Below are 53,347 nucleotides of genomic sequence, written 5' to 3'. Positions count from 1 at the left end.
GAAATACAAAACGCCCGATGATGTTCATCAGGCGTTTTACAGACAAAAAACTGTCAACCTATATCAGGACTAGTCACTGTATCCCGTTGCCCCTTCCTGATATCGTCCTGACTCGTTCATGATCTTATTTCGCAGAACCTGATAACGGCCGGGTGTCAATACCGCCAACGGGGTCATCCCCTGTCCTTTCCGGTCGCGGGGGGTTGAGCCAGCTGAAAAAGGCGCACTGACCGATACGCATGCTCAGCAACGAAACCCAATGGCTGCCGGGGACGCATCACCGTTCTGGTCTGGTTACGTCACTACGACCGGCCTGACCGGCACGCCGGTCTTTCAGAGAGAAGACTGCCCGGGTCTGTGCCCTATACTGATCATCCGTGCACAAAAAAACGACCCGCAGGTCGTTTAGTGGTCGCCGTCTGAGCCGGTTACAAACCCAGTGCGTAACTCAGTGCTTTTTTCTTCAGCCAGCCACCCCGTTGTGCGGCCATCAGCCCCAGATTGCGGATCACGGTCAACGGGCCGTTCCGGTTGCTGAATGCCAGATAAAACAGATCCATGCCATTCTGCATCAGCAAATTGTCCCGGTAGCGTTGATGCTGATATTTATTCAGGGTGGCGAGCTGCCACCAGTCGTGTCCTTCACGACGGGCTTCCGCCAGCACATCGATCAGCACATCCACGTCGCGGTAGCCCAGGTTAACGCCCTGCCCCGCCAGCGGATTAATCGTGTGGGCAGCATCCCCGACCAGAACCAATCCCGGACGCACATAACGGCTGGCATGACGACGGATCAGCGGGAACGAACCGGCGGTCAGCGCGCGAACCTTACCGCACCTGGCCGGGAAATGGGTCGCAATTTCCTGTTCCAGCTGCGTCATGGAAAGTGCAGACAGCTGGCGGATACGGGCTGCGCTGTCGTACCAGACCAGAGAGGCATAGTGACCAAACAGAGGCAGAAAAGCGCGCGGGCCTTGAGGTGTAAATTGCTGCCAGGTGCTGTCTCCCGGAAGCTGCTCACACTCGACAGAGATCAGCATGCAGGACTGCGCGTATTCCCAGCCACTGACACCGATACCCGCCAGCCGGCGGACCTGCGAATTCGCCCCATCGGCACCGGTCAGTAGCCGGGTCTCTATTTTTCGGCCATCATCCAGGGTCAGAGACCAGCCTCCGGGTTGGGGCTCAGCCGCCGCTAAGGTGGCGGGACAGAGCAGTGTCACGCCCTGCGCCTGCATCTGCTCCCACAGCGCACGCTGCAGGACGCTGTTTTCCACCATATAGCCCAGCTCGGGTAATCCCAGGGAGGCCGCATCAAAAACGGCATGCGCATTTTCCCATTCCCAGGTTTCCAGCTGACGGTAAGGCGCGCAACGCATCGCCTGTACCCGCTCCCAGACCTCAAGTTCTTTCAGTAATGCCACTGACGATGCACCGATCGCCGAGATCCGCACATCGGGCTGGCTCTGCGGGGTAAATTCAGGAGCCGCCTGATGCTCGATCACGGCCACCCTGAAATGATGCCGGGCAAGGCCGCAAGCCAATGCCGCACCGACCATACCCCCGCCGGTAATCACCACATCAAATTGATCTTCCTGCATGCTATCATCCTTACCAACACTCAACTGCCCGTAAGATTTCGGGTTAATGTTAACTTGCGACAGTGTACCGGAAAATTCCGTCACAATCAGAAAAGCCGCTACACTGGTCACAACAGCAGCAAAGCATTACAATATGCCGCCTGCACATCCTTGCACTGAATCAATGGCCAGTTCGATGACGAAAAAATTACATATTAAAACCTGGGGCTGTCAGATGAACGAATATGATTCATCTAAAATGTCAGACCTGTTAAACAGTACTCATGGCTATACGCTGACCGAAAATGCCGAAGAGGCCGATGTACTGTTACTGAATACCTGTTCTATCCGGGAAAAAGCCCAGGAGAAGGTTTTCCACCAACTGGGGCGCTGGAAAAATCTCAAAGATAAGAATCCGGAACTGATTATCGGCGTCGGCGGCTGTGTCGCCTCTCAGGAAGGTGATCATATCCGTCAGAGGGCGCACTATGTGGATATCGTCTTCGGACCACAGACCCTGCATCGCCTGCCGGAAATGATCAATAGCGTCCGTGGTAACAAAAGCCCGGTCGTGGATATCAGTTTCCCGGAGATCGAAAAATTTGACCGTCTGCCGGAACCCCGTGCAGAAGGCCCGACCGCCTTTGTTTCTATCATGGAAGGCTGTAACAAGTACTGCACCTTCTGTGTTGTGCCCTATACCCGCGGTGAAGAAGTCAGCCGCCCAAGCGACGATATTCTGTTTGAAATCGCACAACTGGCAGCCCAGGGCGTCCGTGAGGTTAACCTGCTGGGTCAGAACGTTAACGCCTATCGTGGCGAGAACTATGACGGTTCGGTCTGCACCTTTGCCGATCTGCTGCGTCTGGTCGCCGCCATCGACGGTATTGACCGTATCCGTTTTACCACCAGCCATCCGATTGAATTTACCGATGACATTATTGATGTCTACCGTGATACGCCGGAACTGGTGAGCTTCCTGCACTTACCGGTGCAAAGTGGTGCCGACCGTATTCTGACACTGATGAAGCGTGCGCACACTGCCCTGGAATTCAAAGCCATTATCCGCAAATTGCGTGAAGCGCGTCCGGACATTCAGATAAGCTCGGACTTTATCATTGGCTTCCCGGGCGAAACTCAGGAAGACTTTGAAAAGACCATGAAACTGATTGCTGACGTTAACTTCGATATGAGCTTCAGCTTCATCTATTCCGCCCGTCCGGGAACACCGGCGGCAGACTTACCGGATGATGTGAGTGAAGAAGAGAAGAAACAGCGTCTTTACATCCTGCAGGAACGCATCAGCCAGCAGGCGATGGCCTGGAGCCGCCGGATGCACGGCACCGTTCAGCGTGTGCTGGTCGAAGGCACGTCGCGTAAAAATATCATGGAACTCTCCGGTCGTACCGAAAATAACCGTGTGGTGAATTTCGAAGGTCATCCGGAGATGATTGGAAAATTCGTTGACGTTGAAATCGTTGATGTCTATCCAAACTCACTGCGTGGTCGCGTCGTCCGTACCGAAAAAGATATGGGTCTGCGCGTAACAGAATCCCCCGCCTCCGTCATCGCCCGTACCCGGAAAGAAAATGAGTCCGGCGTCGGTCTCTGGCAGCCCTGATAGCGCATAATCGTGGTGACAGATACTGACTGTCACCGCTTTGCTAAGCTAAAGGGGTGGAATTTACGAATTCCGCCCCGATATCCCTACAGATAACCCCGTTCTGTGACGACGATCCCCGTGATTGTGATCGCCAGAATGATCTCTGCTGTACAACCGGCCCTTAGCGACCTGGAGGATGAGTTTGAATATCGAAACCCGTGAAATTGCACTGGAACCTGCAGATAACCAACGTTTGCTGAGTCTGACCGGCCCGTTTGACGATAATCTGAAGCACCTTGAGCGCCGGCTCGGCATTGAAATTAACCGGATCGATAATCGCTTTACCCTGACGGGAAAGGCGTTATGTGTGGATGCGGCCGAAAAAATCCTGAAAGATCTTTACGTGGATACCGCCCCGCTGCGCGGACAGAGTAAAGATATCGACCCTGAGGATATTCATCTGGCCATTAAAGAGAGCCGGGTGCTGGAACAAACGGCGGAGAGTGTCCCTGATTATGGTAAAGCGGTGAATATCCAGACCCGCCGGGGCGTCATTAAACCCCGCACGCCAAATCAGGCCAGCTATATCGCCCATATTCTTGACCATGATATTACCTTCGGTATCGGCCCGGCCGGGACCGGGAAGACCTATCTGGCCGTGGCCGCTGCGGTCGACGCGCTGGAACGCCAGGAAGTTCGCCGTATACTGCTGACCCGTCCGGCGGTGGAAGCCGGTGAGAAACTGGGTTTTCTGCCAGGCGACCTGAGCCAGAAAGTCGACCCGTACCTGCGTCCGTTATATGACGCCCTGTTTGAAATGCTGGGCTTTGAACGGGTTGAAAAACTGATTGAACGTAACGTGATCGAAGTTGCCCCGCTGGCCTATATGCGCGGACGTACATTGAATGATGCGTTTATTATCCTGGATGAAAGTCAGAACACCACCATCGAACAGATGAAAATGTTTCTGACCCGTATCGGTTTTAACTCTAAAGCCGTGATCACCGGGGATATCACGCAGATAGACTTACCGCGCAATGCACGCTCAGGCCTGAAACATGCCATCGAAGTGCTTTCTGATGTCAGTGAACTGAGCTTTAACTTCTTCCATAGCGAAGACGTGGTGCGTCATCCGGTGGTTGCACGGATCGTCATCGCCTATGAAGCCTGGGAAGAAGCCGACCAAAAACGCCGGGCCGAGGTCGCGGAAGAGCGTAAACGCGCCGCCCTTGCTGCCGGCCAGGAGAATGTATGAGCAGTACCGTAATTCTGGATTTACAGAATGCCTGTGAAAATCCGCAAGGGCTTCCGGAAGAAGCCTTGTTTCTGCGCTGGTTAACGGCCGCGGTCGAACCTTTTCAGCCCGAAAGTGAAGTCACCATCCGCCTGGTGGACGAAGCCGAGAGCCACGAGCTGAACCTGGCGTATCGCGGCAAAGACAAACCGACCAACGTCCTGTCTTTTCCGTTTGAAGCGCCGCCCGGCATTGAAGACTTACCGCTGCTCGGGGACCTGATCATCTGTCGCCAGGTGGTCGAGCAGGAAGCCGCCGACCAGGGCAAGCCCGTCGACGCCCACTGGGCACATATGGTGGTCCACGGCACGCTTCATTTATTAGGCTATGATCATATTCAGGATGACGAAGCCGAAGAGATGGAAGGCATCGAAACTGAGATAATGCTTGCTATGGGTTATGCTGACCCGTACATTTCAGAGAAAGACGCCGCCGGATAACCGGCGCCTGTTATTTATTCCGCTGCCAGTGACCTGACCTGGCAGTTTTATTTCCCTGCAAGAGAGAACAAAAAAAAAACGCCATGAGCGATGACCATTCACAAAACAGCGATAACCCCGGCAGTAAAAAGGGATTTTTTTCCTTACTGATCAACCAGCTTTTCCACGGTGAGCCTCAGAACCGTGATGAATTACTGGAACTCATCCGTGATTCAGAACAGAAAGAACTGATTGATCAGGACACCCGTGACATGATGGAAGGCGTGATGGAAATCGCCGAACAACGGGTCCGGGATATTATGATCCCGCGTTCTCAAATGATCACCCTGAAACAGAACCAGAACCTCGAAGAGTGCCTCGATGTCATCATCGAGTCGGCCCACTCCCGTTTTCCGGTGATCAGCGAAGACAAAGATCATGTGGAAGGTATTCTGATGGCGAAAGATTTGCTGCCCTTTATGCGCAGTGATTCGGCCCCGTTCAGTATTGCTGATGTGCTTCGCCCGGTGGTGGTGGTTCCTGAAAGTAAGCGTGTCGACCGCATGCTGAAAGAGTTCCGCTCTCAGCGTTATCATATGGCGATTGTCATTGACGAGTTCGGCGGTGTTTCCGGACTGGTGACTATCGAAGATATTCTTGAGCTTATCGTCGGGGAAATCGAAGACGAGTATGACGAAGAAGACAGCAGCGATATCCGCCAGCTCAGCCGTCATTCTTACTCGTTGCGGGCGCTGACGCCGATCGAAGATTTCAACGAAATGTTCGGCACCCGATTCAGCGATGAAGAAGTCGATACTATCGGGGGTCTGGTGATGCAAGGTTTCGGGCATCTGCCTGCCAGAGGTGAAAGTATCACTATCGATGGTTATCTGTTTAAGGTCGCGATGGCCGACAGACGTCGTATTCTGCAGGTTCATGTAAAAATACCGGATGATGCGGTTGCTCCTCAACTTGAAGACGAATAATGAGCCTATGACGGCACTGAACACTCTATTCCGGCAGCAGCGCATCCGCCTGTTGCTGGCTCTGCTGACGGGTGCCGTGGGCACCCTCGCCTTCTCTCCTTTCGATTTCTGGCCGGCCGCCCTGATTTCTCTGACCGGCTTGCAGGCTCTGACCCTGAACCGTAGCACCCGCCAGGCGACCGCCATCGGTTTTGTCTGGGGGATGGGGCTGTTTGGGTCCGGGGTTAACTGGGTCTATGTGAGTATCGCTACCTTCGGAGGGATGCCAGGTCCGGTCAATGTCATGCTGGTCGTGATGCTGGCGGCGTGGCTGTCGCTGTTCCCGATGCTGTTTTCGGGGTTGCTGAACCGTTTCTGGCCACGGGCGACGCTGCCGCGTCTGCTGCTGGCTGCTCCTGCACTCTGGCAGTTTACTGAGTTCCTGCGCGGCTGGATCCTGACCGGATTTCCGTGGTTACAGTTCGGCTATAGCCAGATTAACGGCCCGCTGAAAGGCATCGCACCGGTCGCCGGTGTGGAAACCATCACCTTTGTCCTGATGATGATCTCCGGGCTGATAAGCTATGCCCTGATACAGAGAAGCCTCCGGCCACTGCTGGCTGCCCTGGCTGTGATGGTCATCGCCTGGCCACTGCGTTACGTACACTGGTACCGGACCGAGTCCGGCCGCAGTGTGTCCGTTGCGCTGGTGCAGGGTAATATCGCTCAGTCGATGAAGTGGGACCCTGAGCAATTACAAAATACCTTAAATACCTACCTGCGGCTGACCCGCCCGGTGCTGGGTAAAGCAGGGATCATTATCTGGCCGGAGTCGGCCATCACCGACCTGGAAAGTAATGAACAGCCCTTTCTGACCGAACTGGATCGTATCCTGCGTGAGAATGGCAGTACTCTGGCAACCGGGATTGTCGATTCCCGACTGGAAGAAGATAACCATTATCATGACTACAACACGGTCGTGGTACTGGGGGGGCAGACCCCTTACAGCTATCTGAGCCGCAACCGTTATCAGAAAAACCACCTGGTGCCTTTCGGGGAGTTTGTCCCGATGGCCGACCTGTTGCGCCCGCTGGCACCGTTCTTCGATTTACCGATGTCAGCCTTCAGCCGGGGTCCCTATATTCAGCCTCCGCTGCAACTGGATGGTTATCGTCTGACGACGGCTATCTGTTATGAAATTGTGCTGGGTGAACATGTCCGGGATAACTTCCGCCCGGAGACTGATTTCCTGCTGACGGTATCGAATGATGCCTGGTTTGGTCATTCGATCGGCCCCTGGCAGCATCTGCAGATGGCCAGGATGCGGGCGCTGGAACTGGGCAGGCCGCTATTACGCGACACCAATAACGGAGTCACTGCGGTGGTGAATGCCAACGGCGATATCGAACAGCAACTTCCGCAGTTCCGTGAAGGGGTGCTGAGTGCCACACTGAGTCCGACCCGCGGGATGACACCTTATGCTCATACCGGTAATCTGACGGTGTGGATCCTTTCAGCATTGGCGGCGGTGGCATCGGTCATCCGGCGCCGGCGTCCTCAGTGAGCGTGACCGGGGCCTGACGGCTCCGGTCTCTTCCTCCTGACCATTAGCCCCCCCCTGCCGGAGGTTGTCGGCATAAAATACCCTCTGCCGTCAGGGCTCATCTCCCTCTGTCTGCGACTCTTACGGGTCTGATCAGCACACGTCTACTCTGTCTCAGACGACGGGTACTGTGCAGGTATTACGGCCAGGCCGTGATCGCTGGCCCCCCCTGCCGGGGGTTGTCGGCATAAAATACCCTCTGCCGTCAGGGCACATCTCCCTCTGTTTGCGACTCTTACGGGTCTGATCAGCACACGTCTACTCTGTCTCAGACGGCGGGTACTGTGCAGGTATAACAGACTGACCCTGATCGTTAGTCCTGTCTGCCCGCCGTGATTTCAGTGAACACGACCCGATCTCAGGCCGCCAGACATTTCTCCCCCCTTTAACCTGCGAAGCGCCGTATCAGACAGATCTCTGCCGCCATCGGCAACGGCCATCCCGTCGGGAGTCAGGGGGCGTTAGCTGACGAAGAGCCTCTGCGGGAAGTGCCCTCCGCGTGGCCCGGAGAGAGAAAATCCATTCGCCACCACAGAGTTTCCGCCAGAAATCCTGCCACAGGGTGTTGCGGGAGTTGTTGCGCGCCAGGCTTATGGGTATGCTATGCGGATCATAGAAAAAACACTGCAGTATGCTTCGCGAAATTCAACAAGGACCACAGGCTGCCATGCAAGAGCAATATCGCCCGGAAGAGATAGAATCTAAAGTCCAGAAACACTGGCACGATCAGGATACTTTTAAAGTGACAGAGCAGGAAGGCAAAGAGAAATACTATTGCCTCTCAATGCTCCCCTATCCTTCTGGTCGCCTGCATATGGGCCATGTCCGTAACTATACCATCGGCGATGTGATCGCCCGTTACCAGCGACTGCAGGGTAAAAACGTTCTGCAGCCGATTGGCTGGGATGCGTTTGGTCTGCCGGCAGAAGGAGCAGCGGTTAAAAATAATACCGCGCCCGCGCCATGGACCTATGAAAATATCGATTACATGAAGAACCAGCTGAAACTGCTGGGCTTCGGGTATGACTGGAGCCGGGAACTGGCGACCTGTCAGCCTGAATATTACCGCTGGGAACAGTGGTTCTTCACTCAGTTGTTCGAAAAAGGCCTGGTCTACAAAAAAACCTCGGCGGTGAACTGGTGCCCGAATGACCAGACAGTGCTGGCGAATGAACAGGTCATCGAAGGCTGTTGCTGGCGTTGTGATACCAAAGTTGAACGGAAAGAGATCCCGCAGTGGTTTATCAAAATCACCGACTATGCCGAAGAACTGCTCAATGATCTGGATACCCTGGAAGGCTGGCCTGAACAGGTTAAGACCATGCAGCGTAACTGGATCGGGCGTTCTGAAGGGGTGGAAATCACCTTTAATGTCGCAGACAGCGATGACACGCTGACCGTCTACACGACCCGCCCTGATACCTTTATGGGGGCCACCTATGTGGCTGTCGCAGCCGGACACCCACTGGCACAGGAAGCTGCGGCCGGTAACCCGTCACTGCAGGCCTTTATCGAGGAGTGCCGTAACACCAAAGTGGCTGAAGCGGATATGGCAACCATGGAGAAAAAAGGCCAGCCCACCGGCCGTTTTGTGATCCATCCGCTGACCGGTGAACAGTTACCGGTCTGGGTCGCTAACTTTGTCCTGATGGAATACGGCACCGGTGCGGTGATGGCCGTACCTGCTCATGACCAGCGTGACCACGAATTCGCTCAGAAATATCAGTTACCGGTAAAAGCGGTGATCCTGAACGATGACGGAACCGCACCGGATGTCAGCGAAAATGCGATGACGGTGAAAGGCACCCTGTTCAATTCCGGCGCATTCGATGGCTTATCACATCAGGACGGCTTTAATGCCATTGCGGATGCACTGACCGAAAAAGGCGTCGGTGAGCGTAAAGTTAATTATCGTCTGCGTGACTGGGGCGTCTCCCGTCAGCGTTACTGGGGTGCGCCGATCCCGATGGTGACTCTGGAAGACGGCAGCGTTATCCCGACGCCGGAAGACCAGTTACCGGTGATCCTGCCTGAAGATGTGGAAATGAACGGCATCACCAGCCCGCTGAAAGCGGATCCTGAGTGGGCGAAAACCACGGTTAACGGCCAGCCTGCGCTGCGTGAAACAGATACCTTTGACACCTTTATGGAGTCCTCCTGGTACTACGCACGTTATACCTGTGCGGACTACGATAAAGGTATGCTGGATCCGGCGGCGGCGAACTATTGGTTGCCGGTCGATCAGTATGTGGGCGGTATCGAACACGCCATTATGCACCTGATGTACTTCCGCTTCTTCCACAAGCTGTTGCGCGATGCCGGGCTGGTCAATTCCGACGAACCGGCAAAACGTCTGCTGTGTCAGGGAATGGTACTGGCCGATGCGTTCTATTACACCGGCGTGAACGGCGAACGTAACTGGGTTTCTCCTGTGGATGTTTCTGTTGAGCGTGATGAGAAAGGACGCATTGTTAAAGCGACCGACAAAGATGGCCGTGAGGTTATCTATGCCGGGATGAGCAAGATGTCTAAGTCCAAAAATAACGGTATTGACCCGCAGCTGATGGTTGAACGTTATGGTGCGGATACCGTCCGTCTGTTTATGATGTTTGCCTCTCCGGCCGAAATGACGCTGGAATGGCAGGAGTCCGGCGTTGAAGGGGCTAACCGCTTCCTGAAACGTGTCTGGAAACTGGTTTACGACCACAGCAGCAAAGGGCCGACTGCCGCACTGAATGCCGGTGCGCTGAATGATCCTCAGAAGGCGCTGCGCCGTGATGTGCATAAAACCATCGCGAAAGTGTCTGATGATATCGGTCGCCGCCAGACCTTCAATACCGCGATCGCGGCTATCATGGAACTGATGAACAAGTTGCTGAAAGCGCCGCAGGAAAGTGCTGAAGATCGTGCGCTGATGCAGGAAGCCTTAGACGCCGTGGTCCGCTTACTGTATCCGTTTACCCCGCATGCCTGTTTTGAACTGTGGCAGGCGCTGGGACACAGCGGATCGGTGGACGAAGCCGAATGGCCGGTGGCCGATGAGCGTGCTATGGTCGAAGAATCTGTGCTGGTTGTGGTACAGGTTAACGGCAAAGTGCGCGGCAAAATCACCGTCCCTGCGGACGCCACGCAGGAACAAGTCCGGACCCTGGCTGCTCAGGAACACCTGGTAGCAAAATATCTGGAAGGTGTCACTGTACGCAAAGTGATTTACGTTCCGGGCAAGCTGCTTAACCTGGTTGTAGGTTAAGTTCAGGAGGTAATGTGCGACACATTTTTTCAACCCTGATAGTTGCCGTGGCCGTTCTGGCCACGGCAGGTTGTGGTTTTCATCTGCGCGGGACGACTCAGATCCCGAAAGAGATGCGTACCATGATCTTAACCAGCGATGACCCCTACGGCCCGCTGGCCCGGACTGTACGCCAGCAATTGCGGTTAAATAATATCTCACTGGTTGAGGATAATGCCGACCAACGTAATACGGTTCCGACGCTTCGTCTGGGAAATGAACGTTCTGGTCGTGATACTGCGTCGATATTCCCTGACGGGACGGCGGCTGAATATCAGTTGCACCTCATCGTCACCGCACAGATCCTGATCCCCGGAAAAGGGATTTATCCGCTGAGCACCACGGTATACCGGACCTTCTTTGATAACTCAGGCGTTCCGCTGGCTAAAGACTCGGAACAGAGCATGATTTACCAGGAAATGCGGATCCGTGCCTCAGAGCAACTCGTTCGCCAGTTACTGGCGGTTCATGCAGCTCAGTTAAACAGTGGTGAAACGTTACCGGCCCCGGAAACCATCACCACCGGCTCCGGGCTGCAAAGTGACACCGCAGGTTTATCGACAAGTCACGAATGATACGGATATACCCTGAACAACTTGCCGCACAGCTCACCGAAGGGCTGCGCGGCAGTTACTTTTTATCCGGCAATGATCCGCTGCTGCGTCAGGAAAGCCACACGGCGATTATTGCGGTGGCCAGACAGCAGCAGTTTCTGGAACATCTGAGTGTCACTGTCGACAACCATACCGACTGGGACGCCTTATTCACTGCCTGCCAGTCGCTGAGCCTGTTTACCCAACGCCAGACCCTGACCTTACAGATGCCGGAAAATGGCCCTGCCGCACCGATAGCGGCCCGCCTGACCGAGCTTGCGACCCTGTTACATGAGGATCTGTTGCTGATCGTTCACTCAGGGAAGCTCACCAAAGCGCAGGAAAACAGTCAGTGGTTTAAGGCGTTATCGGGCAAAGGCGTCATGGTTCCCTGCATCACGCCGGAACATGAACAACTGCCGCGCTGGGTTACTCAGCGTTGTAAAACCCTGCGTATTGCCATCGACCCTCAGGCGGTACAGTTATTATGTTACTGCTATGAAGGGAATTTACTGGCTCTGTCTCAGGCCCTGGAGCGTTTGTCGCTGCTATGGCCGGAAGGCACGCTCACCCTCCCCCGGGTCGAACAGGCCGTCAATGATGCGGCACACTTTACGCCTTATCACTGGGTCGATGCCTTGCTGGCCGGTAAAAGCAAACGGGCAATACATATTCTGCAGCAGCTTAATAAAGAAGCCGCCGAACCGGTCATTTTATTGCGTACCGTACAGCGTGAACTGATGACGTTGCTGCGGTTACAGCGATGCCGGGATCCACAGTCCGTGCGTCAGTTAATGGATAAATTACGGGTGTGGCAGAACCGGCGACCGCTATTCACCGCGGCGCTGCAGCGGCTTAATGCGCAGCGCCTCCGGCAGGCGATACATCAGCTGGCGGAGATTGAGCTGAGCGTGAAAAAAGAGTACGGCACCGACATCTGGCCGATGCTGTCATCGTTCAGTCTGCAACTGACGCTGGAACACTTTCCGGCAGGGCTGAATAATGTCTGAGTTACAGGCCATTTTCGGCGGCACCTTTGACCCAGTCCATTATGGTCACCTGCGTACCGTGGAGGCACTGGCCGCCCTGACGGGACTACAGAAAGTGACGTTGCTCCCGAACAATGTGCCCCCTCACCGGCCGCAGCCGGTGGCTTCCCCCCGGCAACGGCTGGAGATGTTGCGCTGTGCTATCGCCGGCGCTCCGCTGTTTGATATTGATGATCGGGAGCTGCATCGCGATGCCCCCTCCTGGACAGTCACTACGCTGGAGTCTCTGCGGGCGGAGCGGGGCCCGGATCAACCGCTGGCATTTATCATCGGCCAGGATTCCCTGCTGTCACTGAATAAGTGGTATCGCTGGGAAGAACTGCTGTCTCTGTCTCATCTGCTGGTCTGTCGCCGCCCGGGGTATCCCGAACAACCGGCATCGGCAGAACTGCTCCGCTGGATAGAAACCCATACCGCGCGGGAAAGCCGGCAATTGCATCAGCAAGCCAGCGGACTCATCTTTCAGGCAGAAACGCCCCTCAGCCCGGTTTCTGCGACGGCTATCCGCCACCGGCTGCAGCAGAATCTTTCCTGCGAAGGGCTGCTCCCGCCATCGGTGATCGATTACATCACCCGGTCAGGCTTATATCGCGACTGACAACAGCATGATATACTTCGCCGCTCAAAATTTTGGCTATCGCTCTCAGCGGCAGCCTGATCGTTGTTTCAAGCAAATCTGAAGGGGAACCTTTTGCAAGGCCAGACACTCCAATCCTTTGTTATCGACAAAGTCGATGACCTGAAAGCACAAAATATTATTGCTATCGACGTCCGTGGCAAATCCAGCATCACGGATTGCATGGTCATCTGTACCGGCACCTCTAACCGCCATGTGATCTCGATCGCCGATCACCTGGTGCAGGAATCCCGTGCAGCAGGTATGCTCCCTCTCGGTACTGACGGCAAAGATGCCGGCGAGTGGGTTGTGGTTGACCTGGGTGAAGTCATTGTTCATGTCATGCAGGAAGAAGCGCGTGAATTATATGAGCTGGAAAAACTCTGGGGCTGACCGGTGAAACTGCAACTTGTTGCCGTCGGCACAAAAATGCCGGACTGGGTCCAGACCGGGTTTATGGATTATCTGCGCCGCTTCCCGCGGGATATGCCGTTTGAACTGGTGGAGGTTCCGGCCGGTAAACGTGGCAAAAATGCGGATATCAAACGTATTCTTGAAAAAGAAGGCGAGGCCATGCTGGCTGCAGCAGGTAAAGGTAACCGTATTGTCACCCTGGATATCCCCGGCCAACCCTGGGAGACCCCCCAGCTGGCAAACCAGCTTGAACGCTGGAAGCAGGATGGTCGTGACGTCAGTCTGTTAATCGGCGGGCCTGAAGGCCTGGCGCCGGCCTGTAAGGCCGCGGCGGAACAGAGCTGGTCTTTATCCGCCCTTACGCTGCCTCATCCGCTGGTTCGTGTTCTGGTGGCGGAAAGCCTTTACCGGGCATGGAGCATAACTACCAATCATCCTTATCATCGCGAATAGCCGATAAGGTCTTTTGCAGGCTGACAGATAGCGGATGAAACTTACCAGTAGCGCATTCCGGGATTACAGTGCTGAGCAAAAATTGTTCGTCCGACGGGCACTGATTGCTTTTACCTCTATTTTTTTAGTCAGCGGTATTCTGGTATTTAACCTCTGCAATCTGCAAATCTTCCGGTTTGATGATTACAGCACCCGATCGAACCAGAATCGCATCAAACTTGTGCCGGTCGCGCCCAGCCGGGGAATGATTTATGACCGGAATAACATTCCCCTGGCGGTGAACCGTACCATCTATCAGGCCGAACTGGTGCCGGAGAAAGTGCCCAATCTGTCGCAGACGCTGGCAGAACTGCAGCCGGTGCTGGACCTGACCAGCGATGACCTGGATGCGTTTCGTAAAGAACGTAAACGGGCGCATCGTTTTACGTCTATCCCGTTGAAAACAAACCTCAATGAATTACAGATTGCCCGCTTTTCAGTTAACCAGTATCGCTATCCCGGGGTAGAAATTAAAGGCTATCAGCGCCGGTTCTATCCGTATGGCCCTTCGATGACCCATGTGGTGGGTTATGTGTCAAAAATCAATGATCGCGATGTCAGCCGGCTGGAAAGTGAAGGGAAAACCGGTAACTACGCCGCGACCCACGACATCGGCAAACTGGGTATTGAGAGTTATTACGAGGATATCCTGCACGGTAAAACCGGTTATGAAGAAGTCGAGGTTAACAACCGCGGGCGGGTGATCCGTCAGTTACAGCAGGTCTCCCCCCAGGCCGGCCACGACATTTACCTGACTATCGACCTGAAACTGCAGCAATATATTGAATCTCTGTTGCAGGGAAGCCGGGCCGCGGTGGTGGTCACCGACCCGCGTAACGGCGATATTCTGGCCATGGTCTCGACCCCGGGCTACGATGCTAACCTGTTTGTTAACGGTATCTCTTCGGCTGATTATAAAGTGCTGCTGACCGACCCTGACCGCCCGCTGTATAACCGGGCGATTCAGGCAGCTTACCCTCCGGCCTCCACCGTCAAACCGTATGTTGCAGTTTCGGCTTTAACTGAAGGTGTGATTAATCGTAACACTTCGTTAGTCGATCCTGGCTGGTGGCAGTTGCCGGGGTCAGAGAAACGCTACCGTGACTGGAAGAAATGGGGACACGGACGGCTGAATGTCACGAAATCTCTTGAAGAATCTGCAGATACTTTTTTCTATCAGGTCGCTTATGATATGGGCATTGACCGGTTATCAGAGTGGATGGAGAAATTTGGCTACGGTTCCCGGACCGGGGTAGATTTACCGCAGGAAAGCGCCGGCAATATGCCCACCCGTGACTGGAAAATGCGGCGCTTCAAGAAGCCCTGGTACCAGGGAGATACCATCCCGGTCGGCATCGGGCAGGGCTACTGGACCGCCACGCCGCTGCAAATGAATAAAGCGTTAATGACCCTGATTAATGATGGCGTGGTGAAAGTACCGCATTTTCTGATGGCCGAAAGCCATGGCAGTGAGACGGTGCTTTATCAGCCGCCCCCCGCAGGCACGGTAGGTAATGTTCATTCCGGCTATTGGGAAATTGCGAAAGACGGTATGTACGGTGTGGCTAATCGCCCTAACGGTACAGCCAGGAAAAGCTTTGACAGTGCACCTTACAAGATCGCTGCAAAATCGGGTACGGCTCAGGTCTATGGCCTGAAAGAGAACGAGACCTATAACGCCCATCGGATCGCCGAGCGACTGAGGGACCATAAACTGATGACAGCCTTCGCCCCTTATGATAATCCGCGGGTGGCTGTCACTATGATTTTAGAAAATGGCGGTGCAGGTGCGGCAGTCGGTACCATAATGCGGCAGATCCTCGACCACATTATGCTGGGAGATAATAATACCTCTCTGCCGGGTGCCGCCCCGCTTCCTCCAGGCTATGAAGGTGAGTAAATATGCCCCTGAGTAATAGTCCGCAAAAGCGATCCTTCTGGACCAAAATCCATATCGATCCTATTTTTGTGTTGATCATTTTGGCCCTGCTAACCTACAGCGGGTTTGTTATCTGGAGTGCCAGCGGTCAGGATCCTGGCATGATGGAACGTAAGATTGGTCAGATAGCGATGGGTATTACGCTGATGATGGTGCTGGCCCAGGTTCCACCCAGAGTCTATGAAAGCTGGGCCCCCTATCTGTATATTCTGAGTGTCACCCTGCTGGTTGCCGTCGATGCCTTCGGACATGTCAGTAAAGGAGCACAGCGCTGGCTGGATTTAGGTTTTGTCCGTTTTCAGCCCTCGGAGATCGCCAAGATTGCCGTGCCATTAATGGTGGCGCGCTTTATCAACCGCGATGTGTGCCCGCCGACGCTGAAAAATACCGCTATCGCATTGATCCTGATCTTTCTGCCCACCTTGCTGGTGGCCGCACAGCCGGACCTGGGAACCGCCATTCTGATTGCAACGTCCGGGTTGTTTGTGTTGTTCCTTTCCGGAATGAGCTGGAAACTGATTGCGGTAGCCGCCGTACTGGTCGCGGCCTTTATTCCTATTCTCTGGTTCTTTCTGATGCACGATTATCAGCGGGATCGCGTCATCATGCTGCTGAACCCGGAAAAGGACCCGCTGGGTGCCGGCTACCATATTATTCAGTCTAAGATAGCTATCGGGTCCGGAGGCTTACACGGTAAAGGCTGGCTGCATGGCACTCAATCACAGCTGGAGTTTTTACCGGAACGTCAGACCGACTTTATTTTTGCGGTGCTGGCTGAAGAGCTGGGCCTTATCGGGGTACTGGCGCTACTGGCACTCTATTTGCTATTAATTATGCGTGGCCTGGTGATTGCCGCAAAAGCACAGACCACCTTTGGCCGGGTGCTTGCCGGCGGCATCATGCTGATTTTATTTGTTTACGTCTTCGTAAATATCGGTATGGTCAGTGGTATTTTACCGGTGGTTGGGGTCCCGCTGCCGTTAATCAGTTATGGCGGCTCAGCGCTGATCGTCTTAATGGCCGGATTTGGCATCGTGATGTCGATCCATACTCATCGAAAAATGTTATCAAAAAGCGTTTAAGGGGCAATACATGCGTAAGGAGTGGCTGATTGGTATTGGACTGGCATCCCTGATACTGGCGGGATGTTCTACTGATGAAACACAGCAGAACACCGCCCCGGCACAACCGGTGTGGAACGGTCCGGTCAAAGAGATCCCGGGGGTTCAGCCCAAATATGAATCCCTGATCCCTTCCGCCAACCAGGATTATTCAGTCAGTGGTAAACGTTACCGCATCGTCACGGATACCTCACGGTTCAGCCAGGTCGGTCTGGCCAGTTTCTATGGTCAGGAATCGGCGGGGAATACCACGGCTTCCGGGGAAAAATTTGACCCGAATGCCTATACGGCCGCTCACCCGACACTGCCTATCCCGAGCTATGTGCGCGTGACGAATCTGGCCAATGGGCGCCAGCTGGTGGTTCGTATCAACGATCGTGGCCCGTTCGTGCCGGGACGTATCATCGATCTCTCTGCCGCAGCAGCTAACCGTCTGAATATCTCTGATAATACGCAGGTGCGGGTCGATGCCATCACGGTGGCTCCTGACGGAACCCTGTCCGGCCCCGGCACTGTCGGGACCAAAGTCGCTATCCAGAGTTATGATCTCCCTGCCCGTCCTGACCTGGGGGGGCCGGCAGGTATGACCTCCCCGGCGGCGGAGACGAGCGATGCGTCAGCGGATACGACCAGTACCGCCCTGCCGGCCACTTCCGGCAATAGCAGTTCGAATGTGATGCCGATCGCTAACAGTACCTTGCAGAACGGCAGTAACAACCTGGGCGCTCCGGTGCAGAGCAGCGGATTACTGGGGGCTCCACAGCCGTTAGCCGCCGGTGTACTGGAGTCAGATACGCCTGCCGCCAGCACCGCTCCTGCACAGACTCAGACTCAGACTCAGACTCAGGATGATGCTCCTGCCGCTGCGACCGTCAGTGCACCGGCGGCTCCCCGTCAGACAGAAAAGGCCCCGGTCGCCGCGACAGCACACAGCTCCGGCTATGTGGTACAGGTAGCGGCGGTCAATAACGCGCAACGGGCAAAAGAACTGCAACAGAAGCTGAGTCATCAGTTTGGCGTGGCCGGTCATGTCGAAGCCGTTGACGGCAATATTTACCGGGTACAGCTGGGCGGTTACAGCAATCGTCACGACGCTGCAGCACTGCAACAGCGTTTAGCCGGCGAAAAAATTACCTCTTTTATTACCACGGCTAAATAACCGCTTTTTTTTTCGGGCCGGAATCATAAAATTAGGTAAAGCAGGATGCCGCCTCTGGTGGCATCCTGTTATAGTTCGTGGCAAATACCTCTGATTCCACGGATGAAGTTACCCCGAAAATGAAAAAATTTTCTCTTGCCACATTTCTGACAAAAATTACCTCTGGTTCTGTGATTGCCCTCTTCAGCTACTCCGCCCTGGCGGATAACGTCGATTTAAAAACCATGATCCCGGGTGTACCGGATATCGATGCAGAAGCCTATGTTCTGATTGATTATAATTCCGGCACTGTGCTGGCAGAAAAAAATGCCGATGCCCGTCGTGACCCCGCCAGCCTGACAAAAATGATGACCAGTTATGTGATTGGTCAGGCTATCCGCACCGGAAAGATCCATCAGGACGATATGGTGACCGTCGGACAGGATGCCTGGGCCACCGGTAATCCGGTGTTCAAAGGCTCTTCCCTGATGTTCCTTAAACCAGGCGATCGTGTGCCCGTTTCGCAACTGACCCGCGGTATCGTGCTGCAGTCAGGCAATGATGCCTGTGTCGCCATGGCAGATTATGTTGCCGGCAGTCAGGAAGCCTTTGTCGGCCTGATGAATAACTACGTTAACGCACTGGGATTGAAAAACACGCACTTCGGGACTGTCCACGGCCTGGACGCCGACGGACAGTACAGTTCTGCACGTGATATGGCGCTGATTGGCCGGGCGCTGATCCACGATGTGCCGGAAGAATATGCGGTGTATAAAGAGAAGGAATTCACCTTCAATAATATCCGTCAGATGAACCGTAACGGGTTATTGTGGGATACCTCGCTGAATGTCGATGGTATTAAAACCGGTCATACCAATGCCGCAGGATATAACCTGGTAGCCTCTGCGACCGAAGGCCAGACACGTCTGATTTCTGCGGTATTAGGCGGTCGTACCTATAAAGGCCGCGAAACCGAAAGCAAAAAGTTACTGACCTGGGGCTTCCGCTTTTTCGAGACCGTTTCGCCCCTGAAAGCGGGTAAAGACTTTGCGTCCGAGCCGGTCTGGTTTGGTAACACCGACCGTGTGCAGCTGGGCGTTGATCAAAATGTCTACCTGACTATTCCGCGCGGACGTGCCAAAGACCTGAAAGCCAGCTATGTATTGCAGAATACCGAATTACATGCACCGCTGAAGAAAGATCAGGTGATAGGTACGATTAATTTCCAGCTGGATGGCAAAGTCATCGCGCAACGTCCGCTGGTGATCCTGCAGGATGTCCCGGAAGGGGGTTTCTTTAGCCGGATTATCGATTATATTAAACTTACCTTTCATCACTGGATGGGCTAATCCGCAGGGTTGATATTTCCCCTTTTGTCCCCATATCCTGAATATATCTTACATGCCCCCGCACATCCGGGGGCATTTTCTGGTTCCGGAGTCACTATGAAAACCAAACTGAATGAATTGCTCGAATTTCCAACCCCGTTCACTTATAAAGTTATGGGACTGGCACAACCAGAGCTGGTGGATCAGGTGATTGAAGTGGTACAACGTCATGCGCCGGGGGATTATTCTCCGGAAGTTAAACCCAGCAGCAAAGGCAACTACCACTCTGTATCCATTACTATCAATGCCACCCATATCGAACAGGTAGAAAGCCTCTACCAGGAATTGGGTGATATCGATATCGTCCGTATGGTGCTGTAATTGGTCGCGCCGGGTCTCCCGGCGCACTCTCCCTGTAATTACCGGATGACTCTCGTGTCCCTTCAACCGCTTATTATCCGCAGGCTGGGCGTGCTCCCCTGGAAGACCGTCTCCGATGCCATGCACCACTTCACCGATACCCGTACAGAGACCACTGCCGACGAAGTGTGGCTGGTCGAACATCCGCCGGTGTTTACTCAGGGTCAGGCCGGTAAAGCCGAACATCTGCTGGCACCGGGCGATATCCCTGTCGTACAAAGCGACCGGGGAGGTCAGGTCACCTATCATGCTCCCGGGCAGCAAATCGTTTATGTCCTGCTGGATCTTCGTCGTCTGAAAACCGGTGTCCGCCAGCTGGTCACCCTGCTGGAACAGACTGTAATCGAGACACTGGCTGATTTCGGGATCACCGCCTGCGCCAGACCGGACGCGCCGGGCGTCTACGTCAACGGTAAAAAGATCTGTTCTTTGGGGCTGCGCATCCGTAAGGGGTGTTCTTTCCATGGACTGGCACTGAATACAGAGATGGATCTCTCGCCGTTTCTGCGCATTAATCCCTGCGGTTACGCTGGACTGGAAATGACACAGATAGCAGACCTGGTACCGGGCATATCGATTTCACAGACCGCAGAAACGCTGGTTCGCCATTTTCTTAACCATCTCCCCTACCCGCAATCGGAATACCGTCAGGGCCTCCCGCAGCCGGAGTAGAATGTCTTGCCGGGACAGATGTTATCTTTCGTATCCCGGGGAAGCTGTCCTGCGGCAGACAAAATGATATACTTTTTGCATTGTTACAAACATGTTGAATGCAGAGCCTACTGCAGACAATCAGCTACCGGAATCCGCAGATATGAGTAAACCTGTTCAGATAGAGCGCGGCGTCAAATACCGTGATGCAGACAAAATGGCGCTGATCCCTGTCAAAACCGTTGTCAGTGAACGCCAGGAGTTATTGCGAAAGCCGGAATGGATGCGGATTAAACTTCCTGCCGATTCCACCCGTATTCAGGACATCAAAGCCGCGATGCGTAAAAATGGCCTGCATTCCGTCTGTGAAGAAGCCTCCTGCCCTAATCTGGCGGAATGCTTTAACCACGGGACAGCCACCTTTATGATCCTCGGCGCTATCTGTACACGTCGCTGTCCGTTCTGTGACGTAGCCCATGGCCGGCCACTGACACCGGATGCCGGTGAACCCGCGAAACTGGCTCAGACCATCGCCGACATGGCACTGCGCTATGTGGTGATCACCTCGGTTGACCGTGATGACCTGCGGGACGGTGGCGCGCAACACTTTGCCGATTGTATTACGGCTATCCGGGAAAAAAGCCCGTCGATAAAAATCGAGACACTGGTCCCCGACTTCCGCGGCCGTATGGATCGGGCATTAGAGATCCTGACACAGTCCCCGCCGGATGTGTTTAACCACAATCTGGAAAACGTCCCGCGTATTTATCGGCAGGTAAGGCCGGGCGCAGATTATCAGTGGTCACTGACCCTGCTGGAAAGATTTAAGCAGCTGCACCCGGAGATCCCGACGAAGTCAGGTCTGATGGTAGGGCTGGGGGAAACTAATGAAGAAATCATCGAGGTGATGCGTGATCTGCGTCGTCACGGGGTGACTATGCTGACCTTAGGGCAGTATCTGCAGCCCAGCCGTCATCACCTGCCGGTTCAGCGATATGTCAGCCCGGCCGAATTTGATGAAATGAAAGCCGAAGCGATGGCGATGGGCTTTACCCATGCGGCCTGTGGTCCCTTTGTCCGTTCTTCTTATCATGCAGATATGCAGGCTCAGGGTATAGAGATCAAATAATATCCTGCAGGCGGCTGTACGGTATTTCAGTCGGCCGCCGCGGCGATAGCGTCCCGGTGAGCGTGCTGCCGCGGATGACAGCCAATAAAAAACCAGACAGCAGGCTATCTGGTTTTTACAGACAATATATCCGGGGATCTACTGCCGGGATCAGAGAATTAGTCTTTGTGACTGACACGTTCAGCAGGAACCTCTTCTGCTTCACTTTTTGCCACGGTCGTGTCATCTTCTTTCATGGCTTTCTTGAAGCCTTTAATTGCGCTACCCAGGTCACCGCCCAGTGAACGTAATTTATTCGTGCCGAAAAGCAATACGATGAGAGCACCGATAATCAGCAGCTTTGCAATACTGATACCTTCCATAATATACCTTTAAACCTCAGCGAAAAACGTTACACCTACATTAAGACGCAAAGCCGATTATAACACAATACATTTCTGTAACAGACTACTAATCGCACTTTTCGGCCGCGCCGCCCGGGCTGAACACCCCGCTGCACTACCAGAGCCGGTGCCGGAAAACAGGCAATAAAAAACCCGCCATTGGCGGGTTTTAGAGATTCTGACTGAAAATTACAGGCTGATAACGTTAGCAGCAGATGGGCCTTTAGCACCGTCAGTAATTTCAAACTCTACGCGCTGACCTTCAGCCAGAGTTTTGAAGCCATTGCTCTGGATTGCAGAGAAGTGTACGAATACATCTTTGCTGCCATCTTCAGGAGTAATGAAACCGAATCCTTTAGATTCATTAAACCACTTAACGTTACCTTTAATCTTGGACATCTATATTACCTTTACATGAAAAATGGACACTAAACTGTGTCGTCACGTAGTACATCAATTGCGGTGCAATTTGTCCAGTCCCATTTGATGAAAAAGTGATAAATGTCCTGATTTTTTGCTGACAGAGCATTTTTTGCACAATTTCAGACCCTAAAACTGGAACCGGAACCATGCGAAGTAAACGTTTCCATTATTATGGGTCCCGGGGATATAGGTCATCTGAAAGGTTGCTGGTCCGTAACCTATCGATGCCAGCGGTAACACCAGTGGTATCGGGATATAATTCCAGTTATCCCGCATCGTCACACCGGCGGTATAACCTGCCCCCAGATGGAAACGCTGATCATTCAACGGGCGCCATGTCGCTTCCCAGCCATAGCCACCGATGGGCTCCCATTTGTTAAAGGAGTCTTTAAACACCATCAGGTAAATACCCTGCCAGTTACCTTTCTCATCATAACGAGAGATCCCTCCCCCTGCCCCCCAGGGTCTTTCGTTATAACGGTCAATATGCTCACGGTCATAGGTCATCCGGTTATGCCAGGTGATGGCCGGCACATACAGATCCACATTCGGTGAAGACGTCCACGTCGTTGCCACATTATTGCTGAAAGTATTCCAGGCACCGGAAATATCCTGTCCTGTGGTGGCGGCATGCGTTAAAGGTACGCTGCACAACCCGGTCATAAAAATAGCTAACTTACTGTATTTATTAAATTTCACTGCAATTCCTGCCACATAATTATTACGATGTGCCGGCCCGTAGCCAGCAATCATGGTGTTTGTCGGGCGAGTGCTTATCAACCGCCCCCATAATTCTCTGGCTTTTGCAGAGGATAAATCGTGAGTGTCCAAAGATAATCATCACTCTCCGGAAATGCCACCCTCCCGGAGTGCAGAAATATTCTTACCCCCGGACTATGGGCTGTTTATCAATCACTGCGTCAGACTGCAAGAGAATTTCTCAATGAAACCCGCCGTCATTCTCACCCGGCGTATGTACCGGAAACGTCAATGACGCATTTTTTTGTAAAATCTCGCGGGCAAATTGTTCATCCTCTGCCTCTTTCAGCAGGCTTTCCTGCTGTTGTCCCTGCGGCGGAACATACAGCAAATGGGCCAGGAACGGATAATGATCCGACCCGATGTCTTCCAGACGGCGCAGTGACCCGAGAATAAACTCCTGGCTGTGAAAGATATGGTCGAGCGGCCAGCGCAACAGGGGGTATCTGGCGTTAAACGTGCAGTACATTCCCCGGCCCCGACGCGGATCCAGCAAGCCACTGATTTTCAGAAATAGCCGGGTGGTCCGCGACCAGGCGACATCATTCAGGTCCCCGGTGACGATCACCGGCAGCGTTGCCTGAGCGACGCTTTTACCCACCAGCACAAGTTCCGCGTCCCTGTCCCGGGATTCGTCATTTTCGGTCGGACTGGGTGGCATCGGATGCACGCAATGCAGACGCACGTCAATCCCCTGCGGCAAGGTCACCAGCATGTGCATTGACGGGATCTGCGGGTCGACCAGATACTGTATTTCCGCATCACGTAACGGTAACCGGGACCAGACATGCATCCCGTACAAATTATCTTTAGGGCACCTCACACTGTAGGGATAGTCCTGGTCCAGGACGCTCAGTTGTTGCTCCCACCAGCTATCCGTTTCTACCGCCACCAGCACGTCCGGAGATTCAATACGGATCTGTTTCAGCAACTTACCTGCCTGACGATTAGGTGTCAGGACATTGGAGACCAGAATCCGGATGCCGGGATGCGCGGTATACCCTTCAGCATCCCGGACCTGTTTTTTTTGCAAACGGGTATACGGGAAGATCCACCAGCACTGGTAACCGCAACAGATCAGACTGATCAGCAGTACGGCAGCGGCCAGCCACGTTACGCGTGTCAACAGGAAAAACTGCAGAATACCCAGCAGTGCGGAAATGATCAGCAATTGTAGTCTGGGGAAATCCCAGACCCTGACCCACCAGCCAGGATGGCGGGACAGCGGTAACAGCGTGACCAGCAGCAGCAATAACGTGATACAGATATCAAAGGTAACCACCCGACACTCCTTTCCCTGTCCTCGCTGAGCGGTTTCAGTACCGTCAGTCTACTGCTGATAATAGTACAGGGGCCGTCTGAGTGCGGAAAGATTCTGTCTGACAGGGAATAAATATCGGAGACGGGGGAATGGGTGAAGACGGGGAGCCCCGGTGCCACTGAGGCAGGCTGTCAGCGTCTGTGAGCTGCCGGGCATCCGGGTCCCGGGGTGACACGGGGAATGGGGGCTTCCCCCGCGAGACGCGTCTACAGGCTCTTTATTCACGCCCGCCAAACGTTCCGGCCATTCCGGCAGAAGCCAGTGCATGTCCTTCCAGTTTTGCCATCAGGCCGGCAGTGTCCAGACCGGCAGGTAAACTGTCGGCAGGCAGATCGGTGGCTATCAGGGTGAAGGTATAAAAATGCCGATCACTGTTGGCCGGAGGACAGGGACCGTCGTAGACCTCACGGCCGAAGCTGTTTTTCCCGCCCGTGAAGCCCTGCCCGTTCGCCAGCGCGGTACGTTCAAAGTGCTGAACTGAGGACGGGATACCATAAGCCAGCAAATGAGTAACGCCGAGACCGTTCCGCCCCTGGGCATCCTGGATAATCAGCGCAAAACTGCGGGTCGCCGCCGGAGCGTTCTGCCAGCTGAGTGACGGGGAGATGTTCTGCCCGTGGCAACTTTTTACCTGCGGCAGATGGCCGCCCATCGCCACCGGCATAGGGTGACCGGAGGTAAAATCAGGGGAAGTGAGGGTAAATGTGGCTGCCATTGCCGCCAGTGGTGATATGGCAGTCAGAGACACAACTAACAGACTTCTAAAGATATTCTTCATCGCCTTTCTCATCGGTAGTGGCTTTTATCAGGGAAACTATGACGTTTATCACAGACAAACGCGCGGATAAACCATGAACCCTGATCGCAGAAAAGGCAAGGCAAAGTCAGCAGCAGTCCCGGACGGCCACACAGGCTATACCTGCCCTTTCGCTGTTCCGATGATCAACCCGCTCTATCGCCCGCCTGTTGCTCAAAGAATGAGGCACCTTTCGGCATTTCAGGTAGCGCAAACGAGTTGCTGACACAACGGATCTGGCCACTCTCTTCGCCCGCCACGATACGACGTTCATGCACCGAAGGCAGCGGGTTCCCGGCCAGAGGCCAGGCATCTTCCGCGGCATAGACGGTAATAAATAACGTCCGGGGCCGCGGACTCTGGTTGGCCGCTGAGGCATGTAATAACCGCGTATGCATAAAGCAGACACTTCCTGCCGTTCCCTGGCAACTGACCGGAGACTGGCGCTGCTCCGCAAGGTGTCGTTCATCGATCGCACCACGAAACCGGCCGTCCTGCCAGTGTGAGTATAACGGGCCGCGATGGCTGCCCGGGATAACCTGTAACGGCCCGTTATCGGCCGTCACGTCACTGACCATCAGTAATGCGGTGACCAGGTCATCATTACTGTGCGGAGTGAACAGGAAGTCCTGATGCCATTTCACTTCGGTTCGCGTTCCCGGTAATTTGGAATTGATTTTACTGTGATGAAAGCGCAGCCCCGGTCCAATCAGCCGGGCGGCAATCCCGGTCATCCGGGAGTGGCAGGCCGCCTGATAATAGCCTGATGAAATCTCCGTGGGTGAAGCGACCCGCCGCAGGGAAGGATGCGCTGCCGAATGATCACTGTCGGGATCGAAACGGTGACGGCCATCCAGTGTTTCACCATAGGCTTCAGCATGCTCGCGGCTTTCATCCACCCAGCCATCGAATACCGATTGCAGTTCTGCGATTTCATCGGCAGAAAAAACGTCATTAACGATCAGAAAGCCCTGTTCATGGAACAGTTCTTCCTGCCATGGTTCGATCATCGGAATCTCCTGCTGAATATGAGGGTAAGGTCGTAATATCTGACGGCAGATGACCGCAGGCGTTAACGCCTGCGGTCTGCGGGTATGACGGTGCCCCGGGGATGGCGCAAACTCAGCCGGCACTGAGCTGGCGGATATCGTCAGCCGTTGGCGGAGTAAAGTGGTATTTGCTGAACAGCGCTTTATATTGCGGTGTCTGGCTGAATTTTTTTAATCCCGCTTCTATGGTCTGTTTAACATGAGGATCATCTTTGCGGACACCAAAGCCGACCAGTACCGGGTACAGCAGTTTATCGGAGGTGATCACCACCCGGCCTTTCAGGCGGTCAACGACACTCTGGGCGACGGCCACATCGGTGATCTGGGCCTCAACGGCTTTCGACAACAGTGCCTGGGTGGCCTGCGGATCGGTCGGATATTCACTGATACTAATGGCAGGTTTACCTTTCGCTACACAGGATTGCTGTGAAAAGGTCATCAGCCCCTGTAAGAAGGAGGTGCCGGCCATGGTGCCAATTTTGTGTCCGCACAGTTCGTCAGGGACCCCGGGTTTATACGAGCTGTCTTTTAAAGTCACAATTTTTTCCCCGGTCTTCAGATAGGGGATCATATCAATGACTTTCAGTCGGTCCGGCGTGATATACATCGACGAGTTGGTGATATCAAAACGCTTACCTTGCAGACCCGGGATCAGGTTCGGAAAACGCGTGTCCACATTAACGGCTTTCATGCCCACCGCTTTTGCAATCCCGTTCAGCATCTCGATGTCGAATCCTGCGGGTTTATCGTTTTGCATGTATTCATAAGGTGAAAACGTGATATCAGAGCCGGCGGTGATAATGCCCGGTTTGATAAAATCTGCCTTCGCGGAGACAGCGATAGCGCACAAACTCATACCCAGCAGTACCGGGGCTTTTCGGGTGAAACGTAGAAATCTGGCAGACTGCATAAATAACCTCCGGCTGGAATAAAATTGCGACCGGGACCGTCCCGGAAAATGACCGTGATACCCTGAGCCCGGCCGATCCTGTGAGTCGCGGTGTGACTGTGCTTACTTTCAACGAAATCAGGCGGGTCTGGAAAGTACGAAATTTATTGTCAGAACCACGAAAAAAACTCTGACGGTTATCCAGAGGAAAAAGTGATGATCCACGGCGATACGCAGAAGAGAGCCTGGCGGGGAAGATAACAATAAATAAACGGATTATTTTTCAGTAAACTACCGCTGACGGGCAGGTGATCTCCCCGCCCTGTCTGATACGAAAACCCGGGGGTTGCTCAGGGGGTCTGTGTTTTTTGTCCCCCGTCACGGGGGACAAACAGGGTCAGTGCCGGTGACACTTTTTCGGGGAAGTGCCGTTTTTTAGCGGGCAACGGCAGAAAACTTACTGATCATCGCTGTTCAGCGGGTCCAGCATATAAGAGATCATCAGTGCTAACTGCGCCATTAACGTATATTCACCATGGTGCGTCTGCATCCCTGCCCCTTCGGCGGCCTGTAATAATGGGGTCATCTGCGGGTAGATCACCGTATCGCATACCAGCGTACCGGCGGCCAGTCCTGCCAGTGAAAATGCCTGCTGGCTGTCGTCCCCTTTACCTGCCGGCGTCGCATTGATCGCAATATCGCAATGTGCCGGCGCTTCGGTGCCGTGGATCACGACCAGCCCGGGATGGTTTCTGGACAGGCTTTCGGCCAGTTGTACCTCTTTTTCCCCGGTACGGTTGTAAAGGATAAGCTCTGTCACCCCCTGTCCGGCCAGAGCATGGGCAATCGCACTGGCCGAAAACCCCGCCCCGGCCAGATAGACACGCTTTCCGGCCACATCGATCCCCTGCTGACGCAGTCCGGTAATAAATCCATCGCCCTCCAGCAACGTGCCGCTGAGGGTGCCTTCCGGGGAACGGCGGATAACATTACAGGTTCCTGTCATTTGTACGGCCGGACTGACATTGTCCAGCCATTGATACACCGACTGCTGGTGCGGCTGAGCGATGATCGCTCCGGCAAAATTCTGACAATGTCTGAGCCCCGCCAGCAGGTCCGGTAAGCCATGTGCGGTAACATGCATGGGGATCATCAGTACATTTTCACGTTGCTGTTGTTCCAGCATCCGGTTAACCAGACCAGGAGAACGGACACGGGCTATCGGATCTCCGATAACAGACGTCAGTCGTGATAAGCCGCAGACTGATTCAATTGACTGCATAGAGGATCTCCGAAAAAAGGTGGTGCCCGGCAGAATGCCATCTCCACGCCGGACGAGAGGGCGATACCTGCCCGAAGGTAAGATTCAATGGGTCATCAGGATGGCTGGCAGACAATAATGAGCATTCCCGCCAGCGCCACACACGCACCGGCCATATCCCAGCGGGTTAATGCGACCCCTTCTGCAATCCTGAGCCACGCCAGAGCAACACAAATATACACCCCGCCATAGGCAGCATAGGTCCGCCCGGCAGCGGCCGGATGGAAAGTCAGTAACCAGGCGAAGATCACCAGGCTGACCGCTCCGGGGACCAGCAGCCAGTGACTTTTATGCTCACGCAGGACCAGATAAGGCAAATAGCAGCCCACAATTTCAGCGATGGCAGTGAATACAAATAACAATGCTGTTTTCAGCATCACAACATGTTCCTTATGTTTACAGAATGACCCGGGGGACGGATAACCCGCCCTGGCCGGGATGCGTCGGTATGGTCCGGGACACGTCGGCTTTCCGGCTTCACACCGCCGCCTGTTTCCCTTAGTAAGTTTAGCTCAATGATAAACCTTCTTGTCTTTCTACGTTAAAAAATCAGCCGCAGCCCTCCGTCCGCCGTGAAGGCACAGCGCCGCCGTGTTACCTCAGCGCTGGCGCTGGCCTGTTTTGCTGGCACTGCCAGCGGGTCATCTCCGGGCCGCTCGCCGTGCCGTGCCGCGACCTGCCTGACCTGCCTGACCTGCCTGACCTGCCTGACCTGCCTGACCTGCCTGACAGTAAAACAGGCACCACGGTGAAAGGATCGTCACCCCCCTGTATTTTTTTCAGCGAACGTGCCCTGTTATCACCAACAGACCTCCCGGCAGAGCCGGTGGATACCGGGAGCCCCGGGTCACTCTAATTTTTTGATGCTGTCTTTCAAAAAAACCAGGTGATGTTTTAATAGCAGTTCGGGTAATTTATCTTTTTTTTAGGGGGTCTTATGAATAAATTAATTGATAGTTTCGATAACGCGGTTAACCATCCCGATTTTGCTAAATTACTGCTGCGACTGGTTTTTGGTATTCTGATGCTGTTTCACGGGGTGTTTAAACTGGAACACGGGGTCGACTGGATTAAGCCGATGCTGGCAGCACACGGGTTGCCGGGCTTTGTCGCCTACGGGGCGTACATCGGTGAAGTGATTGCTCCGGTGCTGATCATTCTGGGTGTCTGGACCCGTCTGGCGGGTCTGGTCTATGCCATCAACCTGGTCTTTGCCGTGGTTCTGGTCGCGGGCGGAAAGTTTTTCGACACCACCAATGTCGGTGCCTGGGCACTGGAAACAGAAGCTCTGTACTTCTTTGGTGGCCTGTTCATTATGCTGCTGGGTGCCGGTAAGTACAGCCTTTCACGCCGCTGATCCCCGCCGGTCCGGCTCTTATCCGGCCAGGCTGATGCACTCACTGCCCATTGAAAGCGGGCAGTGAGTCGTTGCTTCTGATACGGTTTATCGCAAATCCCCGGACGCGCTGGCCTCCGTATGCTTTCGTCTATTCTCTGACATCTCATCCAAAGCCTGCCGGTGCTCCAGTCCCCACTGATAGAGTTGCTCAATCGGCCCTGCAAGGGTTTTCCCCAGCGGGGTGAGTGAATACTCCACTTTAGGCGGGATCACCTGAAAAACCTGGCGATGGATCAGTCCGCGGATTTCCAGCTCTTTGAGCGTCTGCAATAACATTTTCTTCGAAATTCCCTGCAGACTGCGTTGCAGCTCTCCTGGCCGGGCTCGTCCTTCCGGCCAATGCCAAAGTGCATGCAACACCATACTGCTCCATTTTACAGAGAACAGATCCATCAGCCGGCGCGGCCCTGAATCTGCATAAAAATAGACTTTTCCGTCCACCCAATCCGGCATTTTAACCTCATCGTTTTTTATGGTCACCATATGGTAACTGCTATCCATACAGAAACCTTCTATTTATAGTGAGCCCCCTCTTTTAGTGACTGCTCTGCTTGTCAGAGCCTGACAAAGGTCTGTTATGCAAATAAACGCTATTATCGCCCGAAATCCGCAAGCCCCTCTGGAGTGTGGAACCTCTTCACTACGTCCTCTGCAGAAAGGCGATGTCCGTATTGATATTCTGTATTGCGGTGTTTGCCATTCAGATTTACATATGGCCAGGAATGAATGGGGAGCCAGTCATTATCCGCTGGTGCCCGGGCATGAAATCGTCGGCCGGGTACTTGAAACAGGTTCGGCGGTCACCGGCCACCGGCCCGGAGATATCGTCGGTGTGGGTGTGATGGTAGATGCCTGCGGGCACTGCCATTTCTGCCATCAGCAGGAAGAACAATATTGTGAACAGGGATTTACTCCGACCTACAACGGCATAGATCGCTATACCGGAGAGCTCACCCGTGGCGGATATGCTGAACAGATTATTGTCGATCAGCATTTTGTGGTGCCCGTCCCGGAAAATCTGCCGCTTCATGCCGTGGCTCCCCTGCTTTGCGCCGGGGTTACCGTCTGGTCGCCACTGAAACACTTCAATCTGCAACCAGGACAGAAAGTCGGCGTCGTTGGGCTGGGTGGACTCGGACACATGGCGATCAAACTTGCCAGTGCTATGGGCGCTGAAGTGACATTATTCACCACCTCTCCGGCAAAAGGTGAAGATGCACGACGTCTCGGTGCCTGCAATGTCGTCATCTCCAGTGATCCGCAACAAATGGCCGGCTGCGCGCAACAGTTGGACCTGATACTGGACTGTGTGGCCGCACCCCATTCTCTGGACCCTTATCTCCGGACACTGAAAACCAATGGTCAACTGGTACTGGTGGGAATTCCGGATACACCGCACCCGGGGCCGGAAATCACCCCGATGGTTTTCCGCCGGTTAAGTATTTCCGGCACCTCGATTGGCAGCATTGCAGAGACCCGCGATATGCTGGCGTTTTGTGGCCAACACGTGATCACCGCAGAGGTAGAAGTTATCACCGGTGAAGCGATAGAAGAGGCTTTTCGCCGGATGCTGGCCGGGGAGATTAAATACCGGTTTGTCGTCGATATCAAAGCGACGCGCTGGACGACCCCGCTGGCATGAGCATGAACTGCTCCGCAGAACCGGAGCCGTCACCGGTCAGCCCGGAGGCTGAGCATCGAGGATCCGTTTCGCCTGCGACTCCGTCAGCGGATAATTGAAGAACTGCCGGTAGAAATCCTGAGTCTGACGGATCATATTGATCTCAGGAAACAGATCCGGGTGGAACAATCTCGCCGCCCACGGGATCTGCAGGGCGACCTCCGTCCCATAACGATCCCAGGGAAAGACCCCGGAAGGGTTACGGACGACGTGATTCAGTTTTACCGCCCGTAACTGACTGAACAGATCCCGGTAAGGTGACTGCGCAAGGGTGCCAGCACCGGCATCGAGAATAATATAATCCGGTTGCCATGCCAGCACCTGTTCCGGCGTGATCTCTTTCATATTACCATCGACGCTTTCTGCGACATTGCGTCCGCCGGCCAATGTGATCCAGGTATTGATCAGTGTATTCCTGCCATCCACCTTCAACGGGTGCAGGGACTGAATATGTAAAACTGTCGGCCGTTGCTGCGCGGTCAGCGTACGGGTTCTTTGACCAATGACCGCGATCTGTTGGTTAAGGTAGCGGTTATATTCTGCCGCTCTTTGAAGCGCCAGCGGCGTACCCACGACTTCGGCAGTCGTCTGCAGTGAACGTTCCATTGATGGAAAATCTGTAAAACCCATCATCACAACAGGAATACCCGCCTGCCGGTAACTGTTGGCGGCCGGGTCATTCTCCGGCACGAAGACCACATCCACATGGCGCAAAACCAGCGCCTCGCTGGAAAACGCATGTCCGGGGGTCTGTAATGCCTGATTCAGTGACGGCTGTATTTTAAACATCCAGGGCCGGTCCCGGGGATGATTGACTGTCGCGACAATACGATCCCCTGCTCCCAGCGTCATCAGTAAGGAATGGTGTGCAAACCAGCCATCCGCAATACGGTTGGCGGTATCAGGTATCTCCACCCGGTGGCCGGCATCATCGGTGACCGTCTTTGCCGGTAATGCCGGAGAAAGCACTGAGAGTGACAGGATCAGGGCCGTGAGGGGAAATCCGCTGCGTAAAAGTGTCTGCTTTTTCAAAATAGTACCTGTTATGGCGTCCCGGCAGGGAGAGTTATCGGCTTACACGGGTAAGACTCTCTGTATAACAACTCCAAAGACTCCGGGCAAGTGACGGATGTGCCTGCAGGATGACGCTGAAACTGTGCGGTCCGGACACTTTTATTGTATTTCTGTCTCTGAGTGTGTCAGAAAACCGTGTTTCAGCAATAACTGTCTGGATAATGAAAATTGCGTAAACATCCCGCAAATGTGATTGAGACGCGGGGAATAATTCACGATGCTGTCTGTGAATTTACACTCAGGAGTTGATTATGAAACAGTTCGCGATTTATCTTTCAGCCCCCCTGCTTCTGGTTTCTGCGCTGGCATCCGCTGCTCCGCAAGGTCAGGCAGATCCGCACCCGGACGTCTTCGGTCCGCACAAGCATGGCATGATGCCACCGCGTCCGATGCCACTGTACGCTGCCACTGAAACCACCACGACTCCGGCAGAAACCCTGAAAAACCTGGTCGCTCAGGTGCCTCAGACCGCAGCTGGAAACTATCAGGTCAAAGTGGAGGTATTACCTCTGCCTGAAAAACCTGCCCACCCTGCCCCGGCGGATCATTAAGTTATTTCCGGGGATAGCTGTAATCTGCTCTCCCCGTTCCGCCGCCGGTCGGCTTATTCACCGGCCAGCGTCCCTGAAAATCATCTCCGCTAAAAAATAACTCACCACTACCCTGTCTGATTTCCCTGAACGTTAACTGCGGAACAATACGAAGACGCTCTGCGCCACCGTGAATGGCATCGCTTACCGGCAGCGCGACTGTCCGCCACACCTTTTGATTTCCCTCCCGGTTAACCGCAAACCCGAACAAAGGCAGGCGCTGTTGCCCCGTTGATGGCATCATTTCCCGGCAGCGCGACTACCCGCTACACTGTCTGATTTCCCTGAGTGTTAACTGCGGAGCAGTACGAAGGCAGGCGCTGCCGCCCCGTTAATGGCAGTCACCCACAGAAAGGCTGCGGGGAAGGTGACGTCCCGGGAGATCAGTCGTCCGAACCCTGTAATGTCAGCACCAGCGTCCGGCTGCCACCATGATCACGATGCTCACACAGATAGATCCCCTGCCAGGTTCCCAGGTTCAGCTGTCTGCCGGACACCGGGACCGTCAGTTCAGCGCCCAGCAGGCTGCTTTTCAGATGAGCCGGCATATCATCGCTGCCTTCATAGGTATGCTGATAAAACGGAGCATTTTCCGGCACGGCATGATTGAAAAAACGTTCAAAATCGCCCCGTACGGTAGGGTCCGCATTTTCATTAATGGTCAGTGATGCCGAAGTATGTTTAATAAACAGATGCAGCAGACCGACCGCTGGCCAGCGGATGTCGCTCAATGCATTTTCGATTTCATGAGTGATCAAATGAAAACCGCGCTGGCGCGGCTTCAGCCTGATTTCTTTCTGTACCCACATCACAACCCCCTTCTCCGGTATTTACTTCAGTCAGTGTGACGTGCTGATTTCTGCACGGGCTGATGACCGTTTTAACACGGATCAGGTCTGCCAGGGAAACAGGGGCGACGCCTCAGACAATCATGCGGCGTAATGCGGCCATCGCCTGCCGGGCCACATCCGCCGGCGGTTGTTTCTTAAGTTCGTCATTAAACACTTCCAGCCCCAGAGGGCCCTGATACTGCTTTTCCCGCAGACAGGCCAGCAGTTGCTGTAACGGGAAGACCCCGTCTCCGGGCAATAAGCGTTGATGCCTTGCAATATCAATCAGTTGCTGTTTATCCGGAATATCACTGACATCTGATAACTGCACCAGAAATATTTTTTCTGCCGGAACCTCCGCCAGGTCAGCCACCGTACGTTGCAGGGCAAAAATATGAAAAGCATCGATCACTAACCCTAATGCCGGGGAGTCGACCTCATTAATAATCTTCAGAGCTTCAGGGGTGGTATTAACACAGGTGCTCCAGCACATCGCCTCATAAGCAATACGCAGATTTCTCCCGACAGCCTGCTCAGTGAGCCATTGCAGGTCACTGACTATTTTGTCCGGCAAACATCCGCGTTCAGTATTGGCTGGCACCAGTACCGTATCTGCCCCCACTTTGACGGCAGTATCGAGGATTTCCAGCGCCTGCTGACGTTTAATTTCCCGATGTACATCCGCAGCACCATCAAAATCCAGCAGTACCTGGTAATCCGTCAATGAGATACCCAGCGAACTGAGGTGGTGCCGGATCCCTTCCGTATCCCCCCCGGTCTCCTGCACATCCTGCTGCCACAGTTCTGCTTGCGCAAAACCCGCATCAGCCACCGCCTCTAACTTTTGCGCCGTCGTTCCCCCCAGCAGGATGGTATTAAGAAATAGTGCATTGCGATTAAGCATACTGCCGTTCTCCTTATTCGGTCAGGTCACCTGGTGTTCAGGCCTCAGCTAGAGTCTCGCCCTCAGTGATGATTTAATCCTGGCAGATAAACAGAATAAGTCAGCTAATTGACTGTTTTTTCTACTCCCGGGGGCGGTTTTTATCTTTTTTTTACACCTTTACCCGTGCTTTTTTACCCTATTTTTTCACCGGAATCCCTAGACTCTCCGCCGGTCACTCATTCACGGAGAAAGTCGATGAATAGCGCTGTTATCGCCGGCATCGTGCTGGTTGTTGGTTTGCTGGGATACCTGGTGTATGCCTTGCTGAATGCGGAGGAGTTTTAATGACCACATCCGCATTTTTTCTGCTGGCCTCTCTGCTTATTGTGCTGATGGTGCTGGCCAGACCGCTGGGCGGATTTATCGCTTGTCTGGTGGAAAACCGTTTACCCGGGCCGGTTATCACGGTGGAAAGTTATCTGTGGAAACTCGCCGGGGTGAGCAATAGTGAGATGAGCTGGCGGCACTATCTGCTGGCTATCCTTACTCTGACACTTGCCGGCACAGGCCTGCTGACAGCGATCCTGATGTTGCAGACGTATCTGCCGCTGAATCCGCAGCATTTTCCGGGGCTCTCCCTCGATCTGGCCCTGAATACCGCCATCAGCTTTGTGACTAACACCAACTGGCAGGCCTATGCCGGTGAAAGTACCCTGAGCTACTTTAGCCAGATGGCGGGGTTGACCGTGCAGAACTTTCTTTCTGCCGCGACCGGCATCGCCGTGGCCTTTGCTTTAATGCGGGCATTTTCCCGTCAGGGCGTCGGAACGCTGGGCAACGCCTGGCAGGACATCACCCGAATCACTGTGTATCTGTTAGTCCCCCTCTCGCTGATTTTCGCCCTGTTTCTGATCTGGCAAGGCGTCATCCAGAACCTTGCCCCCTACCGGCAGTTTACCTCTCTGGAAGGCATCAGACAGTGGATGCCGATGGGGCCGGTAGCCTCACAGGAAGCCATCAAATTACTCGGCACCAACGGAGGGGGCTTTTTCAACGCCAGTTCAGCGCATCCGTTTGAAAACCCTACCGCTTTAACTAATTTTGTCCAGATGTTGTCGATGCTGCTTATTCCGGCAGCGCTCTGCTTTACCTTTGGTAAGGTGGTCGGTGATCTTCGCCAGGGCAAGACGCTGCTGCAGGCAATGACCGTGATCTTCGTACTTTGTGCTGTCGTGGTGATACGGGCGGAAGGGTCGGGTAACCCGGAACTGCTCTCTCACGGAGCCGCTCTGGCAAGCAATATGGAAGGCAAAGAGAGTCGCTTTGGTATTCTCAGCAGCAGCCTGTTTGCCGTGATAACCACAGCAACCTCCAGCGGAGCGGTAAATGCCATGCTGGACTCCTTCACTGCCCTCGGCGGGATGATCCCCCTGTGGCTGATACAGACGGGGGAAGTTATTTTCGGTGGTGCCGGTTCGGGGCTGTACGGCATGTTGTTGTTTGTTCTGCTGGCGGTCTTCGTCGCCGGATTGATGATCGGCCGCACCCCGGAATATCTGGGTAAAAAAATAGAAAGTTCAGAAATGAAAATGATTGTGCTGGCCCTGCTGGTCAGTCCGGTGGTAGCCCTGTCCGGGACGGCACTGGTACTGCTGACCGGCGAGGGGCAGGCCGCGATACTGAACCCGGGTCCCCACGGGTTCAGTGAGATCCTGTATGCCTTTTCCTCCGTCGCTAACAATAACGGCAGTGCGTTCTCCGGGCTGAACGCCACGACGCCTTTCTGGAACACGCTTCTGGGGGTGTGCATGTTTATCGGCCGTTTCGCGACTCTCGCGCCGGTGATGGCTATCGCCGGTTCTCTGGTCTGTAAAAAAAGGCAGGCCACCGGCCCCGGAACCCTGGCATCCCACGGCCCGTTGTTTACCGGCCTGCTTATCGGAACCCTGTTACTGATGGCAGCCCTGACGTTTATCCCTGCACTGGCTCTGGGGCCTGTTGCTGAACATTTGTCCTTACACTGAGTCAGGCGGAGAATCTAATGAGTACAAAATCGGTCATTTTTTCTGAACCCGGGCTGCTGCGTCAGGCAGTGATCTCAGCGTTTCTGAAACTTAGCCCGCACATTCAGTGGCGTAATCCGGTAATGTTTATCGTCTGGGTCGGCAGCATGATCACCACCGTGATGGCTGCGGGTATGTTATCCGGTAAGCTTGCCGGTAATGGCGACTTCCCGGCCATGCTTGCCGGCTGGCTGTGGCTGACCCTGCTGTTTGCAAACTTTGCCGAGGCTCTGGCGGAAGGAAGAAGTCAGGCTCAGGCGAAAGCGTTGCGCGGTACACGAAAAAGTGTCACCGCGAGGAAACTGGCACAACCACACTACGGGAGTGCTGCGGTCGAACTGTCAGCCCCGGACCTGCGTAAAGGCGATGTTGTGCTGGCCAGAGCCGGTGAGGTGATCCCCTGTGACGGGGAGGTGATTGAGGGGGGTGCCTCTGTCGATGAAAGTGCTATTACCGGTGAGTCTGCACCGGTCATCCGCGAGTCCGGAGGGGATTTCGCTTCTGTCACCGGCGGCACCCGTATCCTTTCTGACTGGCTGGTGATCCGCTGTACCGCAAACCCCGGCGAAACTTTTCTGGACCGGATGATTGGCATGGTGGAAAACGCCAAACGCCGCAAAACGCCGAATGAAGTTGCCCTGACTCTGCTGCTGACCGCGCTCAGTATTATCTTTCTGATGGTTACCGCGACTCTCTGGCCATTTTCAGCCTATAGCGGCCATGCCGTCTCCTTGCCGGTTCTGATAGCGTTGCTGGTCTGCCTGATCCCGACGACCATTGGCGGATTACTTTCCGCGATTGGGGTGGCAGGGATGAGCCGGATGCTGGAGGCCAATGTTATCGCCACCAGCGGCAGGGCCGTAGAAGCCGCCGGGGATGTGGATGTACTGCTGCTGGATAAAACCGGCACCATCACTCTGGGTAACCGTCAGGCCTCTGAATTTATCCCTGTCAGTGGAATTGATGAGCAACAGCTGGCCGATGCCGCACAGTTATCTTCCCTGGCGGATGAAACCCCGGAAGGACGCAGTATTGTGGTGTTGGCAAAGCAGCGTTTTAACCTGCGTGAACGGGATATCAGTGAGGCGACTTTTGTTCCGTTTTCTGCCCGCAACCGGATGAGTGGCATAAATACCGGTGAACGTATCATCCGTAAAGGCTCCGCAGACGCGATTCGCCGGTATGTCGAAGCCGCAGGAGATGTCTTTACCGGCGAGGTCACCCGGATAGTGGAAGATATCGCCAGGCGGGGAGAAACACCATTAGTGGTCGCGGAAGGCACCCGGGTACTGGGCGTCGTCGCACTGAAGGATATGGTTAAAGGCGGTATCCGCCAACGCTTTGCGACCCTGCGGGCCATGGGGATCCGCACAGTGATGATCACCGGGGATAACCGGCTGACCGCAGCCGCCATTGCCGCAGAAGCCGGGGTGGATGATTTTCTTGCCGAAGCGACACCGGAAGCCAAGCTGGCCTTAATCCGCCAGTATCAGAATGAAGGACGACTGGTCGCTATGACCGGTGACGGGACAAATGATGCGCCGGCGCTGGCCCAGGCTGACGTCGCCGTCGCCATGAATTCCGGCACCAGTGCGGCAAAAGAAGCCGGCAACATGGTCGACCTGGACTCCAATCCCACCAAACTGATTGAAGTTGTGCACATCGGTAAGCAGATGCTGATGACCCGGGGGTCACTGACGACCTTCAGTGTGGCCAACGATATGGCGAAATATTTTGCCATTATCCCTGCCGCTTTTGCGGCCAGTTACCCGCAACTGAACGCACTGAATATTATGCACCTGCATTCGCCGGACTCCGCGATCCTGAGCGCAGTGATCTTTAATGCCGTGGTTATCCCGGGGCTGATCCCGCTGGCGCTGAAAGGGGTGCCCTACCGGCCGATGGGGGCCGCGGCCATGCTCCGACGCAATCTGTGGATTTATGGCCTCGGGGGGCTACTGGTTCCCTTCGCCGGCATCAAAATTATCGATTTATTATTAACTTCTGCGCATCTTCTGTGAGGAACTCCCGATGTCACAACTACGGCCCGCACTGGTATTACTCGCTTTTCTCACCCTGTTTACCGGAGGGGCTTACCCTCTGTTGACCACATCGATAGGACAATGGTGGTTCCCCTGGCAGGCCGGAGGGTCGCTGTTAACGCTGAACGGCGAAACGCGGGGCTCTGCGCTGCTGGGCCAGGCTTTTACCGGAAGGGATTATTTCCATTCCCGTCCTTCAGCCACCGCCGGTACTCCTTATAATGCACTGGCTTCCGGTGGCAGTAATCTGTCGGTAGCCAGTCCGGCCCTGACCGCTCAGATAGCAGCCCGTGCCAGGACACTGCAGGCGCAGGACCCCCATGCTGCCGGACCGATCCCTGTCGACCTGTTAACCGCTTCGGCGAGCGGGCTGGATAATGGCGTCTCCCCCGCCGCCATTGCCTGGCAACTGCCGGACGTTGCCAGGGCCCGGGGACTCACTGAACAGCAACTGCAGACACTGGTCGACCGGAATACCGTCCATCCCTGGCCAGAGTTTCTCGGGCCAACCTATGTTAATGTCACACAACTGAATATGGCCTTGAGCACCCTGCCCCGCCGATAAAGGACACTTATGCCTGAACCTCTTCGTCCGGACCCGGACCAGTTGCTGCGGCAACCGGAATTAAAACGTCGCGGGAAACTGAAAATTTTCTTCGGTGCCTGTGCCGGAACAGGTAAAACCTTTGCCATGCTGGAAGAGGCTCAGCGCCTTTACCACGACGGGCTGGACGTGCTCTGTGGTGTGGTGGAAACACATGGCCGTCAGGAGACGGCCGGATTACTGGAGGGCCTGCCGCAGTTGCCCCCGGCCCGGCATATCCATCGCGGAAAGGTCCTGACCGGCTTTGATCCTGATGCTGCGCTGGCCAGACATCCGGCGCTGATACTGATGGATGAGCTGGCCTGCAGTAATCCCCCCGGCAGCCGTCATCCTAAACGGTGGCAGGATGTAAACGAGTTGCTTGAGGCAGGTATCGATGTTCTGACCACGCTCAATGTTCAGCATCTGGAAAGCCTGAACGATGTGGTCTCTGTGATTACCGGTATCCGGGTGCGCGAAACCTTGCCTGATCCCGTGTTTGATACCGCCGACGAAATCGTACTGGTGGATCTGACGGTCGGCGATCTCCTGCAACGTTTACGCGATGGAAAGGTGTATATTCCGGCGCAGGCCGAACGAGCCATCGAACATTTTTTCCGCGAAGGGAATCTGATTGCTCTGCGTGAACTGGCATTGCGCCGGGCGGCGGATCGGGTTGATGAGCAAAAACGTCTGCTGCAGGAAGCTGCCGCTGACGGCAATGATCTCTATCCCCAAGACGGTATTTTGCTCTGTCTGGATGCCGGGAAAGGCAGCGAAAAACTGATCCGTACGGCCGCCAGACTGGCGGCCAGACTGGGTTGTCGCTGGCATACCATCTATACCGAATCCACCGGGTTTGCTAAACAGGCAGAACATCAGCGCCGGAAAATGGTTAATGCTTTACGGCTGGCAAGCCAGCTGGGGGCCGGTACGGCGACCCTGTCAGATCCGCAACGCTGTCAGGCGATAATCCGTTACGCCCGCGAACACCGGCTGGGCAAAGTGATACTTGGCCGGCGACAGGGGCGCTGGCTGCCCTTTCCGACGCTGGCCGATACACTGATAAAGCATGCACCGGAGCTTGAGGTTATCCTTATTTCCCGCGGGACGCCGTTCGCCGAAGCGCCTAAACCGACGGCCCCCGGGCGGGACACCGCGCAGCGCTGGCAACACCCCCTCCGCGGCTGCCTGCTGGCACTGATACTCTGTCTGTGTACGTCTTTTATCGCCACACGCTGGTTACCGGCATTTGACGATGCCAATCTGGCGATGCTGTATCTGCTCAACGTAGTGATTGTGGCGCTCTTTTACGGACGAAGGCCGGCAGTGGTCGCCAGCCTGCTGAATGTCATCAGTTTTGACCTGTTTTTTATCGCCCCCCGCGGGTCTCTGGCGGTTTCCAATATCCAGTATCTGCTGACGTTTGGCGTGATGCTGACCGTCGGCCTGCTGATTGGTCATCTGACCGCAGGCGTACGTTATCAGGCCAGAATTGCCCGCTACCGGGAACAACGCACCCGGCAGTTGTACGAGATGTCCAGAGCACTGGCGGACGGGCGGGATGTTACGGCGCTGGTCCGGTGCAGTGAGACCTATATCCGCTCCACTTTTAATGCGGCCTGCCAGATACTGATGCCCGATGAAAACGGCCAACTCACCGCCCTTACTCCTCCGGCGGCGATGACGCCGGTAGATACCGCGATTGCCCGCTGGAGTTTTGAACATGCCCTCCCGGCCGGTGCGGGCACCGATACCCTGCCCGGGGTACCCTACCGGATCCTGCCGCTGGTCAGCAGTGGTAACGTTTTGGGGCTGTTAGTGATTGAACCCCTCCGGCTCCGGCAGATTACGCTGCCGGAACAACAACGATTACTCGATACTTTTCTTATGCTGATTGCCGGTGCCATGGAACGGCACGCATTATTGCAAAGTGAACAACAGACTCGTATCCGCAATGAACGGGAACAGTTACGAAATACTTTCCTTGCCGCACTGTCTCATGATCTTCGCACTCCGCTGACGGTTTTATTCGCTCAGGCAGAGATCCTGGCCCTGGACCTGAATCATGAAAAATCTGCGCACACAGAACAGGCTATCCGCATGCGACGGCAGATTATCAGCACTATCCGGCTGGTCAATAATCTGCTGGATATGGCACGGTATCAGTCCGGCGGCTCCACACTGAATCAGGAGTGGATGACATTACAGGAGCTGGCGGGCAGTATACTGAACGCCTTTGATTCTGAGGGGAATACCGGGCGAGTGACGCTGGACATAAAAGAACCGATGGCGCTGGTTTTTCTTGATGCCGCCTTAACGGAACGGATATTCATTAATCTGCTGGAGAATGCGGTGAAGTATGCCGGCGAACAGGCCTCCATTACCCTGCGGGCCCGGGTCACCCCCGGTCAGTTAGTTTTTCATGTGCTGGACAATGGACCCGGGATCCCGGCCGGGCAGGAAACGCTTATTTTTGAGAAATTCGCCCGCGGTACCAAAGAGTCCGCCATTCCCGGCATCGGGCTGGGACTCGCCATTTGCCAGGCCATCGTCACTCTGCATCAGGGGACGATTCAGGCGAGCAATCAGCCGCAGGGCGGTGCCGACGTTTGTATTGTGCTGCCACAACCCGCACCGCCACAACTGGAAGACCTGGAGTAGACTACCGTGATGAATGTCCTGATCATTGAAGATGAAAAAGAGATCCGTCGCTTTCTGCGACTGGCGCTGGAAGCAGAGTCCTTTCGTGTCTTTGACGCAGAAACCCTGCAACGCGGGCTGATCGAGGCTGCGACCCGGAAGCCGGACCTGGTGATCCTCGACCTGGGGCTACCGGACGGTGATGGTATTGGTTTTATCCGCGAGTTCCGCCAGTGGAGCATTGCCCCTGTCCTGGTCCTGTCTGCCCGCAGTGAGGAACAGGATAAAATTACCGCGCTGGATAACGGCGCGGATGATTACCTGTGTAAGCCCTTTGGTATGGGGGAGTTTCTGGCGCGGCTACGGGTACTGCAGCGCCGGATGTGTCAGTCCACGCCGGTGAATGCGGTGTTTGCGTTTTCTCAGGTAACGGTCGACCTGGCTGCCAGAGTGGTCAAAAAGCAGGGAGAACATATTCATCTCACCCCCATTGAGTTTCGTTTACTGGCCGTGCTGCTAAACAATCAGGGGAAGGTTCTGACCCGCTACCAGTTACTCAGCCAGGTTTGGGGGCCGAACGCTGTAGAAAGCAATCACTACCTGCGAATTTATATGGGCCATCTGCGCCAGAAACTGGAAGCCGACCCTGCCCGCCCCCGTCATTTACTGACGGAAAGTGGTATCGGTTACCGGTTTATATTACAGGATTAGCCGCCATTTCCCCGCAGGGACCAGGGACTGCCCTCATAGATCTGCTGAACATCATTACTATTGCCGGCCACGGATCCCCTGCGATCGCCGGCAGGGGGTCCGGCGGAAAGGCTTATTTTACCCAGTTCCCTCTTAAAGGCCGGGATAGCTGAGCGAGCACAACGATCAGACACAGTTCGATAGAAACTGACCAGTAAATATGACCGAGAACTTCACTCCATAATTCATAGCCATTCAGATTCCATAACCACCCTTTTGCACCGGAGGCGTACACCGGGTAGCGAAAACCCAGTAACGGGATCAGAAAACCGTGCATGACCACCGTGATAACAATGCCGTAGAGCGCGCCATACCACAGGCGGATTTTCGGGGACAGGGCCGAGATGGCTACATAGACAAAGGCAAAAATAAAGCTGAACAACCAGTGATACAGCGTCACCGCTCCCGACACCATAGTGCCCTGATAAAGATAATCCAGCGAATGCGAATTGATCCCCGCCCAGCCCAGCCAGCTATCGATATTCGCGGCCGGGGGAGAAATTTCACCGGCCACCCGGGGAGGCATATTCACCTCGGAACCCCATTTCACTAATGAACTGATAAACCCGCCGAGCAACGTCGTGCGAAGGATAACCTGACGATTACTTTTGATTTCCAACATACGCTTGTCCTTTTTCCACAGAAGTACCTGGGAGTAAAAGTGCCGGAACGTCACACCTCCTGCTCCCGATGATAAACCCTGAAGGGTTGACGGTGACGGCTCCTCTTTACTTCCCCGCAGAAAACCGGGAATGGGAACTCGTCGTATTGCCTGCAACAACCGAACAATACAATTGAGTTTATATCTCAAATATATCTACTGTTTATTGATCCCGATAGTCATGATGCGCATCCATATCAGATTTTTTCAGTCCGGTATCCCGGTACACGGTGGTCTGCGTTCTTTTAGCCTCCCGGTCTGCCCCTTTCCCTGCCGGTATCCGGACGAACTCAGGCGGGCCTGGAATCGGTCGTTTCACCGGAGTAAACAGAGGCCACCGGCGGATCCCCCTGTAATGGAATCCTGGATGTCCTTCTGCCGGTGACGGTTTTTGATTGCAACTCCGGGCTTTCTGCCGGGTTTAGAATGAGCCGCTACACCGAAGTAAACAGAAGCCACCAACGGCTCCCCCTGCGATGGAATCCAGGATGCCCTTCTGCCGGTGACGGTGTTTGATTGCAACTCCGGGACTTCTGCCGGGGTTAGAATGAGTCGCTACGCCGGAGTAAACAGAAGCCACCGGCGAATCCCCCTGCGATGGAGGCCTAACGCCCTTCTGCTTTCTGCTTTCTGCTTTCTGCTTTCTGCTTTCTGCTTTCCGGGCAATGTGGTACACCCCTTATAAAATAAAATGTACAGGAGGAAATCATGGTTAAAGGATCCTGCCTTTGTGGCACGGTACGCTTCACCCTGCAAACTGCACCCAAAAACTTTTATCGTTGTCACTGTTCGTTATGCCGTAAACAAACCGGTGTGGGCCATAATCTGGCGACCTTAATTCCTGCGTCGGAGTTTATCCTGGAGGGCGGGGAAGAGAATATTATCACCTGGCAAAAGACGACCGGTTACCGTAACGATTTCTGTTCGTTATGCGGCTCAACCGTGCCTAATGCCCTGCGCGATGTTCCTTATGTCTGGGTACCGATCGGCCTGATTGAAAATGATCTTGCACTGCAGTGCCTGGGGGATTACTGCACGGAGGATGCCATGTCCTGGGATTGTCTTCGAAGTGACAAGAATTCACCCGGACCGGTCCAATCCTTAGACGAACTATTGCCGCAAACAACTATCGACTGATACCGCCCGGGGGCGGGGTTACCGCGCCCGGGCCTGGAGGGGTCACCCGATATCTGAATTAAAAATAGATATCGCTACCCGACAGCATAAAGTTAAGTGAGAACACCCCTGTAATAACAGATTCTGTGAGCAGGAATTATTGCGTGCTCAGGGCCGGGAAAATGTTCAGGTTGGTTTGTAGCACTGAAACCTGACAACTTGCTCCGGTAAATACGGGAATAAGCGCAAGCTTAATGTTAAGAGCCAAAATCCCGTTCTATACGACAAGAAAAACACCCCTGTCTGGCATTGTGGGCAAGAATGAAATCAACCTGATCATTTTTAAAAAGCGAAAGAATATGCTCTCTCACTTCTCCTGGCTGAGCTATCGTCGCCTCAATAAGCATATCCCGTCCATCAAAACCCCGAAGAGACATCATTCTTTTTTGCATAACTTCCGGAATCGTATCTCTGTATACCCCCCTCTGTGATTGCCCTTCCCATATAAAAATGGCATGCGAGCCACGATAGGGAGAATCTGTGTCAAGATAAGTATGGTTCAACAGGATCCCTGTTTCTCCGACGGGGATATCTCTTAACGTAATTCGGTCCGGGTAGCACGGATACTCATCAACATGGATCCTGATAGCGCCTTTCTCTCTTAGCTCATTGCCAGTCAGACCATACAAATGACAGAATGCTCTTCCATCTAATCCTTTGATAATAAACGACATACTATGCCCTTCATCTTTTTAGTTAAAAGTTAGCCTATCAATTTTTCAGAAGTTAAAAAACACCGTTTATTGTTTTCAGATAACCAACAGCGGTGTAAATGTGAGAATTCTGCTCCGGACTGGCCGGGAGTGAAAATCAACCTCAATCGCCAGCGCTTTCCGGTAAAGTCATCAATGATATTCAGCAGACGTACAGTACGGCCCTCTCAAAGCTGATTATTCACAGAACAGCATAGGTTACGGCTTTCAGGTACAGTTAACAAAAAATAGTGATACCCTTTACCCCATGTAGATTTTTTCATTCCCGAAGAGAAATTTACGGAAAATACCTGTTAATTAAAAAATCAAATTCCTGTCAACGTATACGGTGATAACCTCCTGTAAATTTAGAAACATATAGAAACCGGATACGTTTTAAATACAGGGTATACGGGTTCAGTTATTCCGGTTCCTAAGAAAGCAACGCACTATATTTCACTGAATAGTTTTAGGAAGTTATAGTATGAAAAAAATATTATTCCTTCTCCGGGTAGTGACACTTTTTTTCTTTCTGTCCGGCTATACAAGTTCTTACCCCGAACCTGTTTCTATCGAAGATAACCCTGTAAACGAGGTAGCCTCTTTAGTGGAAGAGTTAGCGATATCGGGCCCCGCCCGGAGTAAAAAAATCCTTTCAGAAATTAACGCAATCCGTAAAAAACACCCCGAAAATATAGCAATTCTTTTAATGTATACAAATAGTCTGATAGGAGAAAAGCACTATAAAGAAGGCATTGAATTCCTTAGAGATCTTTATAGTAAAAAACCTGCCCGTACCTATTTACTGACAGAATGTATGTTAAGACAAAGAACAGGAGACAAACAAACAGGTTGCTACCAGGAGGTTGTACGGCTTTCTGAACAACAGAATTTGATGGATTCAGATTATGTCACAGCACTCTTCTTCACCGACACAAAAAAGTTCAGTTTATTGAAACAACAACTGATCAAAAATAACACCTTCAAAGAGAGTGATTTTTTAATATTCACGCTGGGTGAAGATAAAATGCTGCATGAGTTTTTCCCATAAATTATGACCCGGGCATCGTACTGATCAGTCTCAAGGTGATTTTCACCCCGATGAAGTTAAGTGGTCTGCTTTCCCGTTACAGATTTAGCGTGGGAAATACCTGATAACTTTTTTATTTATCCTTTTTTATTTTTTTGTCAGCGTCGATACTAAAATCAAAGTGATAATTTATACCATTCAACGTGTAGATTAATTCATAATCTGCCTTTTTTTTCAGACTTACAGGGATACAGGTGTCAGGGTATTTTTTTGGCACACCTTTCATCATATAAGCTAAAGGCACTGTATACCTATCTGCAGATGAACTTAACAGATAATACTCCAGAGTATCTCCGGGGAAAGATTTTATGCAGATATAATTTTCAGTTACCGCAGCCTCGCCTTCATTGTGAAAAGCGATTCTGTCACCAACACAACCAGAAAGAAGGAACAAAAAAGCACACATCAATATATTTTTCATCATTTCGGAAAACTCCCGATAATCTGTTTATATCTATCAATTAAATTTACAGGCACCTCTTTAATACCAGAACCTTTAAAGTTAGCAATATCAGAATATTTTTCAAACCCAAAATTAACCAGCAACCAATAATAGTCCACAACGATTTTAAAAAACTGTGCTATCGGATCCAAATATTACAGAAAACATCAGATTAATCGCCTTCTGTTTTCCTCATTGCTCCAACTCACCCCCCTATTAATGCAAGAAATATTACCTATGCCATTGCCTTCCATCACCCGCTAAAAAAGTAACTATCGATAACTCTGTGATGTTCCTTTATTATTGCCTTGGGAAAAACTTTATATCATATTTAATATATTTATTTCATTTACTTTAACTATTTTAGGTGACGTAAATGTGTAGCAATACCCCATCTGATGGTATCACATCTCCCGTTTTTTATATCGAAAACTGAGTAACTCGCGTTAGGGTGTGCGTATCTGGCGAACTGGTCAATGTTACCATCGCATAGAATTGCAAGAACACCCTGACTGACGTGCCCATGAGACACAATACATACAGCGTTATAATGGCCAGATTTTTCGAGATTAATTAAAAAATCAATAATTCTCCTGCTGGCCTGTGTAAGAGATTCCCCGCCCGGAGGACAATACTCAGCATCAAGTTCAAATAACGCATTGGCTTCATCCTGGTGATTTTTTTTAAATTGTTCTGCTGACATGCCTTCAAGCTGACCAAACGCTTGTTCTTTCAGGGTTGCTTCAGCCACCAGAGAACAACGAAAATGCTTAGCCAATACTTGTCCCATATTCCAGGTGCGGTCGAGCGGAGATGCGTAAACACTCTCCGCCTCGTAACCATTTTCTGCAAATGCTTGCAATAATGCTGCCGTTTGGCACTGGCCATGTTTGGTCAACGCACTATCTTTCCGTCCCTGAATAATTCCCCTGGTATTCCACTCCGTTTCCGCGTGCCGAACTAATATCACTTTCATTATTTATATGCCTGCCTGCGGAATAACAATCAGTCGCTTTTAGTCAAAGAAAGTGCCAGGTGAAGATAAAAAAAGACTATTACATCAACGTTATGTTAGTCGTGTTCAAGGACTGCCGGAATAAAGAAAAGTCATCTCTCCGGCAGATAAACATTTAGACCATGAAGAGTATTTTTATCAATGATATTCTTTATCAGACCGTTCACTCTCCGGCCTACCGACTACCTGTTATAACCATAGAGCTTAATCCTGCCGGACAAATACTCACCTAAGTATACCTCACTAATTTTATTGAACCCTTGCTCCAGAACTTTTTCTTCCAGCCAGTTTTCATCCTTATTAATCACTTCAAGTAAATCATAGTTTGCCAGGCCGTCAACTATTATCGGATATCTGATATTTTCATCGCCATTTTGTATAATGGTTAATTGCCCATTTTGCTCAAGTACAACACGTTTTAACTGCTCGACCTCATAAACGCCATTCGCTCTTAATTTAAACATTAAGTCATGAGCCGAAACACCATTCCGAAGACACTCTTTTACATCGACCTTGCCATTATGTACCAAATTAATGGGTTTCCCATCAATTATACGCTTCACCAGTCGATTGTTTTCTTTCAGAAATTTAAGGATAAAAACAAGGAGTGTCCAGATCACTAACACTAAAACAAACTGTAAGACTGAGATCGACTCATTATAAATAACCCCGCCAATTATGCCACCCAGGACATAATTTTGAATCTGATCAGTGGCAGAAGAGGGTGCCAGATTACCCTTCCCCATCAGGTTTATTTGCAGAACAAGGCATAAAATACCCAGCCCTAATTTTATTATAATTGGAGTGTACATTTCTTATCCTTATTATTTCTTAATGGTGATCTTTGGGTTTATAAGTCCGACACTTACTAATCTGTAAGTATTCTGGTCCGGGCTTAAGTTCACTACGTAGTAGTTATCTTTTATTTTAACCACTACCCCGTCTGTTAACTGTATTGAGCTTGAAAAAACATCATTTTCGTTGACATTATTTTCTTTTGCCAATTGCTTAACAAAACTGACCATTTGTGAGGATGCCGAGTGTAAATTTTGACTATTTGAGTAGTCCTCATACTGAACACCGGAAATAAAAATAAGAAATAAAAATACAATAATAGTTAAATCACGATATTTCGTCTGTAAACGATGGTGCATATACAAAATGAAAAATATAATCAACAAAGACAACGCACTAAAGATTACAATATACTTCAGGTAATCATTAATACCGGACTGTACTTGCAAATATTCTATTCCATAGAAAGTCATACAGAGAAACCTCTTATCGCCATACTGTCTTTTTTATAGTTATATCAGTGGGTTGTCAATTAAATTCAGGTGTTATGATTCTGATGACAGCGTCCCATTAATCCCCCTTTCGGGTGAGTACTCTGAACTGCCTGAACTACTCAAATCTTACGGAAAGACGAGCAACCGCATGATTGTGTTGCTTAAATGCGGTCAGTGTCACGAGCCATCTTCTCTACTATAGCCTGCCTGACGAACTCTGCTCGTTTCATTTGGCACCGCTGGCATATTTTTCCGTAACGGCGAGTACCTGTCAGGTCATCTGCCTGTGCTACCCTCCACCTCTCCACCGGCACGATTAAACGTAACGTTACCTTTTTAAATTAACGCTTGGTTTTCATAGGGTCGCTGACTGGCATGAATTTTATAAAAAATCAGAAACATAGTTCCTAAGGGATTGAAGGTGAAAGAACCACCGTGAAGGCTTTTTGTGTTACTGATTTTTCGTGCCTTATAAGTCACAGATCGTATGTGTGGCAGCCCATCGTGTTTATGGTATAACGATTCATACACTATAAAGTTGCAGGAGGCGATTCCGGGGTGTTATCAGAGGGTAAGGCTGCGAATTTATGACGGAAACTCCGGAGTCGTCAGGGCGTTTTAGCGGTCACGCAAAGCAAATTGATAGCATTTCAGGGGCTAACGTTGCAAATACGATACAGGGAGTAAATCAGGCAGGCTTTAGGTTGCGTAATTTATTGAAAGTAAATGGCGCACCCTACAGGATTCGATAATAATCAATAATAACATGAAATCAATCAATATATTCAAGTTCAATAACCATAAGCGCCCCCTATTATGCCCCAAAAATTTTTGTTATGCGCTTCTGTTTAATGATATGAAAAATGGTAGGAAATAAATAAAAAATAATATTATTTCCTTATATGAACAGGGAGGTTTTAAAACACACACTCCCTGTTCAAAGGCAACATACAAAGCTATTTTAAACCCTCTTTATATTTTTTAAAAATCTCTTCAGAATTGTACCCTCTCATTTTTTTTGCAAATGAGGTGGCTTGATATACAGACGATAACTCTGTGAGCATTGTAAGGGTCATTACTACGAATAGAATCTCAGAAAGGATATATATTACCAACTGGACGAAAGATGCAACATCCGGTGATTTATGTAGCGTTTCAACTAACGCTTTAATTCCTATAATAAACCCACCAATTGATATAATCATGAGCATTGATAACATAAATACAGTTATACTCATTCGTTTCTTTGAAAGATGTGGGTTATTACTCCCATCAATGAAAAATACTTTGTGATATTTTAAGAAATCATTAGCCCTGGAGCTTACAGAAAGCAACCTTTCAGAATGTAAGTAGTCGAACATCACTCTTAATGTTAGGATGGGATAGTGTAGGCCGTACTCTGCAAGCTTTAGTTCATTAATATAGCGTATAGATTTATCCTTAACTTCACCTTCATAAATAATGCGCATGGCTTCCGCCTTATCTTTAACCGGTAAAGATACGTATTTATTAACTGATATAATATCAATCATTTTAAATGGCACTTTTATTAATTTAAACATCAAGCTAGCAAGTGTAATAAAAATTGGCACTGCTGCTATAGCTTGTGGTATTGTCAACCCTAAGCTTGCGAAAACATCCTTCATTGATAAAAAACCTCACTTCCAATAATTTATAAAACTTAACAAGTTTATCATAATATTAAAAAACAATTAATATCAGATAGTTATAAACCAAACACATTACCCACATGAAATAATAAAAAATAAATTTCATTGCCGTAGATTCAGTTTTGTAACTTCGCTGTCAATGACAGCCACCAATGTTTCGTGCATTGAGTAAATGCCAATGATCTGAGAGAAACGCCTTCGGGTGATCACTAAAATTGCTATAGCCTGGCTGGAAGGCAAAGCTCATTAGAGCGGAACATTTTCTCGCCCTTGGAAGCAAATATCGTCAATAAAACCGCTCCTACTGCGTGACGATGAGGGTACATTAAACAAACGAACATCTTAACAAGGTGCTTCGACATCGAAATCATTCCTAAATTGGAATATTTTGATTGTTAACTAAGCTGTCAGCAATTTGCTGCCAGTATCTTTTTGGCCTCTTCGCGCTTACTCCTCGCCTCCGCAAGAGATATGGCGGGATAAAGCCCGAACACAACGCGCTTTTCTTTTGCTGCCGCTGGGGAAAATTTCGAGATATAAACCAGCTCCATCAGCCAGTTTATAGGCTTTCTCTTTCGGCTTAGCAAAGTCGATTTGACGGGCATTTAGCTTCATGTGGGGGCATCGTAATTGATTGAACGGGACAAGGCCCCCAATCGAGTGTAGCTTTCAATAGACAAACAGATACAACGCTGGATGTAGTAACCAATACTGGCAAGGGATCAGGAGGTATTCGTAGACTTTAGGAGACACTAGCAGAAGAAAAGATGGCGCGCCCTATAGGATTCGAACCTATGACCTACGGCTTAGAAGGCCGGTGCTCTATCCAACTGAGCTAAGGGCGCCCTGACTTTGCGGGGAATTATACGGTCACTCACCTATGAGTCAATGTTTTTACGCCGCTTTCGGTTTTACTGCTGAAGGTTTGAACAAAGCCCGGCATTCTTTGCCTGACAGCACGCGTCGCTTCTGACAAAATAGGCGCCTTCACCCTAAGATTTCAACTCCGTGGATTTTTCTCTGATGTCAGCACAGATTATTGATGGTAAAACGATTGCGCAGCAGGTCCGGCTGGAAGTTGCGGAAAAAGTTAAACAGCGTCTTGCCGCGGGTAAACGTGCCCCGGGACTGGCGGTCATATTGGTCGGAGAAAACCCGGCATCTCAAATCTATGTCAGCAGTAAGCGTAAGGCCTGTGAAGAAGTGGGCTTTATCTCCCGCTCTTACGACTTACCCGGCACCACCTGCGAAGAAGAGCTGCTGGCCCTGATTGATAAGCTGAACGATGATGCAGAGATCGATGGTATTCTGGTTCAGCTGCCGCTGCCGGAAGGCATCGATAATGTCAAAGTGCTGGAACGGATCGCCGCCGATAAAGATGTCGATGGTTTTCATCCGTACAACGTGGGTCGTCTGTGCCAGCGCGCTCCCCTGCTTCGTCCGTGCACGCCGCGCGGTATTATGACGCTGCTGGAACGGTACAAGATTGATACCTTCGGTCTGAACGCGGTCGTGATTGGTGCTTCCAATATCGTGGGTCGTCCGATGAGCCTGGAGTTATTACTGGGCGGTTGTACCACTACGGTGACTCATCGTTTCACCCGTAATCTGCGTCAGCATGTCGAAAATGCGGATCTGCTGGTAGTTGCGGTCGGAAAGCCAGGATTTATTCCCGGTGAGTGGATCAAACCCGGTGCGGTGGTGATCGATGTCGGTATTAACCGTCTGGACGATGGCCGTGTGGTCGGTGATGTGGAGTTTGCTGTCGCCGCGGAGCGTGCAGCATGGATCACTCCGGTCCCCGGTGGCGTGGGTCCGATGACCGTCGCAACACTTATTCAAAATACTTTACAGGCCTGTGAAGAATATCACGATGGAGCAGCAGAATAATGGCAACTTTTTCACTCGGTAAATTCCCTCACGTCGAACTGTGTGACCTGTTAAAGCTGGAAGGCTGGTCAGAGAGCGGCGCTCAGGCGAAAGCCTTTATCGCCGGGGGGCTGGTGACTGTCGATGGTCAGGTAGAAACGCGGAAGCGCTGCAAGATCGTCAGCGGCCAGAAGGTCACTTTTGGTGGCCAGAGCATCACCGTTACCGAATAAACGGTGGCAGTAAAAGACCACCTTCTTAGAAGGTGGCTTTTGAGAATGCCCCCTGTAAGGGGGGCTACTTTCACCTTCCGCTTAC

At 52.4% G+C, this 53,347-nt stretch carries 53 protein-coding genes, 1 tRNA gene and 1 pseudogene; 31 read left to right on the top strand and 24 right to left on the bottom strand.

The window, feature by feature from the left end; all coding sequences use genetic code 11:
* Positions 1-428 precede the first annotated feature (428 nt).
* The gene (ubiF, locus tag JK223_RS14280) at positions 429-1,601 is read right to left on the bottom strand and encodes a 3-demethoxyubiquinol 3-hydroxylase (RefSeq protein WP_212714832.1); all 1,173 of its coding nucleotides are present in this window, start codon (positions 1,599-1,601) and stop codon (positions 429-431) included.
* 175 nt (positions 1,602-1,776) lie between these two features.
* Between ubiF and miaB the strand changes: the two genes are divergently transcribed.
* The 18 genes from miaB (at position 1,777) to lipA (ending at position 21,643) form a co-directional block, all read left to right on the top strand.
* Positions 1,777-3,201, top strand: coding sequence for a tRNA (N6-isopentenyl adenosine(37)-C2)-methylthiotransferase MiaB (gene miaB / locus JK223_RS14275; protein ID WP_212714831.1), 1,425 nt, complete (start codon positions 1,777-1,779; stop codon positions 3,199-3,201).
* A 184-nt stretch (positions 3,202-3,385) separates the two neighbouring features.
* Entirely contained in the window at positions 3,386-4,438 is a 1,053-nt protein-coding gene (locus JK223_RS14270) for a PhoH family protein (protein WP_025902151.1), read from the top strand.
* The gene (gene ybeY, locus JK223_RS14265) at positions 4,435-4,917 is read left to right on the top strand and encodes an rRNA maturation RNase YbeY (RefSeq protein ID WP_212714830.1); all 483 of its coding nucleotides are present in this window, start codon (positions 4,435-4,437) and stop codon (positions 4,915-4,917) included. The genes JK223_RS14270 and ybeY overlap by 4 nt, the downstream gene beginning before the upstream one ends.
* 83 nt (positions 4,918-5,000) lie before the next feature.
* A complete protein-coding gene (corC, locus tag JK223_RS14260; RefSeq protein ID WP_212714829.1) occupies positions 5,001-5,882 on the top strand; it encodes a CNNM family magnesium/cobalt transport protein CorC in 882 nt (293 codons plus the stop codon).
* Positions 5,883-5,889: 7 nt separating this feature from the next.
* The gene (gene lnt / locus JK223_RS14255; protein WP_212714828.1) at positions 5,890-7,425 is read left to right on the top strand and encodes an apolipoprotein N-acyltransferase; all 1,536 of its coding nucleotides are present in this window, start codon (positions 5,890-5,892) and stop codon (positions 7,423-7,425) included.
* A gap of 706 nt (positions 7,426-8,131) precedes the next feature.
* Entirely contained in the window at positions 8,132-10,714 is a 2,583-nt protein-coding gene (gene leuS / locus JK223_RS14250) for a leucine--tRNA ligase (protein ID WP_212714827.1), read from the top strand.
* A gap of 14 nt (positions 10,715-10,728) precedes the next feature.
* The gene (gene lptE, locus JK223_RS14245; RefSeq protein ID WP_212714826.1) at positions 10,729-11,328 is read left to right on the top strand and encodes an LPS assembly lipoprotein LptE; all 600 of its coding nucleotides are present in this window, start codon (positions 10,729-10,731) and stop codon (positions 11,326-11,328) included.
* Positions 11,325-12,356 (top strand): DNA polymerase III subunit delta, encoded by a 1,032-nt coding sequence (holA, locus tag JK223_RS14240; protein WP_212714825.1) that lies wholly within the window; start codon positions 11,325-11,327, stop codon positions 12,354-12,356. The genes lptE and holA overlap by 4 nt, the downstream gene beginning before the upstream one ends.
* Positions 12,349-12,993 carry a nicotinate-nucleotide adenylyltransferase gene (gene nadD, locus JK223_RS14235; protein WP_212714824.1) on the top strand — a complete coding sequence of 215 codons (645 nt, stop codon included), beginning with the start codon at positions 12,349-12,351 and terminating at the stop codon, positions 12,991-12,993. Before holA ends, nadD begins: the two co-directional genes overlap by 8 nt.
* Before the next feature lie 93 nt (positions 12,994-13,086).
* On the top strand, positions 13,087-13,404 hold the full coding sequence (gene rsfS / locus JK223_RS14230) for a ribosome silencing factor (protein ID WP_212714823.1): 318 nt from the start codon (positions 13,087-13,089) through the stop codon (positions 13,402-13,404).
* 3 nt (positions 13,405-13,407) lie between these two features.
* Positions 13,408-13,878: a 23S rRNA (pseudouridine(1915)-N(3))-methyltransferase RlmH gene (rlmH, locus tag JK223_RS14225; RefSeq protein ID WP_212714822.1), complete on the top strand. Its 471-nt coding sequence runs from the start codon at positions 13,408-13,410 to the stop codon at positions 13,876-13,878.
* A gap of 34 nt (positions 13,879-13,912) precedes the next feature.
* Positions 13,913-15,817, top strand: a complete 1,905-nt coding sequence (gene mrdA, locus JK223_RS14220) for a peptidoglycan DD-transpeptidase MrdA (protein WP_212714821.1) — start codon at positions 13,913-13,915, stop codon at positions 15,815-15,817.
* Positions 15,818-15,819: 2 nt separating this feature from the next.
* Complete coding sequence (gene mrdB, locus JK223_RS14215) at positions 15,820-16,938, top strand: peptidoglycan glycosyltransferase MrdB (RefSeq protein ID WP_371813148.1); 1,119 nt, start codon at positions 15,820-15,822, stop codon at positions 16,936-16,938.
* A 10-nt stretch (positions 16,939-16,948) separates the two neighbouring features.
* Positions 16,949-18,136, top strand: a complete 1,188-nt coding sequence (gene rlpA / locus JK223_RS14210; protein ID WP_212714820.1) for an endolytic peptidoglycan transglycosylase RlpA — start codon at positions 16,949-16,951, stop codon at positions 18,134-18,136.
* 119 nt (positions 18,137-18,255) lie between these two features.
* The gene (gene dacA / locus JK223_RS14205; RefSeq protein ID WP_212714819.1) at positions 18,256-19,464 is read left to right on the top strand and encodes a D-alanyl-D-alanine carboxypeptidase DacA; all 1,209 of its coding nucleotides are present in this window, start codon (positions 18,256-18,258) and stop codon (positions 19,462-19,464) included.
* A 96-nt stretch (positions 19,465-19,560) separates the two neighbouring features.
* A complete protein-coding gene (gene ybeD, locus JK223_RS14200; RefSeq protein ID WP_025902165.1) occupies positions 19,561-19,824 on the top strand; it encodes a DUF493 family protein YbeD in 264 nt (87 codons plus the stop codon).
* A 45-nt stretch (positions 19,825-19,869) separates the two neighbouring features.
* On the top strand, positions 19,870-20,535 hold the full coding sequence (gene lipB, locus JK223_RS14195) for a lipoyl(octanoyl) transferase LipB (RefSeq protein ID WP_249213628.1): 666 nt from the start codon (positions 19,870-19,872) through the stop codon (positions 20,533-20,535).
* Positions 20,536-20,677: 142 nt separating this feature from the next.
* Positions 20,678-21,643 (top strand): lipoyl synthase, encoded by a 966-nt coding sequence (gene lipA, locus JK223_RS14190; RefSeq protein ID WP_212714817.1) that lies wholly within the window; start codon positions 20,678-20,680, stop codon positions 21,641-21,643.
* Positions 21,644-21,801: 158 nt separating this feature from the next.
* Here the strand turns inward: lipA and tatE are convergent, their stop codons facing one another.
* The 9 genes from tatE to JK223_RS14145 all read right to left on the bottom strand — a co-directional run bounded on the left by tatE (position 21,802) and on the right by JK223_RS14145 (position 28,961).
* Positions 21,802-22,005, bottom strand: coding sequence for a twin-arginine translocase subunit TatE (tatE, locus tag JK223_RS14185; protein ID WP_212714816.1), 204 nt, complete (start codon positions 22,003-22,005; stop codon positions 21,802-21,804).
* 210 nt (positions 22,006-22,215) lie between these two features.
* Positions 22,216-22,425: a transcription antiterminator/RNA stability regulator CspE gene (gene cspE / locus JK223_RS14180; RefSeq protein ID WP_006118399.1), complete on the bottom strand. Its 210-nt coding sequence runs from the start codon at positions 22,423-22,425 to the stop codon at positions 22,216-22,218.
* 150 nt (positions 22,426-22,575) lie between these two features.
* Positions 22,576-23,112, bottom strand: a complete 537-nt coding sequence (pagP, locus tag JK223_RS14175) for a lipid IV(A) palmitoyltransferase PagP (RefSeq protein ID WP_249213632.1) — start codon at positions 23,110-23,112, stop codon at positions 22,576-22,578.
* Between the two features lie 277 nt (positions 23,113-23,389).
* Positions 23,390-24,490 (bottom strand): endonuclease/exonuclease/phosphatase family protein, encoded by a 1,101-nt coding sequence (locus JK223_RS14170; RefSeq protein WP_212714815.1) that lies wholly within the window; start codon positions 24,488-24,490, stop codon positions 23,390-23,392.
* A gap of 256 nt (positions 24,491-24,746) precedes the next feature.
* On the bottom strand, positions 24,747-25,307 hold the full coding sequence (locus tag JK223_RS14165; RefSeq protein ID WP_212714814.1) for a YbhB/YbcL family Raf kinase inhibitor-like protein: 561 nt from the start codon (positions 25,305-25,307) through the stop codon (positions 24,747-24,749).
* Positions 25,308-25,471: 164 nt separating this feature from the next.
* A complete protein-coding gene (locus JK223_RS14160; RefSeq protein WP_212714813.1) occupies positions 25,472-26,335 on the bottom strand; it encodes a phytanoyl-CoA dioxygenase family protein in 864 nt (287 codons plus the stop codon).
* 112 nt (positions 26,336-26,447) lie between these two features.
* The gene (locus tag JK223_RS14155; RefSeq protein WP_212714812.1) at positions 26,448-27,284 is read right to left on the bottom strand and encodes an ABC transporter substrate-binding protein; all 837 of its coding nucleotides are present in this window, start codon (positions 27,282-27,284) and stop codon (positions 26,448-26,450) included.
* 436 nt (positions 27,285-27,720) lie between these two features.
* On the bottom strand, positions 27,721-28,545 hold the full coding sequence (locus JK223_RS14150) for a shikimate dehydrogenase (RefSeq protein ID WP_212714811.1): 825 nt from the start codon (positions 28,543-28,545) through the stop codon (positions 27,721-27,723).
* A 95-nt stretch (positions 28,546-28,640) separates the two neighbouring features.
* A complete protein-coding gene (locus JK223_RS14145; protein WP_212714834.1) occupies positions 28,641-28,961 on the bottom strand; it encodes a YnfA family protein in 321 nt (106 codons plus the stop codon).
* A 560-nt stretch (positions 28,962-29,521) separates the two neighbouring features.
* Between JK223_RS14145 and JK223_RS14140 the strand changes: the two genes are divergently transcribed.
* Complete coding sequence (locus tag JK223_RS14140; RefSeq protein ID WP_212714810.1) at positions 29,522-29,941, top strand: DoxX family protein; 420 nt, start codon at positions 29,522-29,524, stop codon at positions 29,939-29,941.
* 87 nt (positions 29,942-30,028) lie between these two features.
* Here the strand turns inward: JK223_RS14140 and JK223_RS14135 are convergent, their stop codons facing one another.
* The gene (locus tag JK223_RS14135; RefSeq protein ID WP_212714833.1) at positions 30,029-30,436 is read right to left on the bottom strand and encodes a helix-turn-helix domain-containing protein; all 408 of its coding nucleotides are present in this window, start codon (positions 30,434-30,436) and stop codon (positions 30,029-30,031) included.
* Positions 30,437-30,560: 124 nt separating this feature from the next.
* Here JK223_RS14135 and JK223_RS14130 point away from each other — a divergent pair, with 124 nt between their 5' ends.
* Positions 30,561-31,625 (top strand): NAD(P)-dependent alcohol dehydrogenase, encoded by a 1,065-nt coding sequence (locus tag JK223_RS14130; protein ID WP_212714809.1) that lies wholly within the window; start codon positions 30,561-30,563, stop codon positions 31,623-31,625.
* Between the two features lie 36 nt (positions 31,626-31,661).
* On the opposite strand, the gene JK223_RS14125 is transcribed toward JK223_RS14130, so the two are convergent.
* Positions 31,662-32,696, bottom strand: a complete 1,035-nt coding sequence (locus tag JK223_RS14125; RefSeq protein WP_212714808.1) for an ABC transporter substrate-binding protein — start codon at positions 32,694-32,696, stop codon at positions 31,662-31,664.
* A 293-nt stretch (positions 32,697-32,989) separates the two neighbouring features.
* On the opposite strand from JK223_RS14125, the gene JK223_RS14120 reads away from it, so the two are divergent.
* On the top strand, positions 32,990-33,289 hold the full coding sequence (locus JK223_RS14120; RefSeq protein WP_212714807.1) for a hypothetical protein: 300 nt from the start codon (positions 32,990-32,992) through the stop codon (positions 33,287-33,289).
* A 1-nt stretch (position 33,290) separates the two neighbouring features.
* Here the strand turns inward: JK223_RS14120 and JK223_RS14115 are convergent, their stop codons facing one another.
* From JK223_RS14115 to JK223_RS14105, 3 genes are all read right to left on the bottom strand, one after another.
* Positions 33,291-33,572, bottom strand: coding sequence for a hypothetical protein (locus JK223_RS14115; RefSeq protein ID WP_212714806.1), 282 nt, complete (start codon positions 33,570-33,572; stop codon positions 33,291-33,293).
* Positions 33,573-33,711: 139 nt separating this feature from the next.
* Entirely contained in the window at positions 33,712-34,137 is a 426-nt protein-coding gene (locus tag JK223_RS14110) for a secondary thiamine-phosphate synthase enzyme YjbQ (protein ID WP_212714805.1), read from the bottom strand.
* A gap of 112 nt (positions 34,138-34,249) precedes the next feature.
* A complete protein-coding gene (locus JK223_RS14105) occupies positions 34,250-35,062 on the bottom strand; it encodes a sugar phosphate isomerase/epimerase (RefSeq protein WP_212714804.1) in 813 nt (270 codons plus the stop codon).
* A gap of 237 nt (positions 35,063-35,299) precedes the next feature.
* Here JK223_RS14105 and kdpF point away from each other — a divergent pair, with 237 nt between their 5' ends.
* The 6 genes from kdpF to kdpE are packed head-to-tail and all read left to right on the top strand — an operon-like array spanning position 35,300 to position 43,086.
* A complete protein-coding gene (gene kdpF / locus JK223_RS14100) occupies positions 35,300-35,389 on the top strand; it encodes a K(+)-transporting ATPase subunit F (protein ID WP_212714803.1) in 90 nt (29 codons plus the stop codon).
* Complete coding sequence (kdpA, locus tag JK223_RS14095) at positions 35,389-37,068, top strand: potassium-transporting ATPase subunit KdpA (RefSeq protein WP_212714802.1); 1,680 nt, start codon at positions 35,389-35,391, stop codon at positions 37,066-37,068. Before kdpF ends, kdpA begins: the two co-directional genes overlap by 1 nt.
* Before the next feature lie 17 nt (positions 37,069-37,085).
* Positions 37,086-39,128 carry a potassium-transporting ATPase subunit KdpB gene (gene kdpB / locus JK223_RS14090; protein ID WP_212714801.1) on the top strand — a complete coding sequence of 681 codons (2,043 nt, stop codon included), beginning with the start codon at positions 37,086-37,088 and terminating at the stop codon, positions 39,126-39,128.
* Positions 39,129-39,138: 10 nt separating this feature from the next.
* A complete protein-coding gene (gene kdpC / locus JK223_RS14085; protein WP_212714800.1) occupies positions 39,139-39,714 on the top strand; it encodes a potassium-transporting ATPase subunit KdpC in 576 nt (191 codons plus the stop codon).
* 9 nt (positions 39,715-39,723) lie between these two features.
* Positions 39,724-42,396 (top strand): two-component system sensor histidine kinase KdpD, encoded by a 2,673-nt coding sequence (gene kdpD / locus JK223_RS14080; RefSeq protein ID WP_212714799.1) that lies wholly within the window; start codon positions 39,724-39,726, stop codon positions 42,394-42,396.
* Between the two features lie 6 nt (positions 42,397-42,402).
* On the top strand, positions 42,403-43,086 hold the full coding sequence (gene kdpE / locus JK223_RS14075) for a two-component system response regulator KdpE (protein WP_212714798.1): 684 nt from the start codon (positions 42,403-42,405) through the stop codon (positions 43,084-43,086).
* 112 nt (positions 43,087-43,198) lie between these two features.
* Here the strand turns inward: kdpE and JK223_RS14070 are convergent, their stop codons facing one another.
* The gene (locus JK223_RS14070; RefSeq protein ID WP_212714797.1) at positions 43,199-43,747 is read right to left on the bottom strand and encodes a DUF1440 domain-containing protein; all 549 of its coding nucleotides are present in this window, start codon (positions 43,745-43,747) and stop codon (positions 43,199-43,201) included.
* Positions 43,748-44,494: 747 nt separating this feature from the next.
* On the opposite strand from JK223_RS14070, the gene JK223_RS14065 reads away from it, so the two are divergent.
* A complete protein-coding gene (locus JK223_RS14065; protein WP_212714796.1) occupies positions 44,495-44,923 on the top strand; it encodes a GFA family protein in 429 nt (142 codons plus the stop codon).
* A 236-nt stretch (positions 44,924-45,159) separates the two neighbouring features.
* On the opposite strand, the gene JK223_RS14060 is transcribed toward JK223_RS14065, so the two are convergent.
* Positions 45,160-45,636 carry a DUF1203 domain-containing protein gene (locus tag JK223_RS14060; protein WP_212714795.1) on the bottom strand — a complete coding sequence of 159 codons (477 nt, stop codon included), beginning with the start codon at positions 45,634-45,636 and terminating at the stop codon, positions 45,160-45,162.
* A 502-nt stretch (positions 45,637-46,138) separates the two neighbouring features.
* Between JK223_RS14060 and JK223_RS14055 the strand changes: the two genes are divergently transcribed.
* Entirely contained in the window at positions 46,139-46,705 is a 567-nt protein-coding gene (locus JK223_RS14055; protein ID WP_212714794.1) for a hypothetical protein, read from the top strand.
* Between the two features lie 112 nt (positions 46,706-46,817).
* Here JK223_RS14055 and JK223_RS14050 read toward each other — a convergent pair whose 3' ends face one another.
* The 7 genes and pseudogenes from JK223_RS14050 to JK223_RS14025 form a co-directional block, all read right to left on the bottom strand.
* Positions 46,818-47,168, bottom strand: a complete 351-nt coding sequence (locus JK223_RS14050; protein WP_212714793.1) for a putative T6SS immunity periplasmic lipoprotein — start codon at positions 47,166-47,168, stop codon at positions 46,818-46,820.
* A 376-nt stretch (positions 47,169-47,544) separates the two neighbouring features.
* Positions 47,545-48,162, bottom strand: a complete 618-nt coding sequence (locus tag JK223_RS14045; protein WP_212714792.1) for a histidine phosphatase family protein — start codon at positions 48,160-48,162, stop codon at positions 47,545-47,547.
* A 221-nt stretch (positions 48,163-48,383) separates the two neighbouring features.
* On the bottom strand, positions 48,384-49,013 hold the full coding sequence (locus JK223_RS14040) for a DUF421 domain-containing protein (RefSeq protein WP_212714791.1): 630 nt from the start codon (positions 49,011-49,013) through the stop codon (positions 48,384-48,386).
* Positions 49,014-49,025: 12 nt separating this feature from the next.
* Positions 49,026-49,469, bottom strand: a complete 444-nt coding sequence (locus JK223_RS14035) for a DUF3290 domain-containing protein (RefSeq protein ID WP_212714790.1) — start codon at positions 49,467-49,469, stop codon at positions 49,026-49,028.
* A 977-nt stretch (positions 49,470-50,446) separates the two neighbouring features.
* A complete protein-coding gene (locus JK223_RS14030; protein WP_212714789.1) occupies positions 50,447-51,136 on the bottom strand; it encodes a hypothetical protein in 690 nt (229 codons plus the stop codon).
* Positions 51,137-51,579: 443 nt separating this feature from the next.
* Positions 51,580-51,775, bottom strand: a pseudogene (locus JK223_RS16980) (Arm DNA-binding domain-containing protein); the annotation flags it as partial.
* A gap of 153 nt (positions 51,776-51,928) precedes the next feature.
* Positions 51,929-52,005, bottom strand: a tRNA-Arg gene (locus tag JK223_RS14025).
* Between the two features lie 178 nt (positions 52,006-52,183).
* Between JK223_RS14025 and folD the strand changes: the two genes are divergently transcribed.
* Complete coding sequence (gene folD / locus JK223_RS14020; protein ID WP_212714788.1) at positions 52,184-53,050, top strand: bifunctional methylenetetrahydrofolate dehydrogenase/methenyltetrahydrofolate cyclohydrolase FolD; 867 nt, start codon at positions 52,184-52,186, stop codon at positions 53,048-53,050.
* Positions 53,050-53,262: a ribosome-associated protein YbcJ gene (gene ybcJ / locus JK223_RS14015; protein WP_212714787.1), complete on the top strand. Its 213-nt coding sequence runs from the start codon at positions 53,050-53,052 to the stop codon at positions 53,260-53,262. Before folD ends, ybcJ begins: the two co-directional genes overlap by 1 nt.
* The last annotated feature ends 85 nt before the right edge of the window (positions 53,263-53,347 follow it).

Source organism: Tatumella sp. JGM118, assembly GCF_018257515.1.
Classification (GTDB): Bacteria; Pseudomonadota; Gammaproteobacteria; order Enterobacterales; family Enterobacteriaceae; genus Tatumella; species Tatumella terrea.
Note: the sequence above shows the minus strand (reverse complement) of the source record. Positions and strands in the feature narration are given on the sequence as shown.

Coding starts and splice junctions, on each gene's coding strand:
- ubiF (WP_212714832.1), bottom strand. CDS start 1,601: ATGCAGGAAGATCAATTTGATGTGGTGATTACCGGCGGGGGTATGGTC.
- miaB (WP_212714831.1), top strand. CDS start 1,777: ATGACGAAAAAATTACATATTAAAACCTGGGGCTGTCAGATGAACGAA.
- ybeY (WP_212714830.1), top strand. CDS start 4,435: ATGAGCAGTACCGTAATTCTGGATTTACAGAATGCCTGTGAAAATCCG.
- corC (WP_212714829.1), top strand. CDS start 5,001: ATGAGCGATGACCATTCACAAAACAGCGATAACCCCGGCAGTAAAAAG.
- lnt (WP_212714828.1), top strand. CDS start 5,890: ATGACGGCACTGAACACTCTATTCCGGCAGCAGCGCATCCGCCTGTTG.
- leuS (WP_212714827.1), top strand. CDS start 8,132: ATGCAAGAGCAATATCGCCCGGAAGAGATAGAATCTAAAGTCCAGAAA.
- holA (WP_212714825.1), top strand. CDS start 11,325: ATGATACGGATATACCCTGAACAACTTGCCGCACAGCTCACCGAAGGG.
- nadD (WP_212714824.1), top strand. CDS start 12,349: ATGTCTGAGTTACAGGCCATTTTCGGCGGCACCTTTGACCCAGTCCAT.
- mrdA (WP_212714821.1), top strand. CDS start 13,913: ATGAAACTTACCAGTAGCGCATTCCGGGATTACAGTGCTGAGCAAAAA.
- mrdB (WP_371813148.1), top strand. CDS start 15,820: ATGCCCCTGAGTAATAGTCCGCAAAAGCGATCCTTCTGGACCAAAATC.
- rlpA (WP_212714820.1), top strand. CDS start 16,949: ATGCGTAAGGAGTGGCTGATTGGTATTGGACTGGCATCCCTGATACTG.
- dacA (WP_212714819.1), top strand. CDS start 18,256: ATGAAAAAATTTTCTCTTGCCACATTTCTGACAAAAATTACCTCTGGT.
- ybeD (WP_025902165.1), top strand. CDS start 19,561: ATGAAAACCAAACTGAATGAATTGCTCGAATTTCCAACCCCGTTCACT.
- lipB (WP_249213628.1), top strand. CDS start 19,870: ATGACTCTCGTGTCCCTTCAACCGCTTATTATCCGCAGGCTGGGCGTG.
- lipA (WP_212714817.1), top strand. CDS start 20,678: ATGAGTAAACCTGTTCAGATAGAGCGCGGCGTCAAATACCGTGATGCA.
- tatE (WP_212714816.1), bottom strand. CDS start 22,005: ATGGAAGGTATCAGTATTGCAAAGCTGCTGATTATCGGTGCTCTCATC.
- cspE (WP_006118399.1), bottom strand. CDS start 22,425: ATGTCCAAGATTAAAGGTAACGTTAAGTGGTTTAATGAATCTAAAGGA.
- pagP (WP_249213632.1), bottom strand. CDS start 23,112: ATGACCGGGTTGTGCAGCGTACCTTTAACGCATGCCGCCACCACAGGA.
- JK223_RS14165 (WP_212714814.1), bottom strand. CDS start 25,307: ATGAAGAATATCTTTAGAAGTCTGTTAGTTGTGTCTCTGACTGCCATA.
- JK223_RS14160 (WP_212714813.1), bottom strand. CDS start 26,335: ATGATCGAACCATGGCAGGAAGAACTGTTCCATGAACAGGGCTTTCTG.
- JK223_RS14155 (WP_212714812.1), bottom strand. CDS start 27,284: ATGCAGTCTGCCAGATTTCTACGTTTCACCCGAAAAGCCCCGGTACTG.
- JK223_RS14150 (WP_212714811.1), bottom strand. CDS start 28,545: ATGCAGTCAATTGAATCAGTCTGCGGCTTATCACGACTGACGTCTGTT.
- JK223_RS14145 (WP_212714834.1), bottom strand. CDS start 28,961: ATGCTGAAAACAGCATTGTTATTTGTATTCACTGCCATCGCTGAAATT.
- JK223_RS14140 (WP_212714810.1), top strand. CDS start 29,522: ATGAATAAATTAATTGATAGTTTCGATAACGCGGTTAACCATCCCGAT.
- JK223_RS14135 (WP_212714833.1), bottom strand. CDS start 30,436: ATGCCGGATTGGGTGGACGGAAAAGTCTATTTTTATGCAGATTCAGGG.
- JK223_RS14130 (WP_212714809.1), top strand. CDS start 30,561: ATGCAAATAAACGCTATTATCGCCCGAAATCCGCAAGCCCCTCTGGAG.
- JK223_RS14120 (WP_212714807.1), top strand. CDS start 32,990: ATGAAACAGTTCGCGATTTATCTTTCAGCCCCCCTGCTTCTGGTTTCT.
- JK223_RS14115 (WP_212714806.1), bottom strand. CDS start 33,572: ATGATGCCATCAACGGGGCAACAGCGCCTGCCTTTGTTCGGGTTTGCG.
- JK223_RS14110 (WP_212714805.1), bottom strand. CDS start 34,137: ATGTGGGTACAGAAAGAAATCAGGCTGAAGCCGCGCCAGCGCGGTTTT.
- JK223_RS14105 (WP_212714804.1), bottom strand. CDS start 35,062: ATGCTTAATCGCAATGCACTATTTCTTAATACCATCCTGCTGGGGGGA.
- kdpF (WP_212714803.1), top strand. CDS start 35,300: ATGAATAGCGCTGTTATCGCCGGCATCGTGCTGGTTGTTGGTTTGCTG.
- kdpA (WP_212714802.1), top strand. CDS start 35,389: ATGACCACATCCGCATTTTTTCTGCTGGCCTCTCTGCTTATTGTGCTG.
- kdpB (WP_212714801.1), top strand. CDS start 37,086: ATGAGTACAAAATCGGTCATTTTTTCTGAACCCGGGCTGCTGCGTCAG.
- kdpC (WP_212714800.1), top strand. CDS start 39,139: ATGTCACAACTACGGCCCGCACTGGTATTACTCGCTTTTCTCACCCTG.
- kdpD (WP_212714799.1), top strand. CDS start 39,724: ATGCCTGAACCTCTTCGTCCGGACCCGGACCAGTTGCTGCGGCAACCG.
- JK223_RS14070 (WP_212714797.1), bottom strand. CDS start 43,747: ATGTTGGAAATCAAAAGTAATCGTCAGGTTATCCTTCGCACGACGTTG.
- JK223_RS14065 (WP_212714796.1), top strand. CDS start 44,495: ATGGTTAAAGGATCCTGCCTTTGTGGCACGGTACGCTTCACCCTGCAA.
- JK223_RS14060 (WP_212714795.1), bottom strand. CDS start 45,636: ATGTCGTTTATTATCAAAGGATTAGATGGAAGAGCATTCTGTCATTTG.
- JK223_RS14055 (WP_212714794.1), top strand. CDS start 46,139: ATGAAAAAAATATTATTCCTTCTCCGGGTAGTGACACTTTTTTTCTTT.
- JK223_RS14050 (WP_212714793.1), bottom strand. CDS start 47,168: ATGATGAAAAATATATTGATGTGTGCTTTTTTGTTCCTTCTTTCTGGT.
- JK223_RS14045 (WP_212714792.1), bottom strand. CDS start 48,162: ATGAAAGTGATATTAGTTCGGCACGCGGAAACGGAGTGGAATACCAGG.
- JK223_RS14040 (WP_212714791.1), bottom strand. CDS start 49,013: ATGTACACTCCAATTATAATAAAATTAGGGCTGGGTATTTTATGCCTT.
- JK223_RS14035 (WP_212714790.1), bottom strand. CDS start 49,469: ATGACTTTCTATGGAATAGAATATTTGCAAGTACAGTCCGGTATTAAT.
- JK223_RS14030 (WP_212714789.1), bottom strand. CDS start 51,136: ATGAAGGATGTTTTCGCAAGCTTAGGGTTGACAATACCACAAGCTATA.
- folD (WP_212714788.1), top strand. CDS start 52,184: ATGTCAGCACAGATTATTGATGGTAAAACGATTGCGCAGCAGGTCCGG.
- ybcJ (WP_212714787.1), top strand. CDS start 53,050: ATGGCAACTTTTTCACTCGGTAAATTCCCTCACGTCGAACTGTGTGAC.